The sequence below is a fragment of the Paenibacillus larvae subsp. larvae genome (assembly GCF_002003265.1).
Lineage (GTDB): Bacteria > Bacillota > Bacilli > Paenibacillales > NBRC-103111 > Paenibacillus_H > Paenibacillus_H larvae.
The window spans coordinates 57,672-115,081 of sequence record NZ_CP019687.1 but is presented as its reverse complement, the minus strand read 5'-3'; the positions used below and the strand labels follow the sequence as shown (position 1 = coordinate 115,081).

The window sequence follows — 57,410 nt, the reverse complement described above, 5'->3', positions numbered from 1 at the left end:
TCCCGGTTCGTCAAAGTTCCCTCTACGAGCTCATGAATATAAGGTTTGGCTGAAGTATCCCCATTCAGATCCACTGCCCCTTCATTTTCATGAAGAGCCTCATCAATGACGGAATCTACCGCCTCTTTTGCAGTTACCTCGTTCATTGTCATCTGGTATAAACTTTGTAAAGCAATTTCTCTCGCAACTCTGCGCCTCATGTAACGGCCTCCTAAACTTTTCACACGCTTGCTTATAGTATACGTCAATCTTAAACCTTTCCAAACAAAAAAATCCAAGGCAAAACCAAGGATTTCAGCGGAACATTCTCCATTTTTGCGTTAAATAGTCCCAAATGTCCTGGGCAGGAAAAACAGCTTCCTTCTGATCTATCTTTTTGCCGATATAATAACCCAGGTAAGAGATAAAAGCAAATATCAGCATATCCCAAAAACCGAAAAACAAATAGACAATTCCGCACAGCAGTCCCCCTAATATGCCGACTGTCTTGCCGGGATGTTCTCGTAAGAGTTCTTTCCACATAAGCGGGTCCCCCTATTCTACCCGGCTTTTGAAGGTAGGTTGAGATTGAACGATATTTGCAATAAACACCGAGACTTTGGCCACAGGAATCCCGGTAATTTCCTCCACATGCCGCTTCACATTTGCCTGCATTTCCTCGGTCAGTGATGGTATGGGCTGATCACCATCCACAACAGCCCGCATGACAATATCGAGGCCGGCTTCGCTTACATGTACACGGGATCTTAATTCTCTGGCGCCCCGGGTACACCCCGCTGCCTTTAAGGACAGATTTTCAACGGTTTCAAGGGAAATGCGGATATCCCCGTATTCCGACCTCTGGTCAATGGAAGGGGATCTGGTATTGCCGCGTCTTATCGATATGTAAAAAAGGCGTATGCTGATCAGCATAATCACAAAGCCGACCACAATTGCAGTTGCTGCGTAGGAAGTCTCCGAATAAAGGTCCCTGAGAAAATAGGAAACCTCTTTGGCCGGAATAATTCGAAAGCCTATTGAAACGGCAATGGCCGAACCAGCTAGAATTATCAGGCTATAGATAAATAGTAAAAACCGGTCTACAACTTTAACCACGGGTAGCTTGTCCCCTTTCTGGCCAGAGTAACTAAAGTTCTTATTTCTATTGGCAAGGAAACCCCCTCACTTCTTCTTCTAGTAGGGGGTTTCTCCTTATTCCATACTATCCCGATTATTTAACCCGTTGTACTAAATGGTCATCATCCGTAGCGTTATCTGTCTTGAAGTGAACATCATGAATATGGACATTAACCTCAACAACGGAAAGCCCTGTCATCGATTCAATGGCATTCTTGATATTTTGTTGAATATTGTTAGACACTTCAGGTATCCGCTGGCCGTATTCGATCACAATGGAAACGTCGACCGCAGCTTCCTTTTGTCCCACTTCAACCTTTACACCTTTAGCCAGGTTTTTGCGTCCAAGGAATTCGGCAATCCCATTCGCGAAACCGCCGCTCATGCCGGCAACTCCTTCCACCTCTACAGTGGCCAGACCCGCAATTACCTCAATGACTTCCGGGGCAATCTGAATGGAGCCCATATCCGTTCTTTCGTAATCCGTAGAAATTGTCATGCTATGTGCACACCTCCTCTAAGTTTGCGAACAGCAAACTTGCCTTGTAAGCCAATGCCTGGTCCGCGCAGCTGGATAAGCTGTACTAATTTAATACTATACCATTTAGCCAAAAATATGACAATGAATCGAATTCTTATCAGGATTCAGGATCGTTAATGTCGTGTTCCTCCAAAAACTTGATGTCAAAGTCACCGCGGATAAAGCCGTTATGCTGTAATAATTTTTCGTGGAAAGGAATAATGGTATGCACACCATCTACTGCAAATTCATCCAATGCACGGCGCATGCGTGCGATGGCTTCATCTCTGGTAGCTCCCCATACAATGAGTTTGGCAACCATGGAATCGTAGTGGGGAGAAATGCGATAACCCGGATAAACCGCACTGTCAACGCGTACTCCCACGCCTCCCGGAGGAAGATAAAAATCGACTTTGCCTGGAGAAGGCATGAAACCGCGGTCCGGATCTTCCGCATTGATACGGCATTCAATAGACCATCCATTAATGACCACATCCTCTTGTGTAAAGGATAACGGGACACCTTCTGCAATATGAATCATTTCTTTAATTAAATCCACACCTGTGATCATCTCGGTAACCGGGTGTTCTACCTGAATGCGGGTATTCATCTCCATGAAATAAAATTGTCCGTCAGGTCCCAGCAGGAATTCAAGGGTACCTGCCCCGGAATATTGTACCGCTTTAGCGGCACGAACGGCAGCAGCTCCCATAGCTTCCCGGAGTTCAGGGCTTAATACCGGACAGGGCGCTTCCTCAATCAGTTTTTGTCTGCGGCGCTGGATGGAACAGTCCCTCTCCCCAAGATGGACTACATTGCCGTGCTTGTCTGCCAGAATCTGGATCTCAATGTGCTTCATGCCGGTTAAATACTTCTCCAGATAGACTCCGGCATTCCCGAATGCGTTCTCCGCTTCCTGCTGGGCCGTCGTGATTTGCTGAATGAGCATTTCCTCGCTCTCAGCAATGCGGATACCTCGCCCTCCGCCTCCTGCCGTAGCTTTAATTATCAACGGATAACCAATTTCCCTTCCAAGACGTATGGCTTCATCGACGCTCTCGATCAGTCCGTCAGAACCGGGAATTACCGGCACATCCGCTTCTTTCATCGTCCGCTTTGCCTCAGATTTATCCCCCATCCGGGCAATAGCCTCAGGGGAAGGGCCGATAAACGTAATATTACAGCTCTCGCAAATTTCAGCAAAATCCGCATTTTCCGAAAGAAACCCGTATCCGGGATGGATTGCATCCGTTTCGGTTAGCGTAGCTACACTCATAATATTTGTAACGTTAAGATAGCTGTCTTTGACCGGGGTTGGGCCAATGCAGTAAGCTTCGTCCGCAAGCCGCACATGCAGTGCATCCTGGTCCCCTTCGGAATAAACAGCCACCGTAGAGATACCAAGCTCCTTACAAGCTCGGATAATCCTGACTGCAATTTCTCCCCGGTTCGCCACCAATATCTTTTGAAACCTCATTGCATTCCCTCCTGAACTCACTCCGGTTTCACCAAAAACAATGGCTGCCCGTATTCTACAAGCTGGCCATTTTCTACCAGAACGTCTACAATCTCTCCTTTGACTTCAGCTTCAATTTCGTTCATCAGCTTCATCGCTTCTATGATACACACGACTGTTTTATCCCCTACTTTGGTGCCCGGTGACACGAAAGCATCTGCTCCGGGAGCTGGTGAACAATAAAAAGTGCCTACCATTGGAGATACAATCTTATGTAATTCAGTTCCAGACTGTTCGCCGCTGTCTTGCTGATCCGCAGGCTGGACAGATGCTTGATTTTGTTCCGCCGGCAATGCTGGTGCAGGAATGACAGGGTTTACGGGTTGTTGTACCGGCGAGGCAGAGACTACCACAGTTTCCGTTTTATTCGCTTTGCGGATCAGAATGCGGGAACCTTCATTCTCAATTTCCAGCTCCTGCAGGGACGTTTGATCCATCAATTTCAAAAGTTCTTTAATTTCATTTAATTTGTACATCCATGTCACTCCTTTTACATTTGTGAACCAAACTAAACAAAAAAACTTGACCCGGACGGTGCCGGATGGTTTCTTAGCACATACCTAAACTGAATGATCTAAAGCTTGTTCACGGTAACGTTATGTATTATATCACAAACGAAAGAAATGGAAAGAGCCCGAATATCTCGGGCTCTGAACGTACAGACAAAGTATGAAATGGTAAAAAGATTTTGCTTACAGTGCTGTTCATTCCAGGGAATCTGACATTAAGCCAAATCCTTTTTACTGAATGTACTGGACGACTACCTTCTCAGGTCCGATCTTAAGCTCTTTCATCATACGGTCTACAATAGAGACAGCCTGGCTTTTTTCCAGTTTATTGGCCTGGACGGTTACTTTCCATTTATTGTCTTCCTGCACTACCACCGCATTTTTAAAATCTTTGTTCAAACTATCCTCTACATTCGCTACTCTGGCAACTGTATCCTGAATTGCTTTCAGATCCTGCTCGGCTTTGCTGACTTCTTCGGGAGTTTTCTTGGAATCATTGGCAATTTCCATGAGGCGGGTAGCTTCCTTCTGCATGACTTCATTGCGTTTCATCAGCTGCTGGTCAAAAAATTCTTTGCCGGTTTTTTTCTGCTCCATTTTTTCAAGAACCTGGGCATCTGTGGAAGCTGCCTTTGAATCATCCTGCTGTTTGCCAGAAGCCGTACTATCCTTTCCTTCTGTTTTTGTATCAGACTTTCCGTCTTTTTTTCCTGCTGCATCAGTTTCACTTTTTTCCCCGTCCTTGCCGAGTTCACTCAAATCTACTTTCACCTGTGTCGGCTGTTCTTGTGCCTGCGTAACATCCTTAAGTTTGCCCACACCCTCAGTGAACAGATAGTAGGCCGATAGCAGTACCATTAAAGACAGCATCGATACCAGCCAGATTGTTTGTCTTTTTCCATTCATTCTTCGTTCCTCCTCGTATCATTTAAGATTGTTTTTTGGGCAGGATTGAGATTTTCTGAGCCGGAACATCCAGACTCCGTTCCACAGCTTCGGAGATCATCCGCTTTACAGTCATATTCTCAGCCCCTTTAGCTACAACTAAGACTCCTCGTATTTTAGGTTTGATGTACTTCAGCACTAACGGTTTCTGGTCCCCTGAGACCTGATACAGCACCACCTGCCCGTCTCTAGTAATCTCGGAAATATTCCGTGAAACCCCATTGGTGTCTTTTTCAGAAGTGGTTTGATGGGATTCTTTCGCATTTCTTTCTACGACAGTTTCTTCAGTCGATTCAATATTCACCATTACTTCGGGTTCGCCCACTCCTGCAATTTTTTTCAAAAGTTCTTTTAGACGGCTTTCAAAAGCCTCTTCATACTCCCGGAAGCCGTTTTTCTCCTTATTTTCTTTTCCGGAAAAAACCTGTTGGGAGACCTCTTCCTTGGGGGAGCCACGACCCTCGTTATAGTGACTGATGTCCTTCACATTCATAAAAGAGCTCAGAATCATCAAGGCAGCCCCCACCAGTACGGCAACGAGGATCATGAGCGTAAGATGGGATTTTTTTGTACCTTTTTCTCCTCCACCCAACCAATTGTCGAACCACTGCTTAAACTTGCCCACATGCTGTCACCTCTCTTCCCTGCGGGTCATGCCGCCTCTGTTATAATTTGCTGCCTGAACGGTGTATTTGAACATCCAAGTACGAAGGGTCGAGCTCCCATTGTTTAACTAACAGTTCCTCCACTTTTTGTTTCTGTGCCTTTTCCTCTTTTGTGAGATTTTTAACCTGAGCGGAAGCAGATTCGGAAGACTTCTGATTATCTATTTTCGTAATAGGCTCTACCGGCTTGACAGGGTCTACTGGGCGAATGACAGCAATAGCTTCTCTGTGGTCAGCCTGCTGGTTTTCCTGGTCCCTGGTGTTGGGGGGACAGTCCCAGAGATGCACCGTGACCCTACTGATCTTAGGCTGACCCGTATCGGAATAAGAAGCCTTGACACTCACCTCCTTAACTTCCCAGTCTGCTTTGTTTTGAATATCTTCCCTGAGTATCTGCGCAAGTTTCTCTTCCACCAGCTGTACCGAATCCCGCTGTCCTTGTTCCTGAAGCCTTTTTCCCTGTTGAAGCACTTCCTCCAGCGATTGGAGTTTTCCCCCTTTTCCTCCTGCAAGCTTTGCAGCTTCTTCCTGTTTTTTCTCTGCTCTTGAAAGGAGTTGGTCTACATTCCAATTCCGCTGGAGCAGCTGCATCACAGGGCTGAGCAGGGCCAGTAATATGAACAGGCTCATCACGGTCTTTACATAACGCTGAAGCTTGGTTGACGGAAGGAGCAGATCTACAAAGGTTGCTAATAAAATGATCGTGATGACCGTTTTTAGCCATCCGGAGAGCCATTCCATCTTTCGTCCCTTCCTCCCATCTCAAAGGTAGTGAACAGGTATTCTCTTCAGCGGACCATCAACGAAACGTTGCTTGCGGTAATAATGATGGTAATGGCCAAAAAGAACATCAGGCCAACTGCCGCCAGGCAGGCAAACACGTACAGCATGCTTTTGCCGATCGTTTGCAGGCATTTAATGATCGGACTCTCCCCTAGAGGCTGCATGACCGCTGCGGAGGCATTGTAGATCAGTGCCAGGGTTAAGATTTTCATAGCCGGAAAAGCACAAAGCAGAATCAGAATAACGACGCCTGCCAGGCCAATGGCATTTTTCATCAATAAGGAGGCTCCAATCACCGTTTCTGTCGCATCAGAAAACAATCTCCCTACCACCGGTATGAATGTGCCGGAAATATATTTGGCCGTGCGTATGGTTACACCGTCCGTAATGGCCCCCATGCTGCCCCTGACCGATATTACGCCGAGAAAAACAGTAATAAATATTCCAAGCAGCCCTATGCTGATATTTCTAAGCAAGTTGGCCAGCTGCGTTACCTTATACTTGTCCGTCAGCGAACTGACAATATGCAAAATGGCCGAAAAAAACAGAAGCGGAAAGATGATAAAGTACACGGCCGTACCGACCGCATGGATCATGAATACAATAAGGGGATGCATGATGGCTACTGTCGTGATATTCCCCATCGAGGCCAGTAAAGTAAGCAGAATCGGGGTGCAGGCAACCATAAAATCCATCATGGACTGAATCGCACTGCGCGCATATTCGATGGCTACTTGAAAACTGTTGATGGCTATGATCATCAGAACCAGGTAAGAGATTACGAAAGCAATCTTGCTGACGGCATTTCTTTCAAAAGAGCTTTGCAGAGTTTCCAAAATCATGCTGAACACAGTAAGAATGACTATAGAAGCAAGCAGTTTGCCGTTTACAATGATTTCATGAAAGAGGTATTTGAAAATTCCCTTGAAAATATCCGGCAGTTTTAACTGCATTCCGTTGAGCAGCATGTCACTGAAGGTAGGCGTTTTACTTTCCGGAAAGTACCCTCCGTAATCTTTCATCAGTTTGTTCCAAAATTGTTCTACCTGCTCCGTTTCCAACTGGTCCGCCTGCCCTTTTATGATAGCTTCCGCAGGTCCTGTACCCGCAGAGACTCCCCCTGCCCAGGCAAGACATAGGGCAAGCAGAAAAAGAAGAAGCATCGTTCGTTTGTAGGATGACGGCAACGACGGGTGCAGCATGTCCTCATCTCCTGGTTCTTTTGTGATTCATGCCGGAAGCAGATTCACCACGGTTTCAATAATGACAATTATAATAGGGATCGCCATAACCATAATTAGTACTTTGCCGGATAATTCAATCTTGGATGCAATGGATTCTTGTCCGGCATCCCGCACGATCTGTGCTCCAAACTCAGCGATATAGGCAATTCCGATAATTTTCAAGATCGTCTTTAAAAAAACCATATTGATGTTTGATTTTTCCGCCAAATCTTCCAAGACTTGAATAACCGCCGAGATTTTATCTATTAAAAAAAGGAATATCAGGATTCCAGTGAACGTGGCCAACAAAAAAGCGAAGATCGGCTTTTGTTCTTTCAAAATAAGGGAAAGCACCGCTGCCACAAGGCCAAGGCCGACAATTTGAATCATTTCCACGAGGCTTCACCTACTGGAACAAAAAAATGGTTTTAATTTCGCGAAACAAGTTGTCCAGCATGCTGACAACCATAAAAAGCACAACCACAAAGCCGATCAGCGTCACCCAATGAGCCATATCTTCTTTTCCCATCTGCTTGAGTACTGTATGAATCATCGCAATAATGATTCCAATACCTGCTATTTGGAATATGGCATTCACATCTACGTTCATGTAGGCACCTCACTTAATACATCAAGATAACGACTAATGCTCCCATCAGCAGACCGAGGCTTTTCCACATTTTTTCGTAGCGTTTTTGTTCATCGGCCGCCTGTTTTTCCTCGGCATGAAGCTGGGCTGCTGCCAGTTTGAGGTGCTTGACCTGATCCTCACGATCAGATAAGCCTAATGTGTATCCAAGTTGCAGCATCGCCTGAAATTCCACTGATTTCATGGAGGAATGGCCCCAATATTTGCGGAGAGTCCCTTCCCAAACTTCCCTTACTGTCCTTTCCTCCCGGGCCAGCGAACCTCCGAGTTCAGCAAACATTGATGAAAGAGGCTCGTTTATCTGCATACTGACGGAGAGGAGAGCTTCCGGCAGGGGGGTATACCCGTAAACGATCTCGGTCTCAAGCCGCTGCAAAGCCTGATGAAGCTGGCGAATTTGTTTTGGTCTTCTGGCATAGTGCATAGCTTGAACAAATCCGTAAAGCGTACCAGCACCCAGTACAAGCACAGCACCGAGCATTTTAACCATCCGGTTTCCACCTCCAGGTTAAGGGGGTGGATACAGCAGGAAGGGATACCGGCTGTCCCATCTTGTCCAGTACTTCAAAGGAGGGGGATTCCCCCTTCCGCTTGCTTAGAATCACATACCTTCCAAAAACCTGTTCTTCTATAAGCTGGCGGATCACAGGGCGGTGAAGCACATCTTCACGGTTTTTCCCGTGGACCGTTGCAATTACCCGGATACCGGCACGGAGTGATTCGTGAATGGCAGAAGTATCTTCAGAACGTCCGATCTCGTCCACAATTACAACATCCGGGGACATGGAGCGGATCATCATCATCATTCCTTCCGCCTTAGGACATCCGTCAAGCACATCTGTTCTCGGGCCGAGATCGAACTTCGGCACTCCTTTTATACAGGCAGCAAGCTCTGATCTTTCATCAATAATGCCGACTTTGCAGCTCCATGCCTTTCCGCCGCCTGCCCCCGTCCCCCATCCATAACTGAGCAGCCGGGCCAAATCACGGATCAGTGTTGTCTTCCCTTGCTGCGGAGGAGAAATGACAAGTGTTTGATGGACGGATCTCGATTCCGGGTCTAGCAAAAAAGGAAGTACCGGCACTCCCACACCCTGCACTTCTCTGGCTACCCTGACATTAAAGGAGCTGACATCCCGCAGATGCTTGACCTCCCCGTGTTCCAGTACAACACGGCCGGCCAGCCCCACCCTATGCCCTCCGGGGATTGTAATATAGCCGCGCTTGAGCTCTTCCTCGAAGGAATAAAGAGAATGTCTGGTCAGCAGCTCCAGAAAAGCCGAGCATACTTCCCTTGTAGGACGGTAGGCCTCGTCCGGCTGGGTCAACAGGCGCACATCCTCACTGATAAACAGGCTTTTACCTCCTGTTCCAATTTCCAGAGGTCTTCCTTCCCTTATGCGGATCTCTTCCAATTCTTCTGCTATTTTTTTAGGTAGATTTCCAATAATCGTTTTAACGGGATGTGGCAAAAATAGAAGAATAGTTCGCAGCATCACGGGCCCTCCATGGTTGTCCTGTCTTTTACCACATATCTATGCTTACTAGAGGAAAATATGCCTGCTTATATGCCTGAAGCAGAAAGGACGCTGCCCTCCTGTTCAGAACTACACTGCGCAGGATTTCTTCTCTATTTTTTCAGGATACCGATGAAGATGCAGCTGACGCCGACCAGCACCCACAGCATTTTGGAAAATGATAGTTTTTCCGCCACTCCTACTAATCCTATAGTAGTAGTCATCAGCAAAATTAGCGGACCTACCAAAGCAAGGCCGGAATTTACAAGCAGCGCCTTTTCGATTTGACCCGCTTTCAGAATCAGAATGGCTGCCAGTATTTCGATGCTTCCCGAAAACAGCCGCAGCATTCCCATGCTCAGCACTATTTTGCTTACCATGCGTCTATCTTCCTTTCTTGAGAAGCCACAGGTATGGCGTTCATTATTTTCCTCTCTCCTTACCTTATGCCGGCTTGTCTCAGTTTAGGCATAACTTCCGCACCTACCTAAAACAAGATGCATATGATGCACAAAAGACGGAATGACTAAAACAGGTGGTGCTAAAGCTCATGAATAACCCGACCACAGAGGTATTTTGGGAGGATAAAATAATGGATCCGACCGGCAGAAGAGAAAACAAGCCAAGACAGCGCGGCAGAACCATGATCATTGACAAAGGGCTTGGCCTGCGTGCTTTTGAGGATTTGCTTGAGACTGCAGGAGAGTACATTGATATGATCAAACTCGGATTTGGAACTGCCGCCCTCTACCCGCGCGAAGTTTTGCAGAAAAAAATCCATTTAGCCCAATCAGCGAATACCTGTATTTTCCCGGGGGTACGTATTTGGAGAGAGCGGTTCATCAGCAAATGGCTGATTCCTTTTTGAAAACGGCGTCAGAACTTGGATTTACGGGAATCGAAGTATCAGACGGAACGACTACATTAAGCCGCAGCCGCCGCAGTGAACTCATCATCCAGGGGCTGGATTATGGTTTTTCCGTATTTACAGAATATGGAAAAAAGGGCTGGGGATCTTCAATCCAACTGGAGGAGCTAATCGAAACTGTGATGATTGATATGGAGATGGGAGCTGAACTGGTCACGATTGAAGCAAGGGAGTCAGGAGTGGGAGTCGGTATATTTGATGAAAAGGGAATCTGTAAAGACAATGAGCTGGAACAAGTTCTGGCTGCCCTGCCCCGCTCTGACATTCTGCTTTGGGAGGCGCCGCAAAAAGATCAGCAGGTTCACCTTCTCAAAATGCTCGGACCGGATATTCATCTTGGCAATATCCCACCTCAAGAAGTCATTCCCTTGGAAACACTCAGAAGGGGATTGCGTTCGGATACATTCTTTCAGGCTGAAATCTGGCGGGCCATCGAAGGAAGCGTGGTTCATGAAAATTGAGACGATTGCCAGCTTAAATGAAGTAGGTGTACAAGATCTGGCGGGCAAGACGGTAATTGTCATAGATGTACTTAGGGCAAGCAGCTGCATCGTAACTGCTTTGGCAGGAGGATGCAGGGAAGTTGTACCTGTGGAAACGGTAGGGCAGGCCAAACAGGCTTTTGAAGAAGGGAGCCTTCTAGGCGGGGAACGTTCTTGCAGAAAAATTCCCGGCTTTGACCTGGGTAACTCTCCTCTGGAATATTTAAAAGAAACGGTGAAAGACAAAAGGATTATCATGACCACTACAAACGGAACAAAGGCTGTTCAAAAAGCGCTTAAGGCTGAAAACGTATTGATCGGCTCCATGCTAAATGGAACGGCCTGTATCCGTGCTGCCCTGCAACTTAAAAAAGACATTGTACTGATTTGTGCCGGTACCCAACATGTGTTTTCTTTGGAAGATGGGCTTTGTGCAGGCTTTCTGCTTGACGAAGCCGATAAGATAGAAGGGGCCCGGCAGATGGAAATAGACGATCTGGGGCTCGCCCTTCTTTATGGATATAAGCAGGCAAAATCGGATCTGACGCAGGCTTTTCACCGCTGTGCAAACGGCCGTCGGCTGCACAAGCTCGGTTTCCGGCAAGATGTCTTTTTTTGCTGCCAGCAAAACTTATATTTAACGGTTCCTATTTGGAGAGAAGGAAGACTGATAGAACTGCTCTCATGAAGCTCCGTTCTAAAACCTTTGTCCTCTCATACACTGAAAGTAAGACTAAGTGAGACAAGGGGTTTTTCCATGAATGGAGAGGTACTGCTCGTTATTCTGATTATTGTAGGATTAATAGGTCGTTCTCCTATCATCACAACGGCTGCTTGCGTGCTGCTCATTGTAAAACTGATCAGTCTGGACCGCTTTCTCCCTACTATTGAACGGAGAGGGCTGGAAATCGGCCTATTGTTTCTTACCATGGGCGTTCTCGTCCCTTTTGCGTCCGAGCACATTTCTTTCAAAGATGTCGCCTCTGTATTCACTACATGGCCCGGAATTCTCGCTTTATTCGGAGGGGCCTTAGCTACGTATATGAACGGAAAAGGGCTGGAACTACTAAAACTAGACCCGCAGCTGATTGTAGGCCTAGTTATTGGTTCCATCTTCGGTATCGTATTTATGAAAGGCATTCCCGTGGGGCCGCTGATGGCAGCGGGTATCACGGCTTTTTTACTGAAACTCTTCTTTTTTATCGGAGATAAAATCAAATGAACAAGTCCGGTTCTATCTTCTTTCTTTAGGTCCTCCTATGAAAGCCTGTTCTTTCGTATCCAGTCCGTATGCGGTATGGAGAGCCTGAACAGCTTCTGTTAAATGACTGGCCGCGATCACACAGGATATCTTGATCTCGGAAGTAGAGACCATATTGATGCTGATTCCCAGTTTGGACAACTCTTCAAACATCGTTGCGGCCACACCCGGTGTACTGACCATACCTGCCCCGACAATCGAGACTTTAACGAGATTATCTTCGGAGGTAGTTTCACGGAAACCGATTTCATCCTGTATCTTCTCCAGAACCCCAAGTGCCCGCTCCCGATCATCTAAGGAAACACTGAAGGAAAAATCAGCCAGGCCGTTCATGACCCCGCTTTGTACGATAATATCGACATCAATCTGAGCCTCCGCCAAGGATGTAAACACTTTAGCAAGTTGACCCGGCTTCTCAGGCACCCCAGAATGCTTATTCGTGCCACATTTTTATTATAAGCGATGCCACGTACTAAATTCCCTTGTTCCATTACTGCTTCCTCCTTGACAAATGTTCCTTCGTTATTAGTAAAGCTAGACCGAACAACGAGGGGCACGTTGTAATTTTTAGCATATTCCACGGCTCTCGGATGCAGAACCGCTGCTCCAAGATTAGCCAGTTCGAGCATTTCGTCGTACGAAATTTCCTTAAGTTTTCTGGCTACCTTGACTACACGTGGATCAGTCGAATAAACTCCGTCCACATCTGTATAAATTTCACACAAGTCCGCTTGTATGGCCGCAGCTAATGCAACAGCCGTCGTATCTGAGCCTCCCCGGCCCAATGTGGTTATATTCCCTTCGTCCGAAATTCCCTGAAAACCCGCCACGATAACAATTTTCTCCAAACGGACGGCTTCCAGTATCCGTTCCGGTTTAATATCCGTGATTCTGGCTTTTCCATGCTTATCATCCGTATGCATGCCGGCCTGCCAACCTGTCAGTGAAAGGGCCGGTTGCCCAAGACTATGTATAGCCATTGATAGAAGGGCAACCGACATCTGCTCACCTGTGGCAAGAAGCATATCCATCTCCCTTTCAGACGGCTGCCCGCCTGAAACTTGCCGGGATAAATCAATCAGGTCATCTGTTGTATCCCCCATGGCCGATACTACAATTACACATTGGTGGCCCTGCTTCCTTCTCTCTGCGATCCGTCCGGCCGCACGCTTCATGCGTTCCGCGTTGCCGACAGAGCTCCCTCCGAATTTCATGACGATCAAAGACAATGCTGCTCACTCCCCACACTTACTATTAAATATCTAGAAATAATTGTAGATCATTATAGCATAAACCCAGTCCGTTGTATTCAATTAGCAAAGGGGCGGCGTCTTTCGTTCATACAGGAATAAAAACAGCCCTCCGGCACCTGGTAAGGCGAAAACAGAGGGCGTTTATAAAGTCGAATCAATTTCATTGTATTATGAAATTGATTCAGTCTAGCAATTACATTATTTAATTGAAATTGATGCGAAGTTAAAATTTGCGCAGGTTATACTTATGCGCGGGAGATATATTTCCCTTCGCGGGTATCAATAAGCAGTACATCATCCTCATTGATAAACAAAGGGACCTGCACATTAAGGCCGGTTTCCAGCTTAGCGTTCTTGGTAGCACCTGTTGCCGTATTTCCTTTGATTCCCGGCTCGGTTTCCGTTACTTTCAGCTCAACGCTGTTTGGCAGGTTGATACCGAGAATTTCCCCTTGATAGCTCATGATATTGATAATCATGTTTTCCTTCAGGAACTTTAATTCCCATTCAATCTGGCTCTCGTCCAGAGAAATCTGATCGTAAGTTTCCATATCCATAAAGGTATGTTCCTTACCGCTTGCATACAGATACTGCATCTCGCGGTTTTCGATATGAGCACGACCTACGTTTTCACCTGCACGGAATGTTTTCTCCACGGTATTGCCGTTGCGGAGGTTTTTCAGCTTGGAACGGACAAATGCGGCTCCTTTTCCTGGTTTTACGTGCTGGAAGTCAAGAACGGTAAACAAGTCACCGTCTACTTCAATGGTCAATCCTGTTTTAAAATCGTTAACTGAAATCACGCTGATTTTCCCTCCTGAATCTTGTAAAGATCCTTGCTGCAAGCAAGTGATTAAGATAAGATGAGCAGTTCTTTGGTAGAACTGGTCAGAATATGGATGCCGTTCTCAACAAGTACAATGTCATCTTCAATTCTAACTCCCCGAATCCCGGGATATAAATTCCCGGTTCGACGGTGACCGCCATGCCGGGGACCAGAATCGTCTGGTCACGAGGAGAAACTCTCGGCTGCTCGTGAACTTCCATACCAAGACCGTGTCCGGTACTGTGACCGAATTGTCCCCCATACCCATGTTCAGTGATGATGTCCCGGCAAAGGGCATCGCCTTCATGTCCCGTCATTCCCGGGCGTAATCCCTTCAGGCAGTTCAACTGAGCTTTCAGGACAATATCATAGATTTCCTTATGTTTGTCCGAAGGATTCTTTCCGACAAAAACCGTCCGGGTAATATCGGAGCAGTAACCATTATAGTATGCACCGAAATCGAGTGTAACAAATTCGTTCTCTTGAATTAGCTTGCCGCTTGCCACTCCATGAGGAAGGGCAGAGCGTACGCCGGAAGCTACGATTGTATCGAAGGATGTGGATGTACCCCCATTGCGGCGGATAAACATTTCAATTTCAAGAGCGATTGCATTCTCAGATACTCCCGGCTTAATCAGGCCCAGAACATGGGAAAAAGTCTGGTCGGCAAGTTCGGCTGCTTCCTTCATGATAGACAGCTCGCCCGCATCCTTGATCATGCGGATTTGTTCGATCACGTTATCCGTCGGTACAAATTGCACCCCTTGCAAATCGTCAGTATAGCCGGAATAACTGCCATAAGTCAAGTCATTTTGTTCAAAACCGAGCACATCCAGCTTCTCTTCCTGAAGCAGTTCAAGGACCGATTGTATGACTCTGGGTTTATGCTCAATGACTTCATAATCTTTGGCCTGTTCTACCGCCTGGGTCATGTACCGGAAATCGGTGAATAAAACGGTTCTTTCTTGGGTAATCAATACATAACCCGAGCTGCCTGTAAACCCTGTCATATACATGCGGTTATAAGCGTTGGTGATGAACATGGCCGGTAAATCCGCTTCTTTCATTACGCGGCGCAGTCGTTCGACCCGCTGTGCTTGCATCAATCATTTCCCTCCTCTTGTTCCATGAGATAATTATGTAAGGCGATCAGTCCGAGCTCATAGCTAAAAGCCCCGAATCCGGATATCTGTCCGACCACAACAGGAGCAGTGACTGAATGATGGCGGAATTCCTCCCGCTTGTAAATGTTGGACAAATGTACTTCCACTACCGGCAATTGGATCGTCGCCAAAGCATCCCTTATCGCATAACTGTAATGGGTAAACGCTCCCGGATTCAGCAATATACCATCTGCTTCCCCGTAAGACTGCTGGATCCTGTCTATAATTTCCCCTTCATGATTGGATTGAAAGCAGTCAACTTCCATTCCAAGCTCAGATGCTAATGTATTCAACTGCTCTTCAATATCTTTCAGTGTGGTCCTTCCATAAATATCAGGTTCCCGTACTCCCAGCATATTTAGATTAGGGCCGCTAATCACTATGATCTTGCGCATGAAGGTACCTCCTGCATCCTTCGATTACTTTGCCTGTCGCGCAGGCCATTAGAAGCTCCGCCCTTCATTGACTAAAGGCAAACTTAATGCTTCATACCCTTGACATTTTACCATAACTCACTTTGAAAGTGTATACGCTGGACCAGTCTGCTTTAATTCGTAGTGCTTTTTCTCTCAGTACCCGTCTCTTCAGTAAATTCAAATGCTGTGGAGAAGCCGATGAATAGTCCCCATAATAAAAACAGACAAAAATCAGCTATGATAGTATCCCAGCCAATCCGGGTAACAGGTGCAAACATTCCGGTACCGGGCCCGACTATATAATATAGGACCATCCACCATCCAATTCCGTATAAAATACCGGGAACCGGCCCCTTCAATTTTCCGAGAAGCAACATGTAAACAAATGATCCTAGAATGGAAAACAGGATAAAGTAAATCCAGCCGACCAGGATTCCTCCTCCGGTTAGCAAAAAGTCATGTTTATAGAAAGGCTCGACCAAAAAGCCCGGGATAACAGTGGTGAAACGGAAGTAATAAGCTGCTATTTTAACAAAGCCCCATATGACTCCAGCAAAAAAACCTATATATAAAGCAAAAAACCAGGGATTCGTATATTTTTTGCCTTCACCATTTTTTTCGCTATGAAAAGATGTTTTGTCCGGACAGGACGCATCGTTTTGTTTATTCCGGGAATTTGTCTGATCCACCTGCGAAAACCTCCCTCTTTTTCCTTTGATTTTTCCTGCAAAATATCATGTATCTTAAGCCTTAGTATATACAGATTGTTTGTTCGTAACCCGGGTAGCTTTCTCGCACCAGTTTAGGTAAAATAAGAACAAAAGGAATATCCCATCTTCGAAGCAGAATCGCTTGATGTTCATTCCATAAAGAGGTGAAATTTAATTTGTCCGAACAACCTATTCAATCTGTTTATGGTGGGCAAGCTGTCATTGAAGGCGTAATGTTCGCCGGACAAAAAGTCCATGTGACAGCCGTTCGTAAAAAAGATCATTCCATTGAGTTCCTGGAAGTGCCCAAGAAGGAGATACCGTGGGTAAATAAACTAAAAAAGATTCCATTCCTCCGCGGGATTGTTGCCATTGTAGAATCCAGTGCAAAAGGGGCCCAGCATTTGAATTTTGCCGCTGAATCGTATGCGGATGAGGAGGAAAAGGAAAAAAAAGAACCCGGTTTCTGGGGAAATTTCTCGCTAATTCTTGGTATGGCTGTAATCGGGGTATTGTCTTTTCTCGTAGGAAAGGTTGTAATGTCGGCTGTTCCGGCTATGATTGAGCAGATTCTGTTCAAAAACTTGTTCAGTAATCAGATTCTTCATAACCTGATTGAAGGAGTAATTAAAATCATCCTCCTTCTAAGCTACATTTATTTCCTCTCTCTGACCCCTATGATCAAGCGTTTGTTTCAATATCATGGGGCTGAACACAAAGTGATCAGCGCTTATGAAGCAGGTGTCGAACTGACGGTATCTAATGTACAGAAATTCAACACACTGCACTATCGCTGCGGCAGCAGCTTCATCGTCTTTACGGTTATGGTGGGAGTCATCATCTATTCCTTCTTCCCGTATAGTGGAATGGTAGAGCGGATTATCCAGCGGATTGTCCTAATCCCTGTTGTAATTGGCGTCTCTTATGAAGTACTGCGCTTGACCAATTCTCTTCGCGATGTGCCGGTTCTCAGATATCTTGGATATCCCGGCCTTTGGCTGCAAAAACTAACGACGAAGGAACCGACTGATGAACAGGTCGAAGTGTCGATTGCTTCATTCAACCGGATGCGTGAAGCGGATCGCCGCTTAACGAAAGGGATGATTGTATGAGTATGTATAAGCGCCGTTTTTCTGTTTTTGAAATCATTGTTTTTGCTCTTCTAATCATTGGATTGCTGTTTAGTCTTAAAGATTTTTGGCTCCCCATTCTTGTTTTTGGTGTCCTTATTGCGCTTTATAAATTTCCGCCAAACACATGGAAGCTGCCGAATTTCTCAGCCAAATCCAAATCAAAGGGGCCTCGAAGAAAAAACGCTAAGTTCCGCGTTATCGAAGGCAGTAAGCCGGATGATGACGTCCCCAAATACCACTGATTTAAAATACCCGTTACTGGTACGTTATCCGGTATCCCTAAAACAGCGATGCTTAAAAGCATCGCTGTTTTTCCTATTATTTATTTGAGTTTACGCAATACATGCTTTTCATATTCATTCTCATAGTTTTGGTCAGACCAGTTTCTGAAAAAGGACTGAGAGGCTTGATAGCCGGTTTTATATAAAGCTTCGCTTTTTTCCTGAGAGATCGAAAATTCCGTTGCTCCAACTCCCATCGCCGGTATTTTGATTGTACGGAAGCGGTTATGTTCCTCAATATAACGTTCGTCATGGGCATCCATCATGGTTGAAAATAAGGCTTGGAACATGGATATGGGTCCTGAAATTTTATGAACCTGATTGGGGATTCTTCCTACCAGACTGAACCCGATTGTAGGTTGAGGGTTGGTTGTACTCCGTTCCTCATCAAAAAGCCATAAAGGAAAATTACTTAAAACTCCTCCATCCACGATATGAACGAATTGTTCACTAAGCGGCAGTTTAGAACCGATTTTTGATGATTTACGGATAAGAACGGGATCCAAAAAATAAGGGATGGATGTACTCATACGCACAGCTTTGGATATGGGGAATTTTTTCGGGTCCAGGCCATATTGCCGCACATCGTCCGGCAATACAAGGAGTTTCCCTTGGGAAATATCGGATGCGATAATTCTCAGCTGGTTTCGTTTCAAGTCACCGAATGTACGGATGTTTTTGGCTGCAAGCTTCCTGTGTACCCAGTCCTCCAGCATTTCTCCGGAATACAAGCCCTTCTTCAGAAGCAAGCGGAAAGCCGGGCCTATAATCTTGACATTAAAGACAGGAGCTCGTTTCAGGAAGGAACGAAAAGGGGATTCGAGGATAAGTTGTTTCATTTCCGAGCCTGTATAGCCCGCTGCTAAAAAAGAAGCCACAATGGAACCGCTTGAAGTACCGGCCACCTGATGGAAGGTTATGCCTTTGTCCATAACCGCGCTGACGGCACCTGCGAGAGCAATTCCCTTCACGCCCCCTCCTTCAAATACACCGTTGATTTTCATAGGGCTTCACTCTCCCTTTGTTTCACTCAGCCTGCATTGAGTCTCATCCATAGAAAAAGACATCTACATCCTCCCTTACCATTAAATAACAATTGATAGTTTAGTTACATTATAGCAAAAAAAGGCACCCGGAGGGAGCCTTTTTTCAAAAGATAAAACATTTGAATCAATTTCATCATGTTATTTTGTGAAATTGAATTCAGTTTGCATTATTCGAGTAAATTAGGATATGCAAATTCAAAATAAAAGAACTGTTTCCTTATATACTTTCTACATCCATCTCCTTGCGGAGATTAAGCAGTTCTTCCGAATACTTCGGATTTCTCCTGAACCACTCAACAAGCGTTTCTATGCAGGTAATGGAATCCCAACTGAGATGGTGTTCAATGCCTTCGACGTCTCTATAAATATGTTCTTCCTGGACACCAATGGCTTCGAGAAACTCCTCCAGGAGCTGATGCCGGTCCACCAGCCTTTTTCCCATCTTCTTGCCTTTGGAAGTCAATACAAGACCGCGGTATTTTTCATATACAAGGTAGTTATCTTTATCAAGCTTTTGAATCATTTTGGTAACCGAGGAGGGATGTACTTCAAGTCCTTCAGCAATATCGGAGACCCGGGCATAGCCTTTTTCATCAATAAGCTTATAAATTCTTTCCAAATAATCCTCCATGCTAGGTGTAGCCATCCGCATGTTCCCCCTGTGAAAATCAATAGAATACCTTATAGTTTAGCCCTTTATCAGTCAGAAAGCAAGCTTAGGCCGTTAGCCGCAGAGCCATTAATGAATATTATGCTTCTCAAAATTACCGCCAAGCACATCGGAGACGTGTTCAATCGTAATAAAAGCTTTACTGTCAATTTCCTGTACGATAGTCTTCAATTTGGCCAATTCAAGACGTGTGACTACACAGTAAATCATCTGGGTATCTTCCTTTAAGTATCCTCCCCTTGCATAGATGAAGGTCGTATTCCGTCCTAAACGGTCCATAATCGTTTGGGAGATTTCTTCGTATTCACTGGAAATGATCGTAACCGATCTGGATTCGTTTAACCCCTCCACTACAGCATCCATTACTTTGGAAGCAATGTAATATGTGAACATGGAATACATGGCAGAATCCCATCCAAGAACAAATCCGGCAAGTATAAAAATAAAAACGTTGATGATCATGATGATCTGTCCTACCGGAAATCTCAGTTTTTTGGAAATGAGGATAGCTACAATCTCTGTACCGTCCAAGGAACCGCCCAACTTAATTACGAGCCCCACTCCGAAACCTAGTAAAACGCCTCCGAACAAGACAGCTAAAATGGTATCGTTCGTAAAAGGCTCAACATGATGCAGCAGCGCAGTAGTAATAGACATGACAGTAATCCCGTACAAGGTAGAAAAAGCAAAAGTTTTCCCAATCTGCTTATAACCAAGAACTAAAAACGGCAAGTTGAGGAAGAAGATGAAGATACCTAAAGGAAGAGAAGTAATTTTGGAAACAACGATGGATATCCCTATTATCCCTCCGTCAATAACATCGTTAGGAACAAGGAAGATCTCAAGTGCAACCCCCATAAGGAAGGCACCTATGGTAATAAAAAGTATTTTAATTAATAAACGGATAGGACTTAGTTTTTTATGCTTTTTGGTCATCGAATTCCTTCTTTCATTATCATATGTTTCCATCCTGCAGAAAGGACTTTTCCCCTTTATTTATTTTACACTCTTTCAGGATTCTTTGCAGTTCATAATTTTTCCCTCCAATCTGAAAAGATCCGCGTGCTCCACGCAGCCAACTTTTCAAGCATGCAATTAGTTCTGGACAATGTCAAGCGCCTCCGAACCATTTTCCAGTGTTGGACGGGGAAACCAGAGGCAAAATAACGGTAGAACGTTACATCAGAATGGAGGCCTGTCCTATTATGACAACTAAAGTACAAAATAAACCCTGGCGAAGTACCGCAACATTCGTTCCTGAGCTTGTCTATTTTGAACCGGATGCTCTTTTGTATCCCAAGGGTCAAAAAATTCTTGATTGGGCCAAATCCCAAAGTCTTCCTATCCGCATGACCACTTCCCATAACCGCATAACCAATCTTCCGGGAGATACCGAACTAGAAAAATACCGGATTGCTAAACGGACGCTGGTCGTTGGAGTCCGCAAAACGCTTAAGTTTGATACTTCCAAACCTTCCGCGGAATACGCGATTCCAGTTGCTACCGGATGCATGGGACATTGCCATTATTGTTACCTGCAAACTACTCTTGGAGCTAAGCCTTACGTACGAATTTATGTAAATACGCATGATATTTTAATGGCAGCCAAACAATATATCGATGAAAGAGCACCGGAAATCACCCGTTTTGAAGCCGCTTGTACATCCGATCCTGTAGGTCTGGAGCATATCTCGGGTTCTCTCAAGGAATACATTGAATTTATGGGTAAACAGCCGCTTGGACGGCTGCGTTTTGTAACCAAATACCACCATGTTGAACCCCTGCTTGATGCCATGCATAATAAGCATACCCGATTCCGGTTTAGCGTGAACGCAGACTATGTTATCAAAAATTTTGAACCGGGAACCTCGAGATTTCACGAACGGATTGAAGCAGCGGGCAAAGTTGCTAAGGCCGGTTACCCTCTTGGATTTATTATTGCCCCTATTATATGGTATGACGGCTGGGAAGAAGGCTACGGGGAACTTCTCGAGAAAATCAAAAAAGAACTTCCTGAAGAAGCATCAGAAGATCTGACATTTGAGCTGATTCAGCACCGTTTTACCAAAACAGCCAAAAATGTAATCGAAAAAAGATATCCCAAAACAAAGCTTGAAATGGATGAGGCTAAAAGAAAATACAAATGGGGACGATGGGGCCAGGGCAAGTATGTGTACCCTGATAAACAGTCCACCGTCCTCCGCGAGTATATAACCGAACAAATCTTTGAGAAATTTCCCAAAGCAAAAATAGAATATTTTACTTAAACGAATCGAATGTAGTCAGAAATGTATTCAAAACTTAAGCCAATCGGGGGTAATGCTATTTAGCCAAATGGTGATCTTCGTCATTTGGTCCGTATAAAGCAGGATTGCGACAATAACCATCACACCCCCGCCAATTTTCATCAATAGATTGGAGTAACGGATAATCCACTTGGTCGTACCAATAAAGAAGGACAAAACAAAGAACGGGATAGCAAACCCCAAGATGTAAGCCGTAATAAGCTGCAGCCATGTGCCGGGTTCTGTTGCGGTCAAAGCCAGGATCGCAGATAAAATAGGCCCGACGCAAGGCGACCATCCCGCTGCAAATCCAATTCCTATGAGGACAGACCCCAGATAACCAGCCCTCCGGTTTATCTGAAACTTGCGCTCTTTCATTAGCCACTGGGGCTGAAAAATACCAAGCAGCATAAGCCCCATAACAAAAATGAGAATAGCTGCTATCTGCCTGAGAAGTTCCCCGTAATCAAACAGGAAGCTTCCTAGCAGTCCTGTTGTCCATCCCAAGCTGAAGAAAATGATACTAAAACCCAAAATAAAAGCAAGTGTGTGAAGCATTGTCCGGATACGTACATCCCTGTGGGAACGCCCTGACTTCAGCTCGCTTACAGAAATGCCGGTTATGTAGGATATATAGGACGGATATAGGGGCAGACAGCAGGGCGAAATAAAGGAAGCCACCCCAGCCCACAGTGCAATCCACAAATTGATGGATTCCATATCTTGACATTCTCCTCTCCTAAGCAAGTCCCCCTAGTTTACAACTTTATTCTCCGTTTTACCAATAATAATCCCATCAGGATAATAATGAGAGCTAAAACAACGGTTGCTCCGGGAGCAAAATCAAACAAAGCTGCACAGACAAGTCCTACGATGACAGATACTTCCGAAAAAAGCACAGCCAAGAACACAGAATGTTTAAAACTTTTGGCAATGATCAAGCTGCAGGCAACGGGTATAGTCAGGAGAGCCGAAACAAGGAGTGCCCCCACCAATTTGATGGCAACGGAGATTACCAGAGCCGTGAGCAGGGTAATCAGCATATTATAAAAACGGATCGGCAGTCCGCTCACATTAGCAGCTTCCTCATCAAAAAACATCAAAAACAGTTCTTTGAATAAAAGCGAGATAACAATCAGAACTAAAAGGCAAACGGCAAGTACCATCCATACATCAATTGTATCCAACGTATAGATACTGCCAAAAAAATAGCTGGTAACGTTCATATTGAAGTTTTTGCCGAGTGTAAACAAAAAGGTGGCAAGAGCAATCCCTCCTGACATGATGATGGCAATGGAAAGCTCTGCATAAGTTTTATAGGCTTTTCTCAATTTTTCAACTGCAAAAGAAGCCAAAACGGCAAACACAAGTCCTACCCCAAGGGGATAAAGATTAAGCAAAAAGCCAAGGGCAATACCCGCAATTGAAACATGAGCCAATGTATCTCCGATCATGGACAAACGCCTCAATACCAAAAAGACGCCGATTAACGGAGCAGTGAGTCCAATTAAGACTCCCCGATAAGAGCCTTTTGGAAAAAGGGTTCGGTTAATATTGAAAAAAAGTCCGTCATATGTTTCTCCTTCTTTTCTTACTTGGACGGGACTATATCCCGTGAATGCCCAATGGAGTGGGCAAAATTAACTTCGGCACAATTCTGCGGATCATGAGTATGGCGAACATGAAAATTCAATTTACCGCAGGAATGTATAGGCTTGTCGCCCAGATAAGACTTCATCATATCCATATCATGGGATACCATGATAAAAGTCATGTGATGATGATGGTGCATATGCCGGATCATTTGAAAGAAATCGGCCTGTGTTTCGGCGTCGATGCCAACTGTTGGCTCGTCTAAAATGAGCAGCTCCGGATTATTCACCAGCGCCCGGGCAAGAAAAACCCGCTGTTGCTGCCCGCCCGAAAGCTGACCGATTCTGCGGCCCGCCAAATCTTCGATTTTCATCGCCAACAAAGCGTCGTCACCTTTTTGATAATCTGACTTTGACAAGCGTTTGAACATTTTCTTATTCGTATATAACCCCGACAGAACAACCTCGCGGACAGTTGCCGGAAAAAGCGGGTTAAAGTTCGCCTTTTGCGGTACGTAGCCAATCTTTTCCCAGTCTTTAAACTTCTGGACGGGTATTCCGAATAAACGAATCTCCCCTTCATCCGGTTTAAGGAGATTCACCAGCATTTTGAGCAAAGTGGATTTCCCCGCTCCGTTGGAACCGATCAGGCCGACGAAATCCCTTTCCAGAATTTGAGCGTTCAAATGCTCGATTACGCGCTTATTTTCATAGGAAAATGATACATTTTCTATCTCCACAATGCTTCTGTGGCACTCTGCCTGAACCTGATTCATGATCTTCCTCCCTGAACAGGAAAGAGAGCGACTACATCATCGCTCTGCCCCTTTTTCGTGTAAGTTTGATAGTCCGTTCCCCTGAAGCAAGCAAACGTATTTCCGCCTTAATCAGGTTGGTAAAGTTCCCTATTTCGGCCTATTGTAAAGCTTTTACCAAGTTGGTTAAGTTGCTGTTCATAATAGAGAAATAGTCCTCTCCTGCTTTCAGCTGATCCTCTTTGAGCCCTTCAATCGGATTCAGAACCATCGTTTCAGCTCCAGTCTCCTGCGCTATCGTTTTGGCAAGCTTGTCGGAAACCAGTTCCTCAAAGAAAATATACTTGATTCCGTGCTCTTTGACGAAATCTTTCACTTTCTGTATATCTTTGGCTGTGGGTTCTGCTTCAGGAGTAAGCCCCATCACCGCTACCTGTTCCAGACCATAATCGTGACATAAATAACCAAAAGCTTGGTGAGATACTGCGATCTCCTTCTTACTTACTTTAGACAATTCGCTTTTGTACTTGGCATCCAGTTCATCCAGCTGTCTGGCGAACTCATTAAAGTTTTTTTGATATTCATCTTTATGTCCGGCATCTGCCTGTATGAGTGCTTGCTTGATATTTTCTCCCATTTGCTTGGCATAATTCGGGCTCAGCCAAGTATGCGGGTCAAACTCTGAATCGTGATGGTGATCTTTTTCTCCATGTTCATGAGATTCATGTTCTTCACCTTCGGGATGATGTCCTTCTTCATTCAAGCGAAGCAAGTTCATTCCTTTAGTCACTTCCACCGGAGTTGTCTTGGCATCTTTATCCAGACTGTTCAGAAAAGTTTCCACCCAGCCTTCAAAACCGGCACCTTGATACAGAAATACATTTGAATTTTTCGCATTCATCATATCCCGGCCCTTCGGTGTCCAGTCGTGCGGTTCTACTCCGGCAGGTACCAAATTAATGACATTTACATAATCTCCACCAATTTTTTTGGCAAAATCATAAAGCGGATAAGCAGTTGTGGTTACATTTATTTTATCTTGACTTAAGCCGGATTTATCAGTAGAGCATCCTCCTAATACCAGCAATACAGCAATCATCAAGCAACCCCATACAAAAATACGTTTCGTCACCTCTTTGTTCCTCCCCTATGTGTAAATCGTAATGATTTTATTTACACACCTGATTATAAGGGGCATTCTAACACCTGTCAATACTAATCATAATAATTACGATTAATTCCTGCATGAGGAAACCACCCGGTTTTAACCGGGCGGTTTATTCTGCAAAAAAAGGATTACTTTACTCTGGCGCCATTTGGCATGCTATCCGGAACCGTAGCGAGAGTCAGTTTGTCCCCGTCGGATGCTGCCAATATCATGCCCTGAGATACGACGCCGCGGAGTTTGACCGGTTTCAGGTTTGTTACACAGATGACTTTTTGGCCTACAAGTTCTTCCGGTGTATAGTGCATGGCAATGCCGGATACTACCTGGCGCTGCTCATATCCAAGATCCAATTGAAGCTGCAGCAATTTGTCAGCGCCTTTCACTTTTTCTGCTGCCGTTACTTGAGCAACTCTGAGCTCAACTTTGGCAAAATCTTCAATCCCGATCTTTTCTATGTTTCCGGAAGCCTCCGTTTTCCCGCTAGAATTCGGCTGTGCTTCAGGCTGGGCGGATAGGGCAGCTGTTCCTCCTTGCATGGCTCCGGCTATATAGGCAACTTCCTTCTCCACTTCCAGACGAGGAAACATCGGGTCAGTTTTCTTCACTTGAGTACCTGCCGGGAGTTTTCCAAATGTGTATATGCTATCCCATGTTGTCATTTCGCCTTCCCGAATGCCCAAAGAACTCCACATTTTTGCAGGTGTTTGTGTGACGAACGGTTGAAGAAGAATGGAAATGATCCGCTGTATCTCTGCTAAAACATACATCACAGACCCCAATGTTTCCGTCTTTCCTTCTTTGGCCAGCACCCATGGCTGAGTTTCATCAATATATTTATTCGCCCTTCCAATCAGCGTCCATAAGGCGGACAAAGCAACCGAGAATTCCAAATTCTCCATGGCTTCTTCGTATTTTGAAATAGATCCTTCCATCGTTTTCAAAAGGTCGGCATCGTATTCGGTTGCCCCAGGCACGTATACCTGCAGTTTTCCGTCAAAGTATTTCATCATCATGACAACCGTTCGATTCAAGAGGTTACCCAAGTCATTGGCCAGGTCATGATTGATTCTCTCCACAAAACTTTCCGGTGTAAACTGGCCATCAGCCCCAAAAGGTACTTCCCTTAAGAGAAAATACCTAAGAGCGTCCAGTCCATAACGGTCAATCAGCGTGACCGGATCTACCACATTACCTTTTGATTTGGACATTTTACCATCTTTCATCAGCAGCCATCCGTGACCGAATACTTTTTTCGGCAGAGGCAGACCCATAGCCATCAGCATGATTGGCCAGTAGATAGTGTGAAAACGGATAATTTCTTTTCCGACCAAATGAACATCGGCTGGCCAGTACTTATCAAATTTGCTTGAGTCTTTGGTACCGTAACCAAGAGCACTGATATAGTTGGATAAGGCATCGATCCATACATAGATTACATGCTTCGGATCATTCGGCACCTTTACCCCCCAATCGAATGTAGCCCTCGACACGGCCAAGTCCTCAAGACCCGGTTTGATGAAATTATTGATCATCTCGTTCTTGCGGGATTCAGGTTGGATAAAATCCGGATTTTCCTCGTAATATTGAAGCAGACGATCCGCATATTTGCTCATCCGGAAGAAATAGCTTTCCTCTTTCATTTTCTCTACAGGACCGCCGCAATCCGGACACTTTCCGTCCGCCAGCTTATTCTCGGGAAAGAACGACTCACAAGAAGTACAGTACCATCCCTCGTACTCCCCAAGATAAATATCCCCCTGCTCCATTAACCTCGCAAAAATAACGGAAACGGACTCTTTATGGCGGTCTTCCGTAGTCCGGATAAAATCATCATAAGAAATATCCATCTTTCCCCATAATTCCTTGATTCCTGCGACAATGTTATCTACGAATGCTTGGGGAGTCATCCCTTTTTCCTTGGCTTTCCGTTCAATCTTTTGGCCATGCTCATCGGTCCCGGTCAGATACATCACATCATACCCGCGAAGACGCTTATAACGGGCCAGGGCATCCCCGGCTACTGTTGTATATGCATGACCAATATGCAGTTTATCACTCGGATAATAGATTGGTGTCGTCAGATAAAAGGTTTTTTTGGCTTCAGCCATGTACATCTTCCTCCTAAAAAATTTTTTTCGAAAAAAATAAAAAACTCCCGTCCGTCTTGGGACGAGAGCATTTCTCACGTGGTACCACCCAGATTCCCCTGTCTCTTGCGAGAACAGGGCTCACTAAGTCCGCTTGCCGGACTCATCCATTAACGCTGGAACACGATACCCCCTTACTAATGAATTAGAAACACCAGCTCGAAGGCATGCTCTCCAGGACCATATTCCAGGTTTCATCCTATACCGGCTTTCACCTTCCCCGGCTCTCTGTCATAGTCCTCCGCCTGTACTCATCCGTTCATCGAAATATCCGTATTCACTTCTTTAAATCAAAATATAGCGAAATCACCGCTTTACTGTCAAGTTTGTTTGCTGCCTGAATGTTTTTTCCTGGTTGAAGGAGAAACATGATCAACTCCTCCAGGATGAAATGGATGGCATTTGCAAATCCTTTTCAAGGCCAGCCAGCTGCCGTAAGCCGCCCCATGCTCTTCAATGGCTTCCAGTGCATAAATGGAGCAGGACGGATAAAACCGGCAGGTCGGAGGTTTCAGTGGAGATATCCATTTGCGGTAAAAACGGATAGGGGCCTGTACCATTTTCTTCATCATAAAGATTGACAATCCTTGCAGTATCCGTAAATTTCAAATTTATGCTTAACAGGCTTAAAATCTTCCGGCAATCCGGGTACACCGTCCATCGGGCAGAATAAAAACGGAATGGTCTTCTCGCATTGGAGGCAGATCAAATGATGATGGTGGTCATGCTCTTTACAGCGGGCCCGGAATTTAACCCCTTCCTCAAAGACGAATTGCTCCAAAATCCCCATTTCGTGCAGGATGCGAAGATTCCGGTAGACTGTATCAAAACTTAACCCCGGATATGTTTTACCCATTTTGTCATAGACATCTTTGGCTGTCAGATATCCCTCAGTCTGGGAGAATAAATCAGCAAGAAAACGGCGTTGTTCGGTAATCCGCATGCCTTGCCCGGCCATAGCCTGAATAATTTCTTCAGCTTTCACAAGTGTTCCCTCCATATAATGCGGGCTATACCTCTATATTGCCTCAATTTGGAGATAGCGTCAACTTGCCCTGCCCCGCATGACCTAAACCTCCTGCTGAAAGGGCAATCCTCCAGCTGAATAGCATGAAGCTGTCTCATTCTCTCTGCCAAAAGGCGGACAATCTGTGGATCCGATGCATATTTCAATGTACAACTTCTCATAATGAGAATACATTAGCCTAAAAAAAGGTGATCTTATGGTTTCTATTTTCGATTGGCTCAAGGGGAAGAAGGCGTACGAACCGCAAAGACAGCAGGAGTTCAAAATTACCCCTTCAATCACTTCAAACACAAAGCATTTGTCTGAACTTTTCGAAGGCATCCCGGAATTTGTCTGTAAAGAACTCGTGCTCAAAAACAAAAATAAAGCCGCAATTGCTTATATCGACGGGTTGATCGATAAAGTTATTATCAACCGGGACATTATACGCCCCCTTCTATATGAAGAGTGGGATGACCAGCATTTGTTCGAATCTGCCGTTTCCATGGGGACTGTGAAAAAAAACAGAAACTGGAGAGAGATAGAACAGGCTATTCTTTCCGGGAAGACCGTGTTATTTGTAGATGGAATCTCCTATGTATTAGTACTGGAGACGCAAGGCTGGCCTCAAAGGTCGATAAATGAGCCGCAGGTTGAAACTAGCATTAAAAGTGCCCACCAGGGCTTTACGGAAACAGCCAATCAAAACATTGCCATGATCCGCAGGTACATTCCCAGCACAGAATTAAAGGTAAAAACATGCACTGTAGGAAAGCGGGGGCAAGTAAGTATCTCTATCCTTTATATAGCCGATGTAGTAAATAAGAATGCTCTTCAGGAAGTAGAAAAAAGGGTTAAGAAAATTAATGTCGATACAATCCTAAATACCGGCGAGCTGGAAGGTTTTATAGAGGACGATCCGTATACACCGTTTCCCCAGTTATCCATGACCGAGCGGCCCGATACGGCCGCTTCCCATTTACTGCAGGGAAAGGTGGCCATTATCGTTGACCGCTCACCTGGTGTATTGGTCGGCCCCATGACGTTTACCTCATTTTTCCAGACTACTGATGATTACAGCATACGCTGGCTTGTCTCTTCTTTCGTTCGTATGCTCAGGTTTGTAGGAGCTATTATTGCTATATTTGCCCCGGCTTTATATATCGCTCTGATTTCTTTTCATTATGAAGTGATTCCACTCCGGTTGCTTCTATCCATAGCGGAATCCAGGGAGCGGGTTCCCCTGCCTCCTTTGATTGAGGCTCTGATTATGGAGCTTGTTCTCGAAATGCTCCGTGAAGCCGGAATCCGGTTGCCTTCTCCAATTGGGCAGACGATAGGCGTTGTCGGAGGTATTGTCATCGGTCAGGCAGCGGTGCAAGCCGGAATAGTCAGCAACATTATGGTGATTGTCGTTGCGATGACGGCTATATCCTCTTTTATTTTGCCAAATTTAGAACTTGGCGCGGGAATCCGGCTTATCCGTTTTCCTCTAATGCTGTTGGCTTCTGCTTTCGGGATGGTTGGGATTGTTGCAGGCATTATGACCCTGGTGATCCACCTGCTGGCCCTGGAATCTTTAGGTATGCCTTACAGTGCCCCTATTTCACCGTTACGGTTAAGCGATATGAAGGACACTTTTGTCCGGCTGCCTGTATGGCTGCAGAAAAAAAGGCCGGAATCTGTCGGGCCTCAACAATTGAAAAAACAGGATATGAAAATCCGAAGAGAGGAAGAAGCGGAATGAGCATTCCAAATAAATCAGAGTTATCTCTGATGCAATTCATATTACTGATACACGGCATTGAAGTTGGTTTAGCTACCCTTCCTCTTCCTAGCCAGCTTGCCCAATATGCCGGGACAGACGGCTGGATTTCCCTGATTCTAGGCTGGTTTCTTGTTACGATTATAAGTATATGCATCGTCAGGATTATGGCACAGCATCCCGGTGAGCATTTCAAGAACATTTTAATCCTGTATTTGGGAAAATGGGTCGGTACGGTCCTTTTTATTCTATGGATGATATATGTCCTGTTAGGTGCCCTTGCAATTCTGCTCAAGTCAGTGAATATTATCCAGGTATGGGTTTTGCCGAGAACACCAATCTTCCTTATTCTCACCCTGTTCATGTTCAATACATTTCTGCTTCTTCGCGGAGATATTCGCCTGCTGGGACGTTATGCCGTGTTCGTCTTTTTCTTCACTCTCGTAATGCCCATACTACTGCTAATTCCACTAAAAGACGGCAATGTCTTGTTCCTGCTCCCTGTCCTTAAAGAAGGGTGGTGGCCGATAATGAAGGCTGTAAAAACAAGCGTTTTCGCTTTTCTCGGGTTTGAAATCACGTTTCTTGTCTACCCTTATCTAAAAAATAAAAAAGACGCTGTCAAGGGGATTATAGTGGCCAATACGATAACATTCATCGTCTATTTGCTTATTACGTTAAGTTCGTTTATTTGTTTCAGTCCTGACGAGATTACAAAATATTTATGGCCGACTCTGATGCTGGTCAAGCCGATCCAATTTCCGTTTCTCGAGCGAATGGAAATTCTATTTTTGTCTTTTTATATTTTTATCTTTTTAACAACATTCGTTCCGTACACCTACTTTTTCACGGATGGTATTGCCAAACTGGTTAATAAAGATAAGTGGAAGGTTCCCTTTTTAATATTGCCGCTCATCGTCGTACTGTCCTATTTTTTTTATTTGACTTTTAACCAGATAGAGGATTTTGAGGGTTTCTTTAATTTGTTAAGCCTTTATTTCGCTTTCGCGTTTCCGTTTCTTTTCCTCATCTACATCTCCGTTTATAAACGATTTAAAAAAGGAGGAAACCAAACGTGAGGCGAAAAATTCAACTGGCCCTTCTTTCGTTAAGCATACTCGCCTTAGCTGGCTGCGGAGACCGGATAGATGTGGAAGATGCTACACTAGCCCTCTTGTATGGAATGGAATTAGAGGATGATCACCTGAACATCTACGAAATGAATCCGGTATTTAACAAAAATGCTGAAAAAAAATATGAAATGTACAAGGTAAGTACTGACACAACGCGGCATGCCAGGCCTATCTTTAACAGCAAGATGAACGGACAGCTAGTCACAGGGAAAGTACAGGTTCTGATGTTCAGCAACGACATGTTGGAGAAAGAAGGGATTATGCCGTATTTGGACAGCCTCTACCGGGATGCCAAAAACGCCGCCAATATGCGTCTTATTACGGTCAAGGGTTCGGTTTCCTCGATCTTGAACAGCGAGTTTAAAGACAAACCGATTCTGCCGACTTATCTTACAAATCTGATCGATGTAGGAAAGCGGACAAATCAGGCGGCTTTTGTAACGAACCAGGAATTTCACACTCAAGCTTTTGAAAAAGGGATTACTCCTGCCATTACAGAAATCCAAAAAAAGGAGGAAAACATCCAAATCTCCGGATCTTCCCTTTTGGATAACAGGGGAAAGTATAGGGCCTCTTTGAGCAGGAGGGAAAGCGCCTTTATGGTTATGCTTCAGCGTAAGGCCAATATGCCCCTGAGTATTACCCTCACTATGCCGACGGAATTCAAGCGTCCAAGCCTTCTTAAAAACATAAGCGGGAAGGATTTTATCACCATGACCGTTTTCAATACCAAACGCAAAGTGAAAACGCGCTTTTCTCAGGGCCAATTTGCTTTCGATGTTCACCTTAAAATGGAGGTGGCCATTGAGGAGCGGACATTCGAGGCTAATATAGATAACGAACTCCGGAACTTCACCAGGGTCTTGAATGAACAAATCAAAAAAGAATTGGATGCTCTGCTTGAAAAAATCCGGCAGAATAAGCTGGACCCTATCGGGTTTGGCATTTATGCCCGTGCTTTTTGTTATCCCGAGTGGAAAAAGGTCAAGGATAACTGGCCGGAAACTTTTGCCGAGGCCAAGGTCAATATTTATCCCGATATCACGATACGGGATCATGGTGTCACCGAATAAACCTTAAAGCTTGGAAGAACCAACGAATTGGATGTAGGAAAATGGGATTTAAACTGCTGCTGATGCATAGGTTTCTCCGAAAAGTCCCATATTAACAAAAATGAAAGGTGGCTTAATTGATGAAACAAATTGCATTCCGCTCCTTCTTCCTGTTTTCCTTTCTGGTTTTTTTCAGCTTGATTTTGGGGATGGAAACGGCCTTCTCAACTCCTTCCCTTTATTCGGCAATTAGGAGAGTAGATGATCCCGGCCAGTCTCCGGCTCTTCCTGAACCCTCTACCCAAAAGCGCGCGGCCATTGTCATTGATGATTTCGGCAATAAAATGGGAGGAACAGAAGATATGCTCGCTCTCCCTTTCCCTATCACTGTGGCGGTTATGCCTTTCCTGCAGACGACCAAAGCCGATGCGGAAGCCGCTCATGCTGCCGGCAAAGAAGTGATTATCCACCTGCCCATGGAACCAAAAATCGCTAGAAAAAGCTGGCTCGGTCCTGGTGTGATTTCAACCGATTTGAAAAATGACGAGATCCGTAAACGGGTTCATGCCGCTATCGACGAGGTTCCCCATGCTATCGGAATCAACAATCATATGGGGTCCAAGGCGACCGGGGATGAAAGAGTGATGAAACTTGTGCTCGAGGTTTGCAAAGAACGCGGCCTGTTTTTCCTGGACAGCCACACTAATTATTGGAGCATAGCCTGCAGAAAAGCGAAGGAAGTCGGAGTACCCTGCATAGAGAATCATCTTTTCCTGGACGATATACATACCAAAAAGCATATCTCCCAGCAGGTCCGACTGTTGGACAAGCATCTGAAGGAGCATTCTACCTGTGTAACGATTGGACATGTGGGGCGTTACGGCAGCCTGACAGCCGCAGTGCTGAGAGAACAAATTCCGGCACTTACAGAAAAATCAGGCATCCGGATTGTCCGGATTTCCGAACTCGTTCCAAAGCCCAAATGACATGCAGCAATCTTCAGTTCAACTGCAAAGAGCCGCAGAATTCTTGGAATAGAAGTTCTGCGGCTCTTTTTCTTTTATGTGCCGGACAATAAAAACGTGTACGAGGTCCGACCACCCGCAATGCAGCACCGCAACGCGCGCCGGGAGAGCCGCGCATTGGGAAAGAAGCCAAGGCTGGGCGTTAGATATCTTACCGGGAAAAATCCAGGACTATCTTCCCTTTGTTTTGGTTGCTTTCCATATAAGCATGTGCTTCGGCTGCTTTTTTCCACGGAAATGTTGAATCGATAACCGGCTTCATTCTGTTTTCCGTGAATAATGGATAGGCCCATGTCCAGAACTGCTTGGTCAAGGCGATTTTTTCATCCTTGGTCCGTTTTCGGAGAGTGGAACCCATAATCTTCAGCCGTTTCATCAATAACGGGTTCAAATCCAGTTCCTTCACTTTAGATCCTCCTACCAGACCGACCAAAAGGATGGCACCGTCCTCGGCTAATGCTTCCACATAGCCGGCCATATTCGGTGCTCCAACGAGATCGAGCACCAAGTCTACGCCGCGGCCGCCTGTCTCGCGGCGCAGCCAATCCGCGAAGGAGCCGCCTTCCCGGTAATTCCAGCCGGCCAGCGCCCCCAACTCGCTGCACAGCGCGAGCTTCTCCTCCGAGCCGGCGGAAACATAGGCATTCGCCCCGGAAGCGCGAATGATCTGGATAGCGGCAGTGCCTACGCCGCTGGCTCCCGCGGGCACAAAGACATTGTGCCCGGCTTTCATGCCGCCTAACCAGACGAGGTTCAGGTAGGCGGTGAGAAAGGCTTCCGGCAAAGCAGCCGCTTCCTGGAATGTCATCTTCTCCGGAAGCCTCATAGCCATTCCTGCGGGAATGGCCACCCTTTCGGCGTAGCCGCCGCCCGGCAGCAGGGCACATACACGGTCACCCGGGCTCCATCCCTTCACGCCGGTACCTGTGCGGGTTACTTTCCCGGCAATCTCCAGGCCAAGAATCTCCGATTCCCCCGGAACGGGCGGGTACAATCCTCTGCGTTGAGCCAGATCGGCGCGGTTAAGCGCGGCGGCCTTCACTTCAATAAGCAGTTCTCCTTCCTTAAGCTCCGGCTCCTGAACTTCCCCTACATACAGAACTTCAGGCCCTCCCGCCTGATCAAAACAAATTGCTTTCATCTTTCACCCTCCTCCGTGATCATACCTTATTTTACCCCATTTCCCTTTCCAACGTAAAAACCCGGAAAACAGATTATTTGCCGGGTTGAGCGTGTAGAGAAAGTATATCCGGCAAAGGTAAAAGGTTTTGCTTCCGGCGCTGTTCATTCCAGGGAATCTGAAATAATGAACAGTTTAAAGAGCAGGAGTCTCATTTCTATTCTGCCCGGGCCTAGGCTCCCAACATTCAACCCCTGTTAATCCGGGAATGGTATCCGAATAAAACTGGGGTTCCTTACCTTGGTTGCGCTGCTGCCTGTAATCCTTAAGGGCCGCAAAAGCAATGTGACTCAGCAGCCAGATGGCTGTCAAATTCACAAGAGCCATAAGGCCCATGAACAAGTCCGCCATGTTCCAGACGAGCTTAAGTTCGGCTTTAGCCCCAAAAATGACCATACCTATAACGGCAAGGCGATATATGAACAACCAGGTCTTGGAAGAACGGATAAATCCAATATTCGTTTCCCCGTAATAATAATTACCTACCATGGCGCTTAAGCCAAAAAAGAATATGGCGACTGTCAGAATGATGCTTGCCCACGGTCCAAACTCCAGAGACAAGGCCATTTGTGTCATCTCAATTCCTTCGAGTGAAGTGTTTGAATAGACACCCGATACAAGAATGATAAAGACAGTAGAGCTACAGATCAGCAGCGTATCAATAAAGGCGCCCAGAGTTTGGATCAGTCCCTGTTTAACAGGATGGGTAACATCGGCTGCGGCAGCCGCATTCGGGGAACTCCCCATCCCTGCTTCGTTGGAGAAAAGGCCCCTTTTAATTCCCATCGAGATGGCAGCCCCGATTCCTCCCCGACACCCTCATCAAGTCCGAAAGCACTTTTGAAAATAAGAACCAAAACATCTGGAATTACAGAAAGATTTGTGGCAATGACGTAAACGGCCAACATGACATAAGCCAATGCCATAACAGGGACTATAGCCTCAGTCGCCTTGGCAATACGCTTTACACCGCCGAAAATAATAATAGCTACAATCACGGCAAGAAGAAGTCCCGTTACTATTTTGTCCAGGCCAAAGCTGGATTGGAACGCTTGCGAGATCGTATTCGACTGTACAGAATTAAAAACCAGACCGAAGGATAATGTAATAAGGATGGAAAATAAAATGCCCATCCAGCGTCTCCCCAATGCTTTTTCCATATAATAGGCGGGGCCTCCGCGGAATCCGTTCTTATCCTTAATTTTATAAATTTGTGCGAGAGTACTTTCTACAAAGGCCAATGCCGACCCAATCAAGGCGATGAGCCACATCCAAAAGACGGCTCCGGGACCTCCATAAGAAATGGCAATAGCCACGCCGGCAATATTTCCTACCCCTACACGAGATGCCATACCAATGCAAAAGGCCTGGAACGAGGATACCCCGTTTTTAGATTTACCCGATTGGCCTATTCCGTCTCCTAGCAAACGGACCATTTCCCGAATGGACCTTATTTGAATAAATTTGGTTCGTATTGTAAAATAAATGCCTATGGTAAGCAGCATTATAATGACGATATAGGACCATAGAATATTATTTGTCCATTGGACGGACTGATTCAAAAATTCACTCATGAAACTTACTCCTCCCTTTTCTTTTCCGTACATATCAGCCTGGTAGAAAGATGAAACGGAAAATGCTGCATAAAAATCCCTGCTGTTCCAGGCGGATTTTTCGTGCAAAGGCGTTCTAACTGCCCTTTTTCCATTCTTCGAACTAACATATGAATCTTTGTCTATTTCCTTACAATGGTATAGTATATAAGAAATATCTCATTTCGACTAGTATTTTGTTTTTTACAGCGTGATTTCGCCGTTAGATTGATAAAACATACCTGTTAAGCATATAATCTCTTTTTATCATCCATACACATCGTTTTTCACCGGCACCCAGTACCGTGTGGCAGATACCTGGGTTATACGTGTCGGCCATTAAGGACTTGTACAATAACGAGATTGTGGCTTACCACATGAGCCTTCATAACGATAATCAGCTTACGCACAGGAATTTGAAAGTATTGAACAATTTAAAATAGAACTAAACAAATACATCAACTACTACAATCACAAACGGATTAAGGCAAAGCAAAAAGGCATGAGCCCAGTCTAGTACCGAATTCATGCCTTAAAGGCAGTCTAACAATATAGTGTCTAATTTTCTGGGGTCACTTCAACTTGCCGCCTAGGGTCTTTTTTCAATGTCTATAAAATGGGGGCTTGACTAGTCTTGACCAATAGAGATTGGGCTTTTTTATTACTCCATTAAAGCTCCAGATTATTTAATAATAAACTACCTTTTTATCTCTGCAATTGTGGCAATTTTTGTAAAACACAACAGGTATTATTTTCGAAATAGGCAGCGCAGTCAAACTGTTGAACATGGCTCGAAATTCTATTGAAAAAGACAGTAAAATGCGTGATAAACCTCGGGCAATTTTCAGGGAACCCTTAATGTATTTAAGGAAAAATTGCAATCCATTGTTGTAAATTAGCGCAATGTAAAAGATTACGCAAAACAGAGAAGAAAAAGAGGTCAGTTTGGAAAAGACTCTTTAAATATTTTTTTCATAGTAAATTTCTCCTCTTTCTGTAAATTTCCATTAAGCTTCCACCCACCAGAAAATGTTACCATCGTGTAACTTTTTATCCTGCTGCAATGGTTATATTGATAACAGTTGGCTTTGGTGTCTACGATTTTTGGAAAATGTTAGGCCAAGAAAGGAAGAAACCATAATGAAAGCAAAGCAGAGGAGATTCAAAATTATTATCGGACTTGTCGTATTCATACTTGCCGGAGCTGCCGGGCTGTATTGGGCAATACCCGTAAACACCTATTATCAAAACCAGGTAGCCGTTCTTATGTATCATCATTTTTCAGAAAAGGATGAAGGACCTATCTCTATCAAACCTAAGCTGTTCCGTGACCAAATCGATTATCTTCGAAAAAATAATTATAACTTTATATCGCTGCAGCAATTTCGTGAGTTTATGAACGGAGGTACCGTGCCGGACAATGCTGTTCTTTTGACGTTTGATGACGGATACGAAAGCGTCTATAAATACGCGTACCCTTATTTAAAAGAAAACCAAATTCCCGGCGTACTTTTTCTAATAACCAAATATCTGGAAAATCCGAAAGGGCCTTACACTTCTTACCTTTCTCCCGAGGAAATCAGGGAAATGCGCAAAAACTTTCCGGATATAGAAGTACAAAGCCATACGCATAACATGCATAGTCAATATGAGAAAAAGGCTTATATGAACACTCCTATTCCGAAAGCAGACGGTCAGCTTGAGAATCAACAGGAATACGAAAATCGTGTTGCGTCGGATTTTGCCAAAAGTGTTGAAGAGCTTCGACCTTTTTACAAGAAGGATTATCCGATAGACTCTTTAGCGTATCCGTTTGGGTTTTATAATCCAAAATCCGTAGAACTAGCTCAAAAAGCAGGCATAAAGTTTGGGTTTACCGTCCAACCAGGCATCGTGAAACAAGGGAGCAATTCCATGTCACTTCCACGGATTAATGCCGGTTCTCCTAATATAACTCCTGAAAAGCTGTTATCCACTATTGAACAGCAGGTTGATCTGGAAACCCATTATAAAAACAAGATCCCGCTTCGTGCGGCTATGGAACAGCTTGGCGGTGAAATTTTCACAGATAATCGGGGAGAGATGAGCATAAAGTACAAGGACAAGATCTGGACCGTACACGCCGGATCGAAAGAAGTGGAACATGAGGGCAAGACGATTACTCTTAAGAACCCTATAGAACGGTATAAGAAAAGATTGTATATCAACGTTAAAGACTTGTCAGAACTTTTGGCCATCCCGCTTGATTACAATGAAAAAACAGGCCAAATGACCGTAAAATCAGAAGGCTCCTGAACCGACCGCTATTAAGAAAGCGGAATGGAGCAAAAAAGAGCAGCCGGGCAGGAGTTTTATACTCTTGCCCGGCTGTACGGTCATAAAAAAAGGTTTCTTCCTATATTAGTCCCGTTTAGCCGTGTCTGTTCATCATTTTAACGGCTTTTCGGGTATTTTCCAAAGCTAAGATATTCTCTTCATAATTTTGTCGGGCTATCCCGACATAGAGGATATCAATCACGTTGAGTTGGGCAATACGGGAAGCCATCGCCCCGCTTCGAATGCTTTTCTCCAAGGAAGAAGTGAATAACCTGATATGTGCCTGCTCCGCCACTGGATTATGTCCGAATTTTGTCAGGGATATAAGTGTTGCTCCCCTTTCTTTCGCTGCTTGCATGGCCAGCAGGATATCCTGTGTATTCCCCGAGTAGGATATTCCCAATACTGCGTCTTTTTCCTGTAAATTTGCAGCCAGCGTGGCCTGGGAATCAAAATCATAAGCGGCTTCGCACCAGCGGTTTATGCGTGTAAGTTTTTGTTTAAAATCCTGGGCAATTACGGCGGACGCCCCTATTCCAAATAAGGTAATCTTGCGTGCTCCCCCAGAACTTCAATTGCTCTATCCAATTCCTTTATATTTAGCACTGACATGGTATCCTGTATGGATCTCATATTATTATGAGAAATGGATTCGACCAGGGATTGGCTAGATGCGTCCATATGAATCTCCTGATAAGACTCTGCCAGATTAGAATTTAAGGATTGGGCTAAATCCGCCGCTATCCTCAGTTTTAATTCCTGATAACCTTTCAGGTTCAGGGAACGGGATAACCGGACAATGGTTGCTTCACTAACTTCTGCCAATTCTGCAAGCCGCTGCACAGAAAGAGTGACAACGGTTTCCGGATGTTCCAAAATATATTGCGCTGCCTTTTGTTCCATCGGTTTCAAGGTAGGCAGCGCCTCCTGCAAACTGATTAGGCCTCCGGTAATCATATTTCCCCTTCTTTCTACACCTTGATAAGCCTTATCATATAGAATTTGAAACCTACTTTCAACAAAGAGCCTTGACCGGAAGCTAATTGGCAGTACCTTCCTTGAATATAGATTAGGGAGCAGGGCTTTCAATCCGTTCGTACAGAAAATCATTGATGTGTTTAACCTGCGTCTCTTTGGAAAGTCCATGCAGAAAGACTCCCAACTTCATTTGCAGCAGACAGCCCGGATTGCTCGTAACTATACAGGAAGGGGATACGGCATTCGCGTGTTCCATTTTATGCTCCAGAATTTGACCGGCCATTTCAGGTTGGGTCAGATTGTAGGTCCCCGCCGAGCCGCAACAGCGGTCCGCTTCTTTCATTTCTATAAATTCAGCACCAGGCACCATGTGAAGCAGCTTCCTCGGGGAGATCCCGCCCTTCATGACATTCCGTAAATGACAGGAATCCTGATAGGTCACACGAATGATTTTATTGTCTGTGTCCACTTCAGATGATCCCTGTTTAAAACGAAGGGGCCTTCCAAACTCCAACAGCAGCTCACTCGTATCTTTTACACGCCCGGCAAACCAGGATGCATTTTCTTCCCATTCAGGATCATCTTTTAGCAGATGATCGTATTCAATAAGCAATGTTCCACATCCTCCTGCATTAGACGCTATAAAATCTACCCCGGTTTCACGAAATACCCGGATATTCCACCTGGCCAATTCCTTTGCCTGTTCCAGTTCTCCGTTATGGGCGTGCATGGCCCCGCAGCAGTTTTGCTCTGCCGGTAATATCACTTCAAACCCTGCAGCAGCCAACAGCTCAGCTGTATGGACATTGGTGTCCGAAAACAAAATGTCCATGATGCATCCTCTGAACAGTCCTACCTTGGCGATAGGTGCTCCCACAGCAGGCATTTTCTCTCCGAGGCGCTCCACAACTCCTTTGGAAGAAGCTTCAGGAAGTATCTGTTCCATCTGACGAAGGTATTTCGGAAATAGTTTCAACAGTCCTGAACGGCGGGCGGCTTTTTGAAGTCCTGTTTTTTTGTACGCTGCCAGTACAGATCCGAGCATACGGACTCTTTTCTGTTTAGGAAAAATATGACGGAACGCTACTGCCCTGAGCAGTTTTACCCAAGGGCGATGCCGGACCCCATGCTGCTCAATGGAATTTCTGGCTTGTTCCAGCAGGCTTCCGTAATGTACATCCGCGGGACAAGCAGGTTCACAGGCCCTGCAACCAAGACAATGGTTCATCTGCTCCTGAAACAGTTGATCCGGCTCCATAATACCATCGGCTACCGCTTTCATAAGGGCAATCCGTCCCCTTGGAGATTCCGCCTCAACTCCGGTCTCCCGGAAAGTCGGGCAGGCCGGCAAGCAGAACCCGCAACGCATGCAGTTGGTCAGCTGATCCTCATCCAGTTTCAATTTCAGGTGTTCTGCAAGCGCATTAGGCACGATTGATCACCACCCTGCGTCTTGCCGCTTTGGCAAACATTTTCCCGGGATTCATAATTCCGTTCGGATCGAAAACTTCTTTGATCCCTTTCATGATTCCTACCCCTGCTTCCCCAATTTTCCATTCTAAATAAGGGGATTTCAATAATCCCACCCCATGCTCACCGGTAATCGTTCCGCCAAGAGCAAGGGTTGCCTCGAATATTTCCTCAAACGCTTCTTCCACCCGTATAATCTCTTCCTTATCTCTCGCATCTGTGGTTGCGGTCGGATGTAAATTCCCGTCCCCTGCGTGCCCAAAAGTACAAATCGTAACATTGTGACGCTTTGCTATCCGGTTGATTTCCACAACCATTTCGGCAATTTTAGAACGGGGAACAGTAGCATCCTCCAATATGGTCGTAGGCCGTAAACGGGCTAAAGCCGTAAAAGCGCTTCTTCTTGCCGTAAGCAGCCGTTTCGCTTCCTCATCATTGGCCGCCACCGTTACCTGGGCCGCTTTTTGCCCTATACATATACGATGGATGCTCTCAATATCCCGTTCTACCAATTCAGGGTCTCCATCCTGTTCAATAAGTAAAATGGCTTCCATATCAAGAGGCAAGCCGAGTCCGGCAAATTCATCTACTACCCGTATAGTAGGATTGTCCAGGATTTCCAGCGTAGCGGGAATAATACGGCTTGCTATAATGGATGATACCGTCCGGGCCGCACTGGCCAGATCCCTGTACATGACCAGCATGGTTTTTTTGTGAACAGGAGGGGGAACCAGCCTTAGAATCGCTTCAGTGATAACAGCTAAGGTACCTTCAGAACCAATAAAAAGTTTGGTCAGATCGTAACCGGCCACATCTTTCATCAGTTTCCCACCGGTACGGATAATTTCACCGGAAGGCAGAACCGCCTCCAGACCAAGTACATAGTCCTTAGTTGTTCCGTACTTGAGCCCTCTAAGTCCTCCAGAGCATTCCGCAATATTGCCTCCTATTGTGGAAATCGCCATACTGCTCGGGTCGGGTGGATAGAACAATCCTAGTTCTTCCACATATTCATTAAATACTTTCGTATTTAACCCCGGTTGTACCGTAGCCGTCAAATTGTCCAAGTCCACTTCAAGAATCCGGTTCATTCGATGCATCACCATGACCACACCGCCTTGAACAGGCACCGTTCCACCGCATAGATTTGTTCCGGACCCTCTGCTGACAAGCGGAATACGGTGCTGGTTCAGGACTTTCATGATTCTGCTGACCTCTTCCGTACTGCCCGGATAAATAACCGCATCCGGCAGGGACTGCAGCATCGCCGTTCCATCATAAGAATGGGTTACCCTGGCCTGGTTATCTTCATGCAAATACTTCTCTCCGACGATAGACAGAAGTTCATGTTTTAGTTCAGCATGGATGTTCCTCCTTCTAAAACCAGTTTATTTGTCAAGTCATCTGATGACTTTTTCCCTATTATAGCTTAGAATCACTGACTGAACGATTGCAGGAATCCATGAAAGATTATTTTCTAAATACTCCCCAAAATTAGATACACTAGCCCCACTTTAGCCTATTTGGAATATGATGTTTCATTAATAGGGAGCCACCTACTAAGTTGTCATTTAAAAATAGAGGACATATATTCAATATATTGAACATACGATCCTCTATTAATAATAGTCTACACGGGTTTACTTGGTTATTCCAATTTAATTTTTAAGGAAGGAATGCAGCATCCAAATCTGTTTTTGCAACTCGCTTTGCAGTCCGATCAGCAAATCGGCTGATCCTTCATCGTTTTCTCCTTGAGCAAGTTCGATTCCACTTTGAAATTCTTCAATCAGCGTTTGGAAGTCTTGAACTATACTCTGTACCATTTCTTCGGCACTGTAGCTTCCTTCCGCTTCGTTCAGAGTTGCTTCAGCCAAATATTGCTTCATCGTTGCGAGCGGTACCCCGCCCAGAGCAAGAACCCTCTCAGCCACCTCATCCAGGTGTTCTGCAACGCTATCGTATAATTCTTCAAATTTTTCGTGAAGCATAAAGAAATGAGGGCCTTTTACCATCCAATGATGATGGTGAAGCTTGGTATAAAGAAGTCCTAAATTAGCTACTTGTCTGTTTAGAAAGGAAACGGTTGTTGTCATAAGTAAGATCCTCCCATGTTGAAAACTAGGTTCATTATTCAAGCGAGCCTGCCGACAGTTCTGCTTGCTATGAACCTAGTGTAACATGAGTCTTAATTAAAATCAATACTATTTTATAATAATTTTTAATTAAGTAAATATTATTTTTTACGTTTCTGGTTTTCCAGTGCCTGTTTTAATGCATCTCCCAGATTGCTGCCGAGGCTGACATTATCGCTGTACCTCTTAACCAGCTTCTGCTGTTCCCGTTTATTTACTCTCCCCTTGCCTTCACCTAGTACTTCAATGAAGTTGCACGAGAGGCATTGTACATATTTCCCTGCTTTCCCCGTTTTGATCTCCATCTTCTTATGGCAGGTCGGACAGCGCCGGTTGGACAGCTGTTTTTCGGAAGAACGGCGGTATCCGCAGTCTTCTCCTGTACAAACGAGAACTTTTCCCCTTTTTGTTTTGCGTTCCATCAGCTTATTTCCGCATTCGGGACAATGGCTGTTCGTCAGATTGTGGGGTTTATATTTTGCTTCACTCTGTTTGACTTCCTTTACCAGTTGTTTGGTCATCTGTCTGATATTGTCCAGAAATTCGTCCATTTTCCCTTTTCCTCGGGCAATTTTCTCCAGTTCCTGTTCCCATTTCGCAGTCAATTCGGGGCTTTTTAGCTCTTTTGAGACAAGTTCGATCAATTGGGTTGCTTTTCCGGTCGGATGCAGACTATTACCCTGACGCTCAATCGTATCGGAACTCACGAGCTTTTCAATAATATCCGCCCTTGTAGCCGGGGTCCCCAAATTATGCTTTTCCATTTGAGTCAACAGAGCCGCTTCCGTATAGCGTTTGGGCGGCTGCGTCCGGTGCATTGCTTCTATCATCCGCTTTACGGTAAAGCGGTCCCCTTCTTTCACTTCCGGTAACAATTGCCCTCCATCCTGCTCGTCCTCTGACGCATCCTCTTCCTCCCAGTTGTCCTGTCCATAGACTTCTTTCCAACCCGGCTGTTTTATGGCTTTGCCTGTCACATGGAACCGTTCTCCTTCAAGGTCTATCTGCATAGAAGTAACCTCATACCGGCACACAGGATAAAACAAAGCCAGGAACCGGCGTACAATCAAATCGTATAATTTGCGTTCTTCGGCTGACAATGCAGAAAGATTTACATATTCGTCTGTTGGAATGATAGCGTGGTGATCTGTTACCTTACTGTCGTCTACAATCCTTTTAGTGATATTCAACTTATTTTTCAACAAGGGCTTGGCCATTGCCGTATAAGGGCCTACAGCCACGCTCTGAAGTCTCTCTTTCAATGTGCCCGTCATATCAGAAGACAAGTAACGGGAGTCTGTACGCGGATATGTGACCAATTTATGCTGCTCATATAGGCGCTGCAGTACACTTGATGTCTGTTTTGCAGAAAATCCGAACTTCCGGTTGGCATCCCGCTGAAGCTCCGTAAGGTCATAGGCAAGGGGTTGAGGTTCAATTTTATCGGACTTTTTTAATCCCCGAACTGTCCCTGTCTTTCCGTCCACTTTATCCTTTAACGGCTTTGTATTGGCTGCGTCAAAAATCCTGCTTTCTCCTGTCTTTCCGTTTCTCCACTGACCAGTGAAAACTCCAAAATCCGCTTTGAGCGTCCAGTATTCCTTTGACCGGAATGTACGGATCTCTTCCTCCCGCTCCATAATCATGGACAGTGTAGGAGTCTGTACCCGTCCAGCTGATAACTGGGCATTGAATTTGCTTGTTAATGCGCGCGTTACATTCAAACCGATCAGCCAGTCCGCCTCAGCACGGCAAACGGCTGATTCATATAACCTGTCATATTGTTTGCCCGGTTTCAGATTCGCAAATCCTTCTTTGATGGCTTTATCCGTCTGCGAAGAAATCCAGAGGCGCTTAAATGGCTTTTTCCAATGTATTTTGGCCATAATCCACCGAGCCAGCAATTCTCCCTCTCTTGCAGCATCCGTAGCAATAACCAGTTCTTTTATATCCTTCCGCTTCGCCAAACTATCGATTGCCTTAAACTGGTGGGAGGTTTCGCGTATAACCTTTAACTTCATGGATGAAGGAATGATCGGCAGATCTTCAAGAGCCCACGTCCGGTATTTGGGATCATAATCTTCCGGCTCAGCCAGACTGACCAAATGTCCAAGTGCCCATGTAACAACGTAAACAGGGCCTTCAAAATACGATTTATGTTTTTGGGTACATCCCATTACTCTGGCAATTTCTCTAGCCACACTCGGCTTTTCTCCAAGTACTAAGGTTTTCATTTCAACTCTCCTTTTATTCCGATACAGCTACCTCCAGTCTAACGAATGCTTTCCCAAAAGAAAAGTCCTGTCTCCCAGTCCGCCCTCTTCGTCCGCTAAATAAAGGAATTTCAAGGCATGTAGCGAAGGATAGTACTAATGTGAAATGAGGTGATGAATTTGTCTTCCAATCACTCCGCTTACATGAATCTGCCCATTTTACTGATTGAAGAGCAGCAACAGAATCTGGATTTGATGGAAACGTATCTAAAAGAAGAAGGTTTTCTTCATATAGAAAGAACAGCAAGAGGGAGCGATGGCATCCAGCTGTGTAAAGCCAGGTCCTATTCTTTAATTATCGTCCCAGCTCCTGTGCCGGATATGAACGGATATTCTCTTTTTTATTTGTTGAGAAAATACAGTGACGCAGTTATTCTCTGTCTGATTCCGAAAGACGACCCGGCATGGAAAAAAGTTATACGGATAGAGGAAAAAGTAATATTGGGCTCCATTCCTTTTACCAGGGAAGAATTCATAAAGGGTGTCAGGAATTGTCTGATTCAACTTTTCTCCCATCAGGGAGGGACCGCCCAGAAGGTCTACCGGTTGGATGCCCTTACTGTTTACGAGGCAGACAAAAGGATTTTCAAAAACGGTCTTTCTGTCCACCTTACATCTAAAGAATATCAGCTGCTTCTCTTTTTTCTTCATTTTCCGGGACAGATCTTCAGTAAGGGACATTGTACGAATGTGTATGGGAAGAATCTTATTTGGGCTTGGATAATACGCTTATGGTACATTTAAGAAGGCTGAGGGAAAAAATTGAGGATGATCCTGCCCATCCGCAGTATTTAATCACGATCCGCGGGTTAGGATATAAGTTACAGACGCCGGCAAATGCCCGCTTGACAGACGTATAAGCGTCTTGCTACTATGAAGCATATAACCGTCGCAAACCTGCATATTAGGGTGCAGGAATCTTATATAGTCGGCAATGAAGGACCAATAGTACCTGACTCCTCTTTCATCAAGCGATCCGGGGAGGGTGAAAGCCCGGAAAAAGAATCAGGGAAACGGCAGTCCCGAGCTGAACCAAAACCAAAAGGGGATGCCATGCTTTACAAGGCAAGGTATCAACTAGGGTGGAACCGCGGGTGCAGTGCTCCCGTCCCTAGGCATTCAGATGCCTGGCGACGGGGGTTTTTTTATGGTTGGAAAGGAGAATGAACAATGACAGTAACGATGGATCAGATTGTTGCGGTTGCCAAACACCGGGGGTTTATTTTTCCGGGGTCGGACATTTACGGCGGCTTGGCCAACACTTGGGATTATGGCCCGCTTGGTGTTGAACTGAAGAACAATATCAAAAGAGCATGGTGGAAAAAATTCATACAGGAATCCCCTTATAATGTAGGGCTGGATGCCGCTATTCTGATGAATCCGCAAACCTGGGTTGCTTCAGGTCATGTGGGCAACTTCAACGATCCTATGATCGATTGCAAACAATGTAAAGCCCGCCACCGCGCGGACAAACTGATTGAAGATGCCTTGAATGCCAAAGGAATCGAGCTGATAGTAGACGGCATGACCTTCGACCAGATGAAAGACCTGATTGAAAAACATCATATTGTCTGTCCGGAGTGCGGGGCCTTCGACTATACCGATATCCGCCAGTTCAATCTGATGTTCAAAACCCATCAGGGTGTCACGGCTTCCAGTACAAACGAGATTTATCTCCGTCCGGAAACGGCTCAGGGGATCTTCGTCAATTTCAAAAATGTACAGCGCACTATGCGTAAAAAGCTGCCGTTTGGAATCGGCCAAATCGGCAAAAGCTTCCGTAACGAGATTACGCCCGGAAATTTCACGTTCCGTACCCGTGAATTCGAACAGATGGAACTGGAATTCTTCTGCAAACCGGGCGAAGATCTGGAATGGTTCTCCTACTGGCGGGAATTCTGTAGAAACTGGCTGCTGAGTCTGGGAATGAAGGAAGCAAATATGCGTCTTCGTGATCATGACAAGGAAGAACTTTCCCACTACAGCAACGCTACCAGCGATATCGAATACAAATTTCCGTTTGGTTGGGGAGAATTATGGGGAATCGCCGACCGCACCGATTTTGACTTAATAAGACACATGGAACATTCCGGTGAAGATTTCCATTTCCATGACCAGGAAACCGGTGAAAAGTATGTCCCTTACTGCATTGAACCGTCTCTTGGTGCCGACCGCGTAACCCTGGCTTTCCTGATTAACGCATATGAAGAGCAGGAACTCGATGGCGGGGATAGCCGGAACGTGCTGCACTTCCATCCGGCTATCGCACCTGTTAAAGCTGCAATCTTCCCTCTGTCCAAAAAACTGGCGGAAAGTGCAGGCAAGGTTTTCCGGGATTTATCCCAGGATTTCATGGTAGAATATGATGATGCAGGTTCCATCGGCAAACGCTACCGCCGTCAAGACGAAATCGGGACTCCGTTCTGCATCACCTATGATTTTGATTCTGTAGAAGATGGCCAGGTCACTGTCCGCGACCGCGATACCATGCAGCAGCAAAGAATGCCGATAAGCGAACTGAAAGCATTCCTTGAGAGCAAAATAAAGTGGTAATAAGTAAATAACCACCAGAAAACGATTGTTTGACAAGCTGTCGAGATTATCTCGGCAGCTATTTTTATTTTCACAGATAAGATGAAGGATCGTCCCTCCGATTTCTGTTACCTGCCTCGTGTATAAACCGGATTCATATAAACTGCCCGGACCATCTCCTCCATTGAATCACATTCGTTAAAGTCAATTTCCAGCATGCCTTTCCCCTCACAGCGGGGACATAGAACCAATCCCGTACAATTACAGTCTTTACAGCTGATTTCTTTTCTGAACCCTTTGCCATCACAGGATAGACATTCCATTTCCCCATAACCGTGACAATGATAACAATCGTACATTTTCCACGCCTCCCGTTGTTATAATACAGAATTTATATAATTAAAATTATTGTATAACAGTAAAGAGAATTCAGCAACCCTTTTTTATCCATTTTTTTCGTTTACAAAAAAACCCCTCTTCTTTCCATCAAGGGAAAAAGAGGGGCCTTAAACCTGATTATGATTCCAGTGCAAGTGCCGCCAGAGCGAGTGCACCGCATAATCCTGCATGATCACCAAGTTCGGGATACACAATATACTCTTCGATGTTTTTCAGAATGGCATCGTTTTGAATATAGCCGTTCAGTATTTCGAACAGGTTCCGATGAATCAGGGGGAACAGCTGTTTTTGTTTCATTACTCCTCCGCCCATAATCATTTTTTCCGGGGAAAGAATAAGAATGTAGTTCATCATGGCTTGAGCCAAGTAGTAAGCTATCATCTCCCAGGCAGGGTGATCTGTGCTTAATTCTGACCCTTTTACCGACCAACGTGCCTCAATGGATGGACCTGCTGCTAAACCTTCTAAACAATCCTTATGGTAGGGGCATTTGCCCTCATATGTATCTTCCGGATGTCGTCTTACCAGAATGTGGCCCATCTCCGGATGGGACAAACCGTGAACCAGCTTCCCATCGACAAGGGCCCCGGCACCAATACCAGTTCCTACCGTAATATACATACAGCTTAGAAGTCCCCTGGCGGCGCCGAATTTTGCTTCTCCCAGAGCGGCCCCGTTTACATCCGTATCAAATTCCATGGGCACATTAAAATGTTTTTTCAGTTCTCCAAGCAGGTTATAACCTCCCCAATGAGGCTTGGGTGTACTTGTGATATAGCCGTAAGTAGGACTGTCTTTGCGCGGGTCAACCGGACCGAAAGATCCGACCCCCATAGCGGAAATATCTTTTGTTTTAAAATAATCTATAACCCGTTTCATGGTTTCTTCCGGAGTTGTAGTCGGAAAACTTACACGGTCCACGACTTGTCCGTCCGCGGTTCCGACCCCGCATACAAATTTTGTTCCTCCGGCTTCAACCGCCCCTAATAACTTCATTGGCACAATCCTCCATTTATTCTGTCTTGTCTAATAGAGTTAAAAGGAATTTCTTCGTACAAACATGGTCCGCAGCATGTATTCCTTTCCTTTGGAAAGCGGCTGTCCAATCCGCTCAAGCAGCACATTTGCGGCTGTCTCGCCTAATTCAAAACAGGGCTGATGGATAACGGACAGCGGCGGGTCCATAAGAAAAGACCACTCATAATCGTCGAATCCGATAAGACTGAGCTGTTCAGGCATACGGTATCGGTGCTCCTTTAAATAGGTAAGGGCCCCGAGTGTCATCTGATTATTGGATACAAAAAGAGCTGTCATATCCGTCTCCCCACAGAGCTGCCGGGTAAGTTCATAGCCGCAATCCTGTTTGGAATTGCCCATCCGGATTAATGAATCCTTAACGGCAATCCCGGCATCCTCCAAGGCTCTCCGGTAACCGGCTATCCTTTCTTTTGTTGTACTCAGCCTATCCAGGCCGCCAATCATTCCAATGCGGGAATGGCCTTTTTGGATTAATTCGCTTACAGCCTCATAAACGGCTTCATCATTATTTACGAGAATTCGGTCTTGTTCACATCCTTGCGGGATTCTATCCAAATGAACTACGGGATAATCACCTTTCAAGACTCCTTCGAGCTCATTCATACTAGATGCCGTTGAAGCAATGATCAGTCCGTCAATCAGCTGGCTGTTAAACATCCGCAGCTGCTCAAGTTCCAATTCCAATTCCTCATTGGAATTTCCCAAAATCAATTGATATCCCTTCTGCCGCAATACATGCTGAATACCCTCGGCAATTGAAGTATAAAAGGTATTGGCAAAATCCGGTATCAGAAAACCAATAGTTTTGGATTTACGGCTGCGAAGACTTCTAGCAACGGAATTGGGAGTGTATTGGAGTTCTTTCATCGCCTTATAGACTCTGGCTTTGGTCTCCTCCGAAACGTAACGGGTTCCATTCACAACATGGGATACCGTAGCAATGGAGACGCCCGCTTTCCCGGCAACATCCTTAATACTGGACGGCATGAAATATCGGTCCTCCTTGAAAGGTAAACGTTTACGTAATCGTTTAACTTTATTATAATAATCCCTTTTGGACCCGTCAATCTTTTTCCTAAAGGGTCTGTCTCGATTATAGCCCGTCTTATCCGATCTGGGAACCTATAAACAATTACAAGCGCTTTCATTTCTAATTATAAAAAATCTCAATAGTGATTTCCTATTACAATCAGTTAAAATGGGTTCATTTGATAACCTATGTGTGATAAACTTAGAAAGTTATTTATTTAATATAATTAAGGGGTATCAGTATGTCGAATCAATCTTTTTCGTCAATTCCCAAAGCTCTCTGGAATTATATAAAGACCAGAGCTCATATCTTGTTTCTTGCTTTGATGATGGAAATGCTAGTTGAGTATCTCAATCGCGGAAGCGTCTATAAGACACTTGATTGGGTATACCAGCAGCCTCTTGAGCTCCTGCTCAACTATATCATGGTGCTTGGACTGTTTCTGCTGTTTGCCGCCCTCATTGGCCGAACGCGCATTGCTTTCTGGATATTAACCGGAATTTTACTTGTTGTCGGTCTGGTCAGCGGAATCAAGTTTAAAATGCTTGGGCTCCCGCTTTTACCGTGGGATATATTCCAAACCAGTGAAGCAACGGATATCGTGCAATATTTAAATGGTCTCGTTAATTGGAAGATCCTACTGGTTATATTTGTTTATTTTGCTTTAGCCATTATTCTGATCCGCAAAGTACCTAATTTTAAAATTAAAGTAGGCTGGATTGAGCGCCTTATTTTTGTCTGCTTAGCTGTTCTTATTTTTACCGGCGTATATTATGACAAGCCTGTTAAGATTAGAAGTGCTTTTGATCCCTACACAATTCCTTGGGACCAGGCTGCAAACTATGATCGTAATGGACTTATTTTAACGACAGCATTGAATCTTGACTATATTTTTGTTAACGAACCCGAGAATTATAGCCAGCAAACGATTAGTAAACTCGTGGACGGGATTCCGAAACAGTCTTATCCCGATAACGGCAAGAAACCGAATGTAATTGTTATTCTTAGCGAAGCTTTCTGGGATCCTACGATCGTTAAAGACATCAAGTTCAATGAAGACCCGCTTCCTACGCTTCATGAAGTTCAAAAAACACATCCGCATGGTACCATCCTGTCTCCACAATTTGGAGGAGGTACGGCGAACGTTGAGTTTGAGGTGCTGACCGGCAACTCTATGAGGTTTATGCCCCAAGGCTCACTTGCTTATATCCAGTATGTGAACCATGAGGTCGATTCACTTGCCGGCATTTTTGCCCGCAAAGGATACAATACGACAGCGGTGAACCCGTTTCATAACTGGTTTTATAACAGCCGGACGGTATACAAGAACTTCGGATTCCACAACTTTATCAGTTCAGAGTTCTTCACTCCGGATTATAAGGGCCCCTATTTGTCAGACAAGTCCGTAACGGATAAAATCATAGAAGCAGCTGATAATTCGGACAAACCGTCTTTTATTTTCGCCAATACGATGCAGAATCACGCTCCTTTTGATAAGGACCGCTATTCGAGTAACGGTGGCAATACTTTCACTGTTTCCGGAGATATGTCCCAAGAATCCAGGGATATTCTTGAAACATACACTACCGGTATCCATGATTCGGATAAGATGATCAAAACGTTAACTGATCATTTCACCCAAAAAGGGGAACCTACAATCATCATTTTCTTTGGTGATCACCTGCCGCTTATGGGCGACAATTATTCTGTTTATAAGGATATCAAGTATATCTCGGAAGATGATCCTGACTTTGTGAACAAAATGTATAGCACGCCGTTCTTCGTCTGGGATAACTTTCTTCCCCAAAATAACGAGCAGCTTCATATGAGCCCTTCTTACTTGGGAGCTTATATGTTAAACCGGGCGCAGATTGAAGGAAGCTATTACACAGATTTCCTCATGGAAATGTACAAAAAATATCCGGTTATTCCACCGGAAAATATGTATGACGAGATGAAAATCAACAAGGATGATTTGAAACCGTACAATATGCTGCAATACGATATTATGTTCGGACAGCAGTTTGGCTACGAAAAAACCGCAATCCAAGATAAGATTGTTGATCAAAACTTCGTTCTTGGATACGGAGAAATGAAGATTAACGAAGCTTCTCCTGTACAAACAGACAGCAGCGGCAATGGAACTATAACCCTGAAAGGCTCTGTCTTTGTTCCCGAAATGTCTGTCCTGATTAACGGGGAAAAAGTAACGGCTAAATACGTCGATAAAAATACGGTCATCGCTTCCGTTCCTAAAGAATGGGTGAAAAAACCGCGCGATCTGGAAATTCAGACAGTCATCATCGATACAAAAGATGTAGAGATTTCCAAGTCCAACAAGTTCGTCGTAAAAGCAGGCCAATAAAGCTCTCGAGCAAGCAAAAAATGACGTGTATACGGGAAACCGTTGCACGTCATTTTTTCTTTATTAATTATATGAGGAATTTTGGTATAAAGTTTGTTTGTTAACTTCTCACCATGCCGCAAAGTTTTCGGCATCTTCCAGGGGCATCCGTACGTAACCGTTCGATATTTCCCTGATCAGCAACACACGCCATATTCGGTGTCCGACATAGTCGGCAATCAGCATATTTCCTCTACTGTCAAACCTGATTCCGTTCCCAATACTGCCGGGTGGAAGCTCCAGGAAGACAGAGCATTCCCCCTCCGGCGTCACTCTACCAATTGTACTCTCCCGTTCATAGTTAACCGCATATACATTTCCTTCCTTATCGCATGCAGGACCCTCTATCCCCTCCGTGAATCCTCCCCGCTCTGTCCAAACTTCGCTAACAAACCGAGATTCTTTCACCATGAACACCCTTTCATTAATCTTCCTTAAATTCCTTTAACTGCATATTGTCTTCTCCTAACACTATCACAGAACTTCCACCCATTGAAGAAAAACCTTTTCCTGAATATATAAAGGCCCGGCCACGATAGCCGGGCTGTCTTCACTTATTGCCGGGGCAGGTATTCGTCTAAGGAAATACCAAGTCCTTCGGCCACTCTGGAACCAAATTCAGGATGTGCCCGGAAGAAATTGCAGATCACTCGCAGCTGAATAGCGGGATCAACAGATTTCATATCTTCCACCAAATTCTGAACCAGTCGGTTTCTAACTTCCGGTGTATAGTTTTCATACCTTTCACCCGCTTGTGTGAACGGATCTTTTTTGTCAATAGCCTGACGCACAATCGTTCCCTTCAAAGGTGCTTTACTATCCTCGAATGCCGCCTCTGCCTCCTTCGGTGCCTCTTCGTAACTGTTAGGCTCGTAATTGATTGGAGACGGATTAGCATGCACCGTCATTTGTCCGTCTCTCTGGTAATTATGCACTTTGGCAAACGGACAGTTAACCGGAATCTGCAAATAATTCGGTCCGAGACGGTGGCGCTGAGTATCGGGGTACGAGAAAAGACGTCCCTGCAAGAGTTTGTCTTCGGAAGGTTCAATACCGGGAACAGTAGCGCTGGGAGAAAAGGCGGACTGTTCTACTTCTGCGAAATAGTTCACCGGATTTTCATTCAGTGTCATACAGCCAACCTTTATCAGGGGAAGATCCTCTTCCGGCCATACTTTTGTAGGATCAAGCGGGTCAAATGAAAAATCATCAAGACGTTCTGGCTCAAGCATCTGCACATACAAATCCCAGGAAGGGAAATCCCCATTTTCAATGGATTCATATAAGTCCCGTGTCGCATGATTAAAATCTTCAGCGGCCACTGCCTTAGCCTGTTCTGAGGTCAAAGAGTGCACACCCTGGAGAGGTTTCCAATGATATTTTATATAGGTTACTTTTCCTTCTTTATTTACCCACTTGAATGCATGGACTCCGAACCCCTCCATCGTACGGTAATTCCGCGGAATTCCCAAATCCGAAAACAACCAGGTGATCATATGAGTTGATTCCGGTGTATGGGACATGAAATCCCAATAATGATTCGGTGTCAGGAATACGTTCACGGTCAAAATGGGCCAATTTATAAGATGATAGTCCTCCAGCAAAGTCGGGCCTTGCTGTCCGGCAGTTTTGGAATTTTGATTATCTGATACGGGGACACCTTGATTTGTTGTTAACCGGTAAGATGGTTTCATGCTGTTCCTCCTTTTCTATTCATGAGAATGATTATTAATTTCAATTATAAATATCCTATCACGTCCTTTTTGTTTAATCAATAATAATTTTATTTTTATAATAATTATTATATTCATCTTGATCTTAATGTGACAATTGTTTTTAAACGGGGATGAAAATCTAAGTTATGGCATTGATTCATCCGCTATTTTATTGAAATTTAACAAAACTAAAGAAGGGATATTCCAAATTATGTAGAATTTTTAGAAAACAATCGTTTTTTGTCTTTTCCCGAAAAGAGAAGCAGAACGGCTTTTATCCTATTTGAGGACGATACTTTTCACGCCGGAAGTCTTTTGAATAAGCCTCTGTGGCTTTTTATAAGGAGGAAGCATTATGGCAGTCAAAACGGCCCTTGATAACCTGTACGACAAGATTTCCGCTAACCCGCAAGGGATCACGGGACTCCAAGCTGTCTATCAGTTTAATGTTACAGGAGAGCCTGCTGCGGTTTAATTGATAGAAGGTACTTTAAACCCAACCACTGCTTATATGTTCGGCAAATTAAAGATCAAAGGGGATCTGAGCTTAGCCATGAAACTTCAGGGCGTCCTGCAGCGGTACAGTTCTTAGCAAACCAAAATTTGTCAATCAAAAACAGCCTGCATCCTTATATACAAGGGGCGGGCTATTTTTGTATACTTGTTATGTTTCTGGAGCATGTTCACCAAACGGGCACATATATTTATAGACATGCGTTTTTGGGTATTTTATAGTGAAAGATGATTTAGCATTATTCATTACGTTGAAGGGGGGAACCCGCTCATGACACTTGGAGCCAGAGTACTTAAAACAGGAATAGCAGTCACTCTCTCCCTTTATCTAAGTATGTTCATCAATGCGCAGTTAGGACTTCTCGCGGCGGTTGCCTCCATCTTTGCCATGCAGCCCTCCATTTACCGATCCTGGAGGTATTTTCTTGATCAGCTGCAAACGAATACACTTGGTGCTCTGCTGGCGATAACGGCCGGTTCTATTTTTCCTAAAGACCCTGTTGCTGTAGGGATTGTAGCCATTGTTACAATTATGATCTGTTTAAAAATTAAGATGGGGCAAAATATTGGTTTGACCCTTGTTACCGTCGTAGCGATCATGGAGGCTTCCGGTACACACTGGACTTATGCATTTGACCGTTTCCTGCTGACTTCACTGGGAATTGCCTGTGCATTTCTAATCAATATCCTGTTTATGCCCCCAAATCTTAAGAACAGATTCAAACGGCAGGTAGAACAGGTCCTGAATCAACTCTCTTTGCTGCTGCGTACAGTTATTTCCAATGAGATGAAGAAAAATGTGTTTCATGAGATGAAAGACAGTTTGGAGGAATCGCTTCAGTCCCTGGAGGATAAATACAAACTATTCGAAGAAGAGAACAAAAAGATGAAACGGATGAAATACAGCCAGACAAGACTGCTCGTAGTTTACAAACAGGCGCTTCAAACCTTGCGTAAGGGACTTGATATCCTTGATTCGGTAGAAGAGCATTATTTCCAGGCAGAGCGGTCACCGGAAACCCATGCTTATTTTGACGATCATCTGGAAAAATTGACAAAATATCATGAGTATGTATTTATGAAATTTGAACAAAAGGTAAAGCCGGATCATCGTGACATGCACGACAGCATGGAGCATGAAAATATCGAGTTTTTAAGACTGATTATAGAGTACGGTGAATGGAGGGAAGGAAAGCACCGCCTGCATATTGTCGCTTCGGAGATTTACGACTACGGATATCAAATAGGACGTCTTGATAAACTGGTGGAACAGTACAACAAGGGACAGGGCCAAGAAGAAGCGTCTAAACAAGAGCATTGAGCTGTGTCTTACTGATTCTATATAAAAACGTGTATGCTGGCGCATACACGTTTTTGTGCGTAAGCCTCAAATGAAATCAATGGCAGGAATATCACGCTCATCAGCCGCTTGAGGGGTCTCAACAGGCTGTCCGCTACGACGTACCAAAGTATAGTATTCCATCGGAAGCAGAACATCCAACTTCCCTTCCATAACTCCCGGAAACGTCCGGTTCACAGAAAATACCTGGCTTTGGTGGGCTTGTAAAGCACGGGCCTTCGTTTCCCTGTAGTCCCCCATCTCCACCTTGCAGGAAGGCAGATTCACCCCTTGTCTTCGAAAAGCGACTTGAGGGGGGAGTGCAATAAAATACAGATCGGGGTAAAGATCCGGACTCATATCCTGCTCAGCCTGCTGGACTGCACGCTGGACAGCAAACGAAATAGCAATGTGATCAGGGTGACCCGATATTCCATCCGGAGGAAATGTAACAATGACGTCCGGGGCTTCTTCCAGAATGGTGGCAGCTATCCGGTCCGTCAATTCTTTTTTGCCCACCTGGTTTACTTCACCGTCTAAATAACGATACAAAATCAGTTTATCTACACCCAGGATGCCGCAGGCTCTCTGCAGCTCTCCCTCCCGGTGTTTAGCTTTTTCCTCCCTGGTGGTAAGTTGAAACGGCCCTGGTTTTCCTTTACATCCGGAAGTGGCACTGACAAGTGATATCGAAGCTCCTGCATGGTGGTATTTAGGGATCGTTCCGCCGCAGCCAAATGATTCGTCATCCGGATGGGCAAACACGAACAGCAGTTTTTTATTCATAAAAAATCCTTCTTTCTTATAATTAGAGACTAATATAAGGTTAGTATATCTTATCAGCAGCTCTTCTGCAAAAAGGAGAATAAGCGACACAGGTTCCTGTCAAAAAAACATTTCTTTTCCTCCCCATTCTTCTTAATATCTTTTTTCCACATATAAATAAGTCTGAAAAC

At 44.9% G+C, this 57,410-nt stretch carries 55 protein-coding genes and 7 pseudogenes (1 of these 62 only partly in view); 18 read left to right on the top strand and 44 right to left on the bottom strand.

The annotated features are described in order from the left end of the window. The 15 genes from nusB to BXP28_RS00550 form a co-directional block, all read right to left on the bottom strand. Nucleotides 1–200, bottom strand: partial view of a transcription antitermination factor NusB gene (gene nusB / locus BXP28_RS00620; protein WP_024095033.1) — the 5' end (the start) only. The gene continues 250 nt to the left of window position 1, outside the view; 200 of the gene's 450 nt are visible here — the first part of the coding sequence; it begins with the start codon at nt 198–200; its stop codon lies off the left edge, out of view. Nucleotides 201–294: 94 nt separating this feature from the next. Next, a complete protein-coding gene (locus BXP28_RS00615) occupies nt 295–522 on the bottom strand; it encodes a DUF2273 domain-containing protein (protein ID WP_024095034.1) in 228 nt (75 codons plus the stop codon). A gap of 12 nt (nt 523–534) precedes the next feature. After that, nucleotides 535–1,095, bottom strand: a complete 561-nt coding sequence (gene amaP / locus BXP28_RS00610) for an alkaline shock response membrane anchor protein AmaP (RefSeq protein ID WP_023485511.1) — start codon at nt 1,093–1,095, stop codon at nt 535–537. A gap of 115 nt (nt 1,096–1,210) precedes the next feature. Further along, a complete protein-coding gene (locus BXP28_RS00605; protein WP_023485512.1) occupies nt 1,211–1,615 on the bottom strand; it encodes an Asp23/Gls24 family envelope stress response protein in 405 nt (134 codons plus the stop codon). A 139-nt stretch (nt 1,616–1,754) separates the two neighbouring features. Next, on the bottom strand, nt 1,755–3,113 hold the full coding sequence (accC, locus tag BXP28_RS00600) for an acetyl-CoA carboxylase biotin carboxylase subunit (protein WP_023485513.1): 1,359 nt from the start codon (nt 3,111–3,113) through the stop codon (nt 1,755–1,757). A 17-nt stretch (nt 3,114–3,130) separates the two neighbouring features. Continuing rightward, complete coding sequence (gene accB, locus BXP28_RS00595) at nt 3,131–3,628, bottom strand: acetyl-CoA carboxylase biotin carboxyl carrier protein (protein WP_023485514.1); 498 nt, start codon at nt 3,626–3,628, stop codon at nt 3,131–3,133. 264 nt (nt 3,629–3,892) lie between these two features. Then, nucleotides 3,893–4,567, bottom strand: coding sequence for a SpoIIIAH-like family protein (locus BXP28_RS00590; RefSeq protein WP_023485515.1), 675 nt, complete (start codon nt 4,565–4,567; stop codon nt 3,893–3,895). A gap of 22 nt (nt 4,568–4,589) precedes the next feature. Beyond that, complete coding sequence (spoIIIAG, locus tag BXP28_RS00585) at nt 4,590–5,231, bottom strand: stage III sporulation protein AG (RefSeq protein ID WP_023485516.1); 642 nt, start codon at nt 5,229–5,231, stop codon at nt 4,590–4,592. A 40-nt stretch (nt 5,232–5,271) separates the two neighbouring features. Then, nucleotides 5,272–6,012 carry a stage III sporulation protein AF gene (gene spoIIIAF, locus BXP28_RS00580; RefSeq protein ID WP_023485517.1) on the bottom strand — a complete coding sequence of 247 codons (741 nt, stop codon included), beginning with the start codon at nt 6,010–6,012 and terminating at the stop codon, nt 5,272–5,274. A gap of 47 nt (nt 6,013–6,059) precedes the next feature. Continuing rightward, nucleotides 6,060–7,256, bottom strand: a complete 1,197-nt coding sequence (gene spoIIIAE / locus BXP28_RS00575; RefSeq protein WP_077584834.1) for a stage III sporulation protein AE — start codon at nt 7,254–7,256, stop codon at nt 6,060–6,062. Nucleotides 7,257–7,283: 27 nt separating this feature from the next. Then, nucleotides 7,284–7,673, bottom strand: coding sequence for a stage III sporulation protein AD (gene spoIIIAD, locus BXP28_RS00570; protein ID WP_023485519.1), 390 nt, complete (start codon nt 7,671–7,673; stop codon nt 7,284–7,286). A gap of 10 nt (nt 7,674–7,683) precedes the next feature. After that, nucleotides 7,684–7,887: a stage III sporulation protein AC gene (gene spoIIIAC, locus BXP28_RS00565; protein WP_023485520.1), complete on the bottom strand. Its 204-nt coding sequence runs from the start codon at nt 7,885–7,887 to the stop codon at nt 7,684–7,686. 13 nt (nt 7,888–7,900) lie between these two features. Beyond that, nucleotides 7,901–8,416: a stage III sporulation protein SpoIIIAB gene (gene spoIIIAB, locus BXP28_RS00560; protein WP_023485521.1), complete on the bottom strand. Its 516-nt coding sequence runs from the start codon at nt 8,414–8,416 to the stop codon at nt 7,901–7,903. Beyond that, nucleotides 8,409–9,422 (bottom strand): stage III sporulation protein AA, encoded by a 1,014-nt coding sequence (gene spoIIIAA / locus BXP28_RS00555; protein WP_024095038.1) that lies wholly within the window; start codon nt 9,420–9,422, stop codon nt 8,409–8,411. Before spoIIIAA ends, spoIIIAB begins: the two co-directional genes overlap by 8 nt. Nucleotides 9,423–9,556: 134 nt before the next feature. Next, entirely contained in the window at nt 9,557–9,823 is a 267-nt protein-coding gene (locus BXP28_RS00550; protein WP_023485523.1) for a YqhV family protein, read from the bottom strand. Nucleotides 9,824–10,086: 263 nt separating this feature from the next. Between BXP28_RS00550 and comA the strand changes: the two are divergent. The 3 genes and pseudogenes from comA to BXP28_RS00535 all read left to right on the top strand — a co-directional run bounded on the left by comA (nt 10,087) and on the right by BXP28_RS00535 (nt 12,075). Continuing rightward, nucleotides 10,087–10,832: pseudogene (comA, locus tag BXP28_RS00545) on the top strand (phosphosulfolactate synthase). Continuing rightward, on the top strand, nt 10,822–11,541 hold the full coding sequence (locus BXP28_RS00540; protein ID WP_023485525.1) for a 2-phosphosulfolactate phosphatase: 720 nt from the start codon (nt 10,822–10,824) through the stop codon (nt 11,539–11,541). The pseudogene comA and the gene BXP28_RS00540 overlap by 11 nt, the downstream one beginning before the upstream one ends. Before the next feature lie 69 nt (nt 11,542–11,610). Beyond that, complete coding sequence (locus tag BXP28_RS00535; protein WP_023485526.1) at nt 11,611–12,075, top strand: DUF441 domain-containing protein; 465 nt, start codon at nt 11,611–11,613, stop codon at nt 12,073–12,075. A gap of 12 nt (nt 12,076–12,087) precedes the next feature. Here BXP28_RS00535 and BXP28_RS00530 read toward each other — a convergent pair. The 5 genes and pseudogenes from BXP28_RS00530 to BXP28_RS00510 all read right to left on the bottom strand — a co-directional run bounded on the left by BXP28_RS00530 (nt 12,088) and on the right by BXP28_RS00510 (nt 16,461). Beyond that, nucleotides 12,088–13,343: pseudogene (locus BXP28_RS00530) on the bottom strand (aspartate kinase). Nucleotides 13,344–13,612: 269 nt separating this feature from the next. Continuing rightward, on the bottom strand, nt 13,613–14,170 hold the full coding sequence (efp, locus tag BXP28_RS00525) for an elongation factor P (RefSeq protein ID WP_023485528.1): 558 nt from the start codon (nt 14,168–14,170) through the stop codon (nt 13,613–13,615). Between the two features lie 50 nt (nt 14,171–14,220). Further along, nucleotides 14,221–15,296: pseudogene (locus BXP28_RS00520) on the bottom strand (M24 family metallopeptidase). After that, nucleotides 15,296–15,751, bottom strand: coding sequence for a type II 3-dehydroquinate dehydratase (gene aroQ / locus BXP28_RS00515; RefSeq protein WP_024095043.1), 456 nt, complete (start codon nt 15,749–15,751; stop codon nt 15,296–15,298). Before aroQ ends, BXP28_RS00520 begins: the two are co-directional and overlap by 1 nt. A gap of 152 nt (nt 15,752–15,903) precedes the next feature. Further along, nucleotides 15,904–16,461 carry a YqhR family membrane protein gene (locus BXP28_RS00510; protein ID WP_023485531.1) on the bottom strand — a complete coding sequence of 186 codons (558 nt, stop codon included), beginning with the start codon at nt 16,459–16,461 and terminating at the stop codon, nt 15,904–15,906. Nucleotides 16,462–16,658: 197 nt separating this feature from the next. Between BXP28_RS00510 and BXP28_RS00505 the strand changes: the two genes are divergently transcribed. Together BXP28_RS00505 and BXP28_RS00500 are read left to right on the top strand one after the other, a co-directional pair. After that, complete coding sequence (locus BXP28_RS00505; protein ID WP_036658050.1) at nt 16,659–17,594, top strand: DUF1385 domain-containing protein; 936 nt, start codon at nt 16,659–16,661, stop codon at nt 17,592–17,594. Continuing rightward, on the top strand, nt 17,591–17,857 hold the full coding sequence (locus BXP28_RS00500) for a hypothetical protein (protein ID WP_024095045.1): 267 nt from the start codon (nt 17,591–17,593) through the stop codon (nt 17,855–17,857). Before BXP28_RS00505 ends, BXP28_RS00500 begins: the two co-directional genes overlap by 4 nt. 80 nt (nt 17,858–17,937) lie before the next feature. Here BXP28_RS00500 and BXP28_RS00495 read toward each other — a convergent pair whose 3' ends face one another. The 3 genes from BXP28_RS00495 to BXP28_RS00485 form a co-directional block, all read right to left on the bottom strand. Beyond that, the gene (locus BXP28_RS00495) at nt 17,938–18,900 is read right to left on the bottom strand and encodes a patatin-like phospholipase family protein (RefSeq protein ID WP_036658047.1); all 963 of its coding nucleotides are present in this window, start codon (nt 18,898–18,900) and stop codon (nt 17,938–17,940) included. Between the two features lie 259 nt (nt 18,901–19,159). Next, nucleotides 19,160–19,588 carry a transcriptional regulator MntR gene (gene mntR, locus BXP28_RS00490; protein WP_024095047.1) on the bottom strand — a complete coding sequence of 143 codons (429 nt, stop codon included), beginning with the start codon at nt 19,586–19,588 and terminating at the stop codon, nt 19,160–19,162. A gap of 93 nt (nt 19,589–19,681) precedes the next feature. Then, nucleotides 19,682–20,548, bottom strand: coding sequence for a YitT family protein (locus BXP28_RS00485; protein WP_023485535.1), 867 nt, complete (start codon nt 20,546–20,548; stop codon nt 19,682–19,684). Nucleotides 20,549–20,817: 269 nt separating this feature from the next. Between BXP28_RS00485 and splB the strand changes: the two genes are divergently transcribed. Further along, a complete protein-coding gene (gene splB, locus BXP28_RS00480) occupies nt 20,818–21,879 on the top strand; it encodes a spore photoproduct lyase (protein WP_036658044.1) in 1,062 nt (353 codons plus the stop codon). Between the two features lie 27 nt (nt 21,880–21,906). Here the strand turns inward: splB and BXP28_RS00475 are convergent, their stop codons facing one another. The 7 genes and pseudogenes from BXP28_RS00475 to BXP28_RS00445 all read right to left on the bottom strand — a co-directional run bounded on the left by BXP28_RS00475 (nt 21,907) and on the right by BXP28_RS00445 (nt 28,544). Continuing rightward, entirely contained in the window at nt 21,907–22,617 is a 711-nt protein-coding gene (locus BXP28_RS00475) for a cytochrome c biogenesis CcdA family protein (RefSeq protein WP_036658042.1), read from the bottom strand. Between the two features lie 38 nt (nt 22,618–22,655). Then, nucleotides 22,656–23,470, bottom strand: a pseudogene (locus BXP28_RS00470) (metal ABC transporter permease). Between the two features lie 18 nt (nt 23,471–23,488). After that, nucleotides 23,489–24,265, bottom strand: a complete 777-nt coding sequence (locus BXP28_RS00465; RefSeq protein ID WP_023485539.1) for a metal ABC transporter ATP-binding protein — start codon at nt 24,263–24,265, stop codon at nt 23,489–23,491. A 139-nt stretch (nt 24,266–24,404) separates the two neighbouring features. Next, nucleotides 24,405–25,376, bottom strand: coding sequence for a metal ABC transporter substrate-binding protein (locus BXP28_RS00460; RefSeq protein ID WP_024095052.1), 972 nt, complete (start codon nt 25,374–25,376; stop codon nt 24,405–24,407). Nucleotides 25,377–25,540: 164 nt separating this feature from the next. Next, the gene (gene metG, locus BXP28_RS00455; protein WP_023485541.1) at nt 25,541–27,520 is read right to left on the bottom strand and encodes a methionine--tRNA ligase; all 1,980 of its coding nucleotides are present in this window, start codon (nt 27,518–27,520) and stop codon (nt 25,541–25,543) included. A gap of 359 nt (nt 27,521–27,879) precedes the next feature. Next, nucleotides 27,880–28,128, bottom strand: coding sequence for a membrane protein insertion efficiency factor YidD (yidD, locus tag BXP28_RS00450; protein WP_036658479.1), 249 nt, complete (start codon nt 28,126–28,128; stop codon nt 27,880–27,882). Then, on the bottom strand, nt 28,128–28,544 hold the full coding sequence (locus BXP28_RS00445; protein WP_024095054.1) for a Fur family transcriptional regulator: 417 nt from the start codon (nt 28,542–28,544) through the stop codon (nt 28,128–28,130). The genes yidD and BXP28_RS00445 overlap by 1 nt, the downstream gene beginning before the upstream one ends. A gap of 238 nt (nt 28,545–28,782) precedes the next feature. On the opposite strand from BXP28_RS00445, the gene BXP28_RS00440 reads away from it, so the two are divergent. The 4 genes from BXP28_RS00440 to BXP28_RS00425 all read left to right on the top strand — a co-directional run bounded on the left by BXP28_RS00440 (nt 28,783) and on the right by BXP28_RS00425 (nt 33,501). Beyond that, nucleotides 28,783–30,312 carry a spore germination protein gene (locus BXP28_RS00440; RefSeq protein WP_036658040.1) on the top strand — a complete coding sequence of 510 codons (1,530 nt, stop codon included), beginning with the start codon at nt 28,783–28,785 and terminating at the stop codon, nt 30,310–30,312. Next, nucleotides 30,309–31,409 carry a GerAB/ArcD/ProY family transporter gene (locus BXP28_RS00435; protein ID WP_023482901.1) on the top strand — a complete coding sequence of 367 codons (1,101 nt, stop codon included), beginning with the start codon at nt 30,309–30,311 and terminating at the stop codon, nt 31,407–31,409. The genes BXP28_RS00440 and BXP28_RS00435 overlap by 4 nt, the downstream gene beginning before the upstream one ends. After that, a complete protein-coding gene (locus tag BXP28_RS00430) occupies nt 31,406–32,536 on the top strand; it encodes a Ger(x)C family spore germination protein (RefSeq protein ID WP_036658038.1) in 1,131 nt (376 codons plus the stop codon). The genes BXP28_RS00435 and BXP28_RS00430 overlap by 4 nt, the downstream gene beginning before the upstream one ends. 119 nt (nt 32,537–32,655) lie before the next feature. Further along, nucleotides 32,656–33,501, top strand: coding sequence for a divergent polysaccharide deacetylase family protein (locus BXP28_RS00425; RefSeq protein WP_023482903.1), 846 nt, complete (start codon nt 32,656–32,658; stop codon nt 33,499–33,501). 190 nt (nt 33,502–33,691) lie between these two features. Here the strand turns inward: BXP28_RS00425 and BXP28_RS00420 are convergent, their stop codons facing one another. Further along, nucleotides 33,692–34,681, bottom strand: coding sequence for an NAD(P)H-quinone oxidoreductase (locus BXP28_RS00420; RefSeq protein WP_023482904.1), 990 nt, complete (start codon nt 34,679–34,681; stop codon nt 33,692–33,694). Between the two features lie 174 nt (nt 34,682–34,855). Then, nucleotides 34,856–36,294 (bottom strand): annotated as a pseudogene (locus tag BXP28_RS00415) (alanine/glycine:cation symporter family protein). 421 nt (nt 36,295–36,715) lie between these two features. Between BXP28_RS00415 and BXP28_RS00410 the strand changes: the two are divergent. Further along, nucleotides 36,716–36,829, top strand: a pseudogene (locus BXP28_RS00410) (IS3 family transposase); the annotation flags it as partial. Nucleotides 36,830–37,452: 623 nt separating this feature from the next. Continuing rightward, nucleotides 37,453–38,607 carry a polysaccharide deacetylase family protein gene (locus BXP28_RS00405; protein ID WP_023482906.1) on the top strand — a complete coding sequence of 385 codons (1,155 nt, stop codon included), beginning with the start codon at nt 37,453–37,455 and terminating at the stop codon, nt 38,605–38,607. A gap of 115 nt (nt 38,608–38,722) precedes the next feature. Here BXP28_RS00405 and BXP28_RS25715 read toward each other — a convergent pair whose 3' ends face one another. The 6 genes from BXP28_RS25715 to BXP28_RS00380 all read right to left on the bottom strand — a co-directional run bounded on the left by BXP28_RS25715 (nt 38,723) and on the right by BXP28_RS00380 (nt 45,445). Continuing rightward, nucleotides 38,723–39,145, bottom strand: a complete 423-nt coding sequence (locus BXP28_RS25715) for a MurR/RpiR family transcriptional regulator (protein WP_472462619.1) — start codon at nt 39,143–39,145, stop codon at nt 38,723–38,725. Between the two features lie 14 nt (nt 39,146–39,159). After that, nucleotides 39,160–39,585: a MurR/RpiR family transcriptional regulator gene (locus tag BXP28_RS25710; RefSeq protein WP_479692117.1), complete on the bottom strand. Its 426-nt coding sequence runs from the start codon at nt 39,583–39,585 to the stop codon at nt 39,160–39,162. Nucleotides 39,586–39,697: 112 nt separating this feature from the next. Beyond that, nucleotides 39,698–40,975, bottom strand: coding sequence for a (Fe-S)-binding protein (locus tag BXP28_RS00395; protein ID WP_077585220.1), 1,278 nt, complete (start codon nt 40,973–40,975; stop codon nt 39,698–39,700). A 55-nt stretch (nt 40,976–41,030) separates the two neighbouring features. Beyond that, nucleotides 41,031–42,392 carry an FAD-binding oxidoreductase gene (locus BXP28_RS00390; RefSeq protein ID WP_023482909.1) on the bottom strand — a complete coding sequence of 454 codons (1,362 nt, stop codon included), beginning with the start codon at nt 42,390–42,392 and terminating at the stop codon, nt 41,031–41,033. Between the two features lie 342 nt (nt 42,393–42,734). Continuing rightward, a complete protein-coding gene (locus tag BXP28_RS00385; protein WP_374049682.1) occupies nt 42,735–43,181 on the bottom strand; it encodes a Dps family protein in 447 nt (148 codons plus the stop codon). 131 nt (nt 43,182–43,312) lie between these two features. Further along, the gene (locus tag BXP28_RS00380) at nt 43,313–45,445 is read right to left on the bottom strand and encodes a DNA topoisomerase III (protein ID WP_036658025.1); all 2,133 of its coding nucleotides are present in this window, start codon (nt 45,443–45,445) and stop codon (nt 43,313–43,315) included. Between the two features lie 159 nt (nt 45,446–45,604). Here BXP28_RS00380 and BXP28_RS00375 point away from each other — a divergent pair, with 159 nt between their 5' ends. The 3 genes from BXP28_RS00375 (at nt 45,605) to BXP28_RS00360 (ending at nt 48,037) form a co-directional block, all read left to right on the top strand. Then, entirely contained in the window at nt 45,605–46,228 is a 624-nt protein-coding gene (locus BXP28_RS00375) for a response regulator transcription factor (protein ID WP_167552487.1), read from the top strand. Then, nucleotides 46,216–46,344 (top strand): winged helix-turn-helix domain-containing protein, encoded by a 129-nt coding sequence (locus BXP28_RS00370; protein WP_257125657.1) that lies wholly within the window; start codon nt 46,216–46,218, stop codon nt 46,342–46,344. The genes BXP28_RS00375 and BXP28_RS00370 overlap by 13 nt, the downstream gene beginning before the upstream one ends. A 310-nt stretch (nt 46,345–46,654) precedes the next feature. Further along, nucleotides 46,655–48,037, top strand: coding sequence for a glycine--tRNA ligase (locus BXP28_RS00360; protein WP_036658015.1), 1,383 nt, complete (start codon nt 46,655–46,657; stop codon nt 48,035–48,037). 107 nt (nt 48,038–48,144) lie between these two features. Here the strand turns inward: BXP28_RS00360 and BXP28_RS00355 are convergent, their stop codons facing one another. The 3 genes from BXP28_RS00355 to BXP28_RS00345 all read right to left on the bottom strand — a co-directional run bounded on the left by BXP28_RS00355 (nt 48,145) and on the right by BXP28_RS00345 (nt 50,440). After that, the gene (locus BXP28_RS00355; RefSeq protein ID WP_024095067.1) at nt 48,145–48,375 is read right to left on the bottom strand and encodes a hypothetical protein; all 231 of its coding nucleotides are present in this window, start codon (nt 48,373–48,375) and stop codon (nt 48,145–48,147) included. A 157-nt stretch (nt 48,376–48,532) separates the two neighbouring features. After that, complete coding sequence (locus BXP28_RS00350; protein WP_023482914.1) at nt 48,533–49,411, bottom strand: ROK family protein; 879 nt, start codon at nt 49,409–49,411, stop codon at nt 48,533–48,535. A 39-nt stretch (nt 49,412–49,450) separates the two neighbouring features. Then, nucleotides 49,451–50,440, bottom strand: a complete 990-nt coding sequence (locus BXP28_RS00345) for a LacI family DNA-binding transcriptional regulator (RefSeq protein WP_023482915.1) — start codon at nt 50,438–50,440, stop codon at nt 49,451–49,453. A gap of 284 nt (nt 50,441–50,724) precedes the next feature. Here BXP28_RS00345 and BXP28_RS00340 point away from each other — a divergent pair, with 284 nt between their 5' ends. Continuing rightward, nucleotides 50,725–52,848, top strand: a complete 2,124-nt coding sequence (locus BXP28_RS00340) for a sulfatase-like hydrolase/transferase (protein WP_024095069.1) — start codon at nt 50,725–50,727, stop codon at nt 52,846–52,848. Between the two features lie 108 nt (nt 52,849–52,956). On the opposite strand, the gene BXP28_RS00335 is transcribed toward BXP28_RS00340, so the two are convergent. Both BXP28_RS00335 and BXP28_RS00330 read right to left on the bottom strand, forming a co-directional pair. Then, a complete protein-coding gene (locus BXP28_RS00335) occupies nt 52,957–53,298 on the bottom strand; it encodes an SMP-30/gluconolactonase/LRE family protein (RefSeq protein ID WP_023482917.1) in 342 nt (113 codons plus the stop codon). A 143-nt stretch (nt 53,299–53,441) separates the two neighbouring features. Further along, nucleotides 53,442–54,581: pseudogene (locus BXP28_RS00330) on the bottom strand (catalase). Nucleotides 54,582–55,113: 532 nt separating this feature from the next. Here BXP28_RS00330 and BXP28_RS24805 point away from each other — a divergent pair. Together BXP28_RS24805 and BXP28_RS00320 are read left to right on the top strand one after the other, a co-directional pair. Next, the gene (locus BXP28_RS24805; RefSeq protein WP_077585219.1) at nt 55,114–55,194 is read left to right on the top strand and encodes an SCP2 sterol-binding domain-containing protein; all 81 of its coding nucleotides are present in this window, start codon (nt 55,114–55,116) and stop codon (nt 55,192–55,194) included. Between the two features lie 192 nt (nt 55,195–55,386). After that, nucleotides 55,387–56,436 (top strand): FUSC family protein, encoded by a 1,050-nt coding sequence (locus BXP28_RS00320; RefSeq protein WP_036658013.1) that lies wholly within the window; start codon nt 55,387–55,389, stop codon nt 56,434–56,436. A 66-nt stretch (nt 56,437–56,502) separates the two neighbouring features. On the opposite strand, the gene BXP28_RS00315 is transcribed toward BXP28_RS00320, so the two are convergent. Next, the gene (locus BXP28_RS00315; RefSeq protein WP_036658471.1) at nt 56,503–57,240 is read right to left on the bottom strand and encodes a PIG-L deacetylase family protein; all 738 of its coding nucleotides are present in this window, start codon (nt 57,238–57,240) and stop codon (nt 56,503–56,505) included. Between the last annotated feature and the right edge of the window lie 170 nt (nt 57,241–57,410).

Excerpts from the sequence above, each read along its gene's own strand:
- BXP28_RS00615 (WP_024095034.1), bottom strand. The coding sequence starts at position 522 with ATGTGGAAAGAACTCTTACGAGAACATCCCGGCAAGACAGTCGGCATA.
- BXP28_RS00605 (WP_023485512.1), bottom strand. The coding sequence starts at position 1,615 with ATGACAATTTCTACGGATTACGAAAGAACGGATATGGGCTCCATTCAG.
- accC (WP_023485513.1), bottom strand. The coding sequence starts at position 3,113 with ATGAGGTTTCAAAAGATATTGGTGGCGAACCGGGGAGAAATTGCAGTC.
- accB (WP_023485514.1), bottom strand. The coding sequence starts at position 3,628 with ATGTACAAATTAAATGAAATTAAAGAACTTTTGAAATTGATGGATCAA.
- BXP28_RS00590 (WP_023485515.1), bottom strand. The coding sequence starts at position 4,567 with ATGAATGGAAAAAGACAAACAATCTGGCTGGTATCGATGCTGTCTTTA.
- spoIIIAF (WP_023485517.1), bottom strand. The coding sequence starts at position 6,012 with ATGGAATGGCTCTCCGGATGGCTAAAAACGGTCATCACGATCATTTTA.
- spoIIIAE (WP_077584834.1), bottom strand. The coding sequence starts at position 7,256 with ATGCTGCACCCGTCGTTGCCGTCATCCTACAAACGAACGATGCTTCTT.
- spoIIIAC (WP_023485520.1), bottom strand. The coding sequence starts at position 7,887 with ATGAACGTAGATGTGAATGCCATATTCCAAATAGCAGGTATTGGAATC.
- spoIIIAB (WP_023485521.1), bottom strand. The coding sequence starts at position 8,416 with ATGGTTAAAATGCTCGGTGCTGTGCTTGTACTGGGTGCTGGTACGCTT.
- spoIIIAA (WP_024095038.1), bottom strand. The coding sequence starts at position 9,422 with ATGCTGCGAACTATTCTTCTATTTTTGCCACATCCCGTTAAAACGATT.
- BXP28_RS00550 (WP_023485523.1), bottom strand. The coding sequence starts at position 9,823 with ATGGTAAGCAAAATAGTGCTGAGCATGGGAATGCTGCGGCTGTTTTCG.
- BXP28_RS00540 (WP_023485525.1), top strand. The coding sequence starts at position 10,822 with ATGAAAATTGAGACGATTGCCAGCTTAAATGAAGTAGGTGTACAAGAT.
- BXP28_RS00535 (WP_023485526.1), top strand. The coding sequence starts at position 11,611 with ATGAATGGAGAGGTACTGCTCGTTATTCTGATTATTGTAGGATTAATA.
- aroQ (WP_024095043.1), bottom strand. The coding sequence starts at position 15,751 with ATGCGCAAGATCATAGTGATTAGCGGCCCTAATCTAAATATGCTGGGA.
- BXP28_RS00500 (WP_024095045.1), top strand. The coding sequence starts at position 17,591 with ATGAGTATGTATAAGCGCCGTTTTTCTGTTTTTGAAATCATTGTTTTT.
- BXP28_RS00495 (WP_036658047.1), bottom strand. The coding sequence starts at position 18,900 with ATGAAAATCAACGGTGTATTTGAAGGAGGGGGCGTGAAGGGAATTGCT.
- mntR (WP_024095047.1), bottom strand. The coding sequence starts at position 19,588 with ATGGCTACACCTAGCATGGAGGATTATTTGGAAAGAATTTATAAGCTT.
- BXP28_RS00485 (WP_023485535.1), bottom strand. The coding sequence starts at position 20,548 with ATGACCAAAAAGCATAAAAAACTAAGTCCTATCCGTTTATTAATTAAA.
- splB (WP_036658044.1), top strand. The coding sequence starts at position 20,818 with ATGACAACTAAAGTACAAAATAAACCCTGGCGAAGTACCGCAACATTC.
- BXP28_RS00475 (WP_036658042.1), bottom strand. The coding sequence starts at position 22,617 with ATGGAATCCATCAATTTGTGGATTGCACTGTGGGCTGGGGTGGCTTCC.
- BXP28_RS00465 (WP_023485539.1), bottom strand. The coding sequence starts at position 24,265 with ATGAATCAGGTTCAGGCAGAGTGCCACAGAAGCATTGTGGAGATAGAA.
- metG (WP_023485541.1), bottom strand. The coding sequence starts at position 27,520 with ATGGCTGAAGCCAAAAAAACCTTTTATCTGACGACACCAATCTATTAT.
- yidD (WP_036658479.1), bottom strand. The coding sequence starts at position 28,128 with ATGAAGAAAATGGTACAGGCCCCTATCCGTTTTTACCGCAAATGGATA.
- BXP28_RS00440 (WP_036658040.1), top strand. The coding sequence starts at position 28,783 with ATGGTTTCTATTTTCGATTGGCTCAAGGGGAAGAAGGCGTACGAACCG.
- BXP28_RS00435 (WP_023482901.1), top strand. The coding sequence starts at position 30,309 with ATGAGCATTCCAAATAAATCAGAGTTATCTCTGATGCAATTCATATTA.
- BXP28_RS00425 (WP_023482903.1), top strand. The coding sequence starts at position 32,656 with ATGAAACAAATTGCATTCCGCTCCTTCTTCCTGTTTTCCTTTCTGGTT.
- BXP28_RS00420 (WP_023482904.1), bottom strand. The coding sequence starts at position 34,681 with ATGAAAGCAATTTGTTTTGATCAGGCGGGAGGGCCTGAAGTTCTGTAT.
- BXP28_RS00405 (WP_023482906.1), top strand. The coding sequence starts at position 37,453 with ATGAAAGCAAAGCAGAGGAGATTCAAAATTATTATCGGACTTGTCGTA.
- BXP28_RS25710 (WP_479692117.1), bottom strand. The coding sequence starts at position 39,585 with ATGATTACCGGAGGCCTAATCAGTTTGCAGGAGGCGCTGCCTACCTTG.
- BXP28_RS00395 (WP_077585220.1), bottom strand. The coding sequence starts at position 40,975 with ATGCGTTGCGGGTTCTGCTTGCCGGCCTGCCCGACTTTCCGGGAGACC.
- BXP28_RS00380 (WP_036658025.1), bottom strand. The coding sequence starts at position 45,445 with ATGAAAACCTTAGTACTTGGAGAAAAGCCGAGTGTGGCTAGAGAAATT.
- BXP28_RS00370 (WP_257125657.1), top strand. The coding sequence starts at position 46,216 with ATGGTACATTTAAGAAGGCTGAGGGAAAAAATTGAGGATGATCCTGCC.
- BXP28_RS00360 (WP_036658015.1), top strand. The coding sequence starts at position 46,655 with ATGACAGTAACGATGGATCAGATTGTTGCGGTTGCCAAACACCGGGGG.
- BXP28_RS00355 (WP_024095067.1), bottom strand. The coding sequence starts at position 48,375 with ATGTACGATTGTTATCATTGTCACGGTTATGGGGAAATGGAATGTCTA.
- BXP28_RS00350 (WP_023482914.1), bottom strand. The coding sequence starts at position 49,411 with ATGAAGTTATTAGGGGCGGTTGAAGCCGGAGGAACAAAATTTGTATGC.
- BXP28_RS00345 (WP_023482915.1), bottom strand. The coding sequence starts at position 50,440 with ATGCCGTCCAGTATTAAGGATGTTGCCGGGAAAGCGGGCGTCTCCATT.
- BXP28_RS00340 (WP_024095069.1), top strand. The coding sequence starts at position 50,725 with ATGTCGAATCAATCTTTTTCGTCAATTCCCAAAGCTCTCTGGAATTAT.
- BXP28_RS00335 (WP_023482917.1), bottom strand. The coding sequence starts at position 53,298 with ATGGTGAAAGAATCTCGGTTTGTTAGCGAAGTTTGGACAGAGCGGGGA.
- BXP28_RS24805 (WP_077585219.1), top strand. The coding sequence starts at position 55,114 with ATGTTCGGCAAATTAAAGATCAAAGGGGATCTGAGCTTAGCCATGAAA.
- BXP28_RS00320 (WP_036658013.1), top strand. The coding sequence starts at position 55,387 with ATGACACTTGGAGCCAGAGTACTTAAAACAGGAATAGCAGTCACTCTC.
- BXP28_RS00315 (WP_036658471.1), bottom strand. The coding sequence starts at position 57,240 with ATGAATAAAAAACTGCTGTTCGTGTTTGCCCATCCGGATGACGAATCA.